Below are 57,153 nucleotides of genomic sequence, written 5' to 3' on the forward strand. Positions count from 1 at the left end.
CACCGCCGTACCGACGGCGGCCCCCGGCGAACCCGGCACGCCGACGAACTTGGCTTCCTGGATGCCCTTGCCCTGGCGACCCAGGCCGCGAATCGAGCCCGTGGCTTCGGCGTGGGCGATAACCCCGGCCAGCTGCGCGCTCATGGTCACCAGGAAGGCTTCTTCACCTTCGTCGAACTGGCGGCGTTCTTTCTGTTGGATGACCAGCACGCCGACGACGCGGCGGTGGTGAATGATCGGCGCGCCGAGAAACGAGGCGTAGCGCTCTTCGCCGGTTTCGGCAAAGTAGCGATAACGCGGGTGATCGGCCGCGTTTTCAAGGTTCAGGGGTTCTTCACGCGTCCCCACCAGGCCCACCAGACCTTCATTGGGTGCCATGCTGACTTTGCCGATGGAGCGCTTGTTCAAGCCCTCGGTGGCCATCAGCACAAAACGGTTGGTCTCGGGGTCCAGCAGGTAAACCGAGCAGACCTGGCTGCCCATGGCTTCCTTGACGCGCAACACAATAATCCCCAACGCCGCCTTGAGATCCTTGGCGGAGTTAACTTCCTGGACGATCTTGCGCAGCGTATTGAGCATGGCTCGGGGTCGAACTCCGTCGTCAGTCGCGCGCTAAAAGGCGCGGGGCAAGCTCTTTGAGAGCGCGACGATAAACCTCGCGCTTGAATGTCACCACCTGGCCCAGCGGATACCAATAACTGACCCAGCGCCAGCCATCGAACTCCGGTTTACCGGTCAAATCCATCCGCACCCGCTGCTCATTGGAGATCAGGCGCAGGAGAAACCATTTCTGCTTCTGGCCGATACACAGCGGTTGGCTGTGGGTACGCACCAGGCGTTGCGGCAAACGATAGCGCAACCAGCCCCGGGTGCAGGCCAGAATCTGCACATCTTCGCGCTCAAGGCCGACTTCTTCGTTCAACTCACGGTACAAGGCGTCTTCAGGGGTTTCGTCGGGGTTGATCCCACCTTGAGGAAACTGCCAGGCATCTTGGTTGATTCGGCGAGCCCATAGCACCTGTCCGGCATCATTCGTAAGAATAATCCCGACATTAGGACGGAAACCATCGGGGTCGATCACGGCAACAACCTCGCAAACGCATGTCGCCGCATTGTTCCACAAAGGTTCATCCAGCGGCAACGAGGCTTCTTACCTTATGTGCACTCTTGTGAAAAGACCGTATTCTGGACGCCTTTTTACAGACTTTTCAGCGAGTAACCGCAATGCGCCTGGCTTTATTCGACTTGGACAACACGCTCCTGGGCGGTGACAGCGATCACGCCTGGGGTGATTACCTGTGTGAACGCAGGATTCTCGACCCGGTGGCTTACAAGGCCCGTAACGACGCGTTCTATCAGGACTACCTGGCCGGCAAGCTGGACAACGCCGCTTACCTGAACTTCTGCCTGGAAATCCTCGGCCGCACCGAGATGGCTCAGTTGGACGAATGGCACAACGACTACATGCGCGACTGCATCGAGCCGATCATGCTGCCCAAGGCCGTGGAACTGCTGGCCAAGCATCGCGCCGCTGGCGACAAGCTGGTGATCATCACCGCTACCAACCGTTTCGTCACCGCGCCGATTGCCGCACGGCTGGGGGTTGAAACCCTGATCGCCACCGAGTGCGAGATGGAAAATGGCCGCTACACCGGGCGCAGCACCGATGTGCCGTGCTTTCGTGAAGGCAAGGTGACGCGCTTGAACCGTTGGCTGGAAGAGACCGGGTATAGCCTGGAAGACAGCTACTTCTATAGCGACTCGATGAATGATTTGCCGCTGCTGGAGCAGGTGACTCATCCGGTGGCGGTGGATCCGGACCCGAATTTGCGGGCCGAGGCTGAAAAGCGGGGCTGGCCGGTGATTACGCTGCGCGGCTGATAAAGCTATCGGGGGCAAGCCCCCTCCCACAGGGGAACGCATTCCAATGTGGGAGGGGGCTTGCCCCCGATGCAGGCGACACGGGCCCAAGCCTTACATAGGCTTGGCCACCATCAGGTAGAAAATCGCCATGAACGCCAGGAATGCAGGCCAACCCAGGCCAAACCACCAGCGCATATAGGTTGCGGCCTTGAGTGGCATCGTCGTACCTTCGCGCAACGCCTGTTCCGCCATCTGGTGCACACGAATCTGCAACCACACCACTGGCAGCCAGCAGATCCCCGCCAACACATACAAACCGAACGTCCACTGCAACCAACTCTGCTGCAACGACCAACCCGCCAGATGCATCAAGCCGATCCCACTCAATGGCTGGAACACTGCCGTGGTCGCGGTAAACGCCCAGTCGGCAAAGACCAGGTGCTTGAATGTTACGGCGATCACTTCCACTTTGCCGCTGCGCCAGGCGCGCAACGCGTAGTAGGCCGAGCCCGCGCCCAGCCCGAATAGGATGGTGGACGAAAGGATATGCAGGGTTTTGAGCAGCAGGTAAGCACTCATCGGCGACACTCATTCACAGTAGGTTCAGTCCAAAAAAGCCATAACGTAGCCACCATCAGCACCAAGTTCTTGGCGACGGCGGCGTAGGGGTCGAACCAGTAGTGGGGCAAAACGAAGCTGATGACTACGGTGTATCCGACCATCAACAACAGTTGCAATAGCAGGGTGTGGCGCCGCCAGCGCCTGATCAGCAGCCCGGTGCCCAACAGACCATCGCACAGCGACCCGCCGATCACCGCCAGCATCGCCCAAACACCGTGCACGCCTGCCTGCGCCATGATGCGCAAGCCCCACTCGTACCCCGGCCCCAGGCACACCGCTGCGGTGCCCAGCCAGATCAGCACCAGCACCGCCAGCATCAAGGGACGGACCGTAAGCTGGCTGCTCACGGCCGCTGTCGGCCAGCCCTGCAAACGCGACGACAGCGGTGCCGCCGAATAACCGCAGACCGAAGCCAGCACCTCGGGGTCGGCCACGTTGTCCTGTTGCGCCAGAGTAATGCTTTGTCTGTTCAGCGCACGCCAACCCAGGCGGTCGCCCACCCGACCGCTCAACCCTAGCAGCGGCGCCTGGACGTATCGGCCCGGCGCCCAGCCTTGTACGGCGCGCAAGTGATCAATGACCTGGCTCAGCCGCATCGGTTCAGGCCCGACCAATGGCAACACCATCGCTTCAACTGGCCACCGACGCAGCAATGCCAGTACGGCCCCGACGACGTCAACGATATGCACCGGTTGCAGATGGGCCTTGAGGTCCAGCAACGGGATCAGCGGCCACGGCGAAAGCGCGGCGAGCCAGGCACTGCTGGCGCCGCCCTCACCCACTACCAATGAGGGTCGCAATACCACCGCTTCAATCCCGAGGCCAAGCAGATAGTCGTCAGCCGCGCCTTTGCTGGCGAGAAACGGCACATCGGATTGCGCTGAAGCGCCCAGGGCGGAAACCTGCAGCACTCGCACGCCGCGCTGCGCCGCCAGATCGAACAACGCGCAAGTGCCCCGGTCCTGCACCCGGCTCAGCTCGGCCGCATCCACGCTCAGCAGACCGGCTGCATTGATCAGTAAATCAACGGATTCGGGAAAGTCGAAACCTTCGGGGTCGACGGCCAGCAGGTTCAGATCCAGCGGGCGCCACTCCACGCCCGGCCAATTCTGGCTTCGAGGCTCGCGACAAGTAGCGACCACTTGATGCCCCGCCTGCTGCAGAGCCAGCAACAGGTGGCGCCCGACAAACCCGGTGGCGCCTACCAGAAGAATGTTCATGAAGCTCCTTTCAAACCGGCTTGGCCCCCATGAGCCCGGCAATCGCCACAAACCCCACCAGGCTGACCACCGCCAGCACCAAGGTGAAATTCAGGCTACCGCCCTCGCCTTTACGCAGCCGATTGAGCCGTGCCACCAGCCAGAACCAGGCCAGCGCTGCTACGGTATACAGAATGCTGGAACCCAGGATCCAGGTTTGCCCCAGCGGCCAGCCGATCAGGTGCACCATCCACCAGCCGGTGAACGGCATGCTCACCAGGCAAATGCCCATCAGCAGCCAGACGAACGCCCACGGGCGTTGCACGACCACCGCCGGGCCGGCGCTGCGCTTGCGCCAGGCCAGTACTGCCAGGCCCAGGCCGCTGAGCAGCAGCAATACGGTGGCGGCGATGTGAATAACCTTGAGGGTGGTCAGCGTTTCCATAGTCTCGATTCCTTGAAGGCCGCTCAGTCAGCGTAGTCGCTCAACCGAGGAACAACTGGTAGGCCGGGTTTTCGCTTTCATCCCAATACGGGTAGCCGATCTCGGCGAGGGCAGCCGGGACCAGGTGGCGCTCGTCCGCCGGCACTTGCAGGCCGGCGACCACCCGGCCGTCAGCCGCGCCGTGGTTGCGGTAGTGGAACATCGAAATATTCCAGCGCCCGCCCAGTTTGTTAAGAAAGTTGAACAACGCCCCCGGCCGTTCCGGAAATTCAAAACGAAACACCAGCTCGTCACTGACCTTGGCCGCATGCCCGCCGACCATATGGCGGATGTGCAACTTGGCCAATTCGTTTTCGGTGAGGTCCAGCACCGGGAAACCCTGGTCGGTGAGGCTGGCGATCAATGCGCTGCGCGGGTCGTTTTCCGGGTGGGTCTGCACGCCGACGAAGATGTGCGCCTCGCTGCCGGTGTGATAGCGGTAGTTGAATTCGGTGATCTGGCGCTTGCCCACTGCCTCGCAGAATGCCTTGAAGCTGCCCGGTTTCTCGGGAATGGTCACGGCGATGATGGCTTCGCGGCCTTCACCCAGCTCGGCGCGTTCGGCCACATGGCGCAGACGGTCGAAGTTGACGTTGGCACCGGAGTCGATGGCAACAAAGGTCTGGCCGCTGACGCCACGGGTCTCGACATACCTCTTGATCCCGGCCACGCCCAATGCGCCTGCCGGCTCGGTGATCGAGCGCGTGTCGTCGTAGATATCCTTGATTGCCGCACAGATTTCATCGGTGCTGACGGTGATCACTTCATCCACATAGTCTTTGCAGATGTCGAAGGTGTGCTGGCCGATCTGCGCCACCGCCACGCCGTCGGCGAAGAGGCCGACGGTCGGCAGCACCACGCGCTCACCCGCCGCCATCGCCGCTTGCAGGCAGTTGGAGTCGTCCGGCTCGACGCCGATGATCTTGATGTCCGGGCGCAGGTATTTCACATACGCCGCAATGCCGGCGATCAGCCCGCCGCCGCCCACCGGCACGAAGATCGCGTCCAACGGCCCTGGATGCTGGCGCAGGATCTCCATCGCCACGGTGCCCTGCCCGGCAATGGTGTGCGGATCATCGTAGGGGTGAATGTAGACGTAGCCTTTTTCATCGACCAGCTTCAGTGAGTAGGCCAGGGCTTCCGGGAAAGAATCACCGTGCAGCACCACCTTGCCGCCACGCGAGCGCACGCCTTCGACCTTGATTTCCGGGGTGGTCTTGGGCATCACGATCGTCGCCTTGACCCCCAGCACCTTGGCCGCCAGGGCCAGGCCCTGGGCATGGTTGCCCGCCGAGGCGGTGACCACGCCGCGTGCGCGCTCCTCTGCGCTGAGCTGGCACAGCTTGTTGTAGGCGCCGCGAATCTTGAACGAGAACACCGGCTGCAAGTCTTCGCGCTTGAGCCAAATCTGGTTGCCCAGCCGCTCGGAAAGCTGGCGGGCAGTCTGCAGGGGTGTTTCTACGGCAACGTCGTAAACGCGCGAGGTGAGGATCTTTTTGACGTAGTGTTCAAGCATCGGCAGGCATCTACTTCAGGGGTTGGGCAGGGCCAGGGAGTCTAACCCGGCTTTTGGCCGGGAGACCACACGAATCCCAAGGTTTGTTGGGGTATACTCGCCGCCCTCGATCACTCCCCCGCCCGTTCCGGAGCCCGCATGACCCAGGATCAACTCAAACAGGCAGTGGCCCAGGCCGCTGTCGATTTAATCCTTCCCAAACTCGACGACAAGAGCATCGTCGGTGTCGGCACCGGCTCCACTGCCAACTGCTTTATCGATGCGCTGGCCCAGCATAAAGGTGCGTTCGATGGCGCAGTGGCCAGCTCCGAAGCGACCGCCGCGCGCCTCAAAGGCCATGGCATTCCGGTGTACGAGCTCAACACCGTGAGCGACCTGGAGTTCTACATCGACGGCGCGGACGAAAGCGACGAGCACCTGAACCTGATCAAAGGCGGCGGCGCAGCCCTGACCCGCGAGAAGATCGTCGCGGCCGTGGCCAAGACCTTCATCTGCATTGCCGACGCCAGCAAGCTGGTGCCGGTGCTCGGTGCATTCCCGCTGCCGGTGGAAGTCATCCCGATGGCCCGCAGCCACGTGGCCCGCGAGCTGGTGAAACTGGGCGGCGACCCGGTGTACCGTGAAGGCGTGTTGACCGATAACGGCAACATCATCCTCGATGTGTTCAACATGCAGATCACTAATCCGGTGGAGCTGGAGACGCAGATCAACGCCATCGTTGGCGTGGTCACCAACGGCCTGTTCGCCGCACGCCCGGCGGATGTGCTGCTGTTGGGTACCCCGGAAGGCGTGAAGACCCTCAAAGCTTAAGAGCACCGCAGTTCAAATGTGGGAGGGGGCTTGCTCCCTCCCACATTTGATAGCGATCCGGTCTGGATTTCTGTAACACAAACGCTACTTTTCGCAGCACTCCTCTCCAAAACCGTGCGCTCTGTCACGCCCCGTCTGGTATCCAATCCGTTACAAATTACAACCAAGCGACCCACGCGTTTAACAATGCGCCAATTCGCCGCCGCCCATGGAATGAGGCGCGCATTGTGCAAAGCGTCTGCGCTTGAACCTCTCATCACCTCAAGGAAGACCCTGTGATAAAGCCCCTAGCCCTCGCTCTCAGCGTCGCCGGCACCCTGCTGTCGACGCATCTTCAGGCCTATGATTACGGCCAGCACGCCACCACCACCCTGGAAAAACTGATCAACGACTACCCCGGGCGTTATCGCGACACGGCCAATTTCGCCGGGGCGGCCGATTGGATGCAGAGCCAGATGGGCACGGCCTACAGCATCAGTCGCCAGGACTTCACCTGGAACAACGGCAGCCGCGCCTCGCAAAACGTGGTGGCCTACGCCGCCGGCACTAAACCGCAGTACGTGGTGATCGGCGCGCACTTCGACACCTACTTCGGTCGCCCCACCCTGCAAGGCCTGGACGACAACGGCTCCGGCGCCAGCGTGCTCACCGAGGTGGCGAAGAACCTGGGCGGGCTGCAACTGGAAAATGGCTTGCAGGTGGTGGGCTTCGGCGCGGAAGAAGAAGGCCTGCGAGGGTCCAAGGCCTTCGTTGAGTCCCTGAGCGCAAGCCAACGCGCCAACATGCTCGCGATGATCAACCTCGACAGCCTGATCACCGGCGACATGATGTATGCCCACGCCGGCCAGAACAGCGCGGCCAACCCCAGCCTGGCGGCGTTGCGCGAACACACCTTCCAGATCGCCAAGGAACTGAATATCCCCCTGTTCACCAACCCCGGCCTGGACCCGCAATACCCCAAGGGCACCGGCTGCTGCAGCGATGGCGAACCGTTCGAACCGCTGAATATTCCGATCCTGTATATCGAGGCGACCAATTGGGAGCTGGGCGACCTGGATGGCTACACCCAGACCGACAATCCGAAAATCCCCGGCGGCTCGACCTGGCACGACCCGAACGAAGACAATAAAGCCGTGCTCACCGATGCCTTCGGCCAGGCGCGCATCGATCAGCGCCTGCGCGATTATTCGCGCCTGCTCAGCCGCCTGGTGCTGGAACTGACCAATGCCGACTTGATGGCCTCGACTGCCTCGGGCGGCGCCGTCGCACGCAATATGCAGGACAACCTGCAGCGCCAGCACCAGGCCAGCGTGCGTTTGCATGATCGCCGCTGGCTGACCTTGCAGTCGGCCAGTCGTGAAGTGGGCAGCTTCGATGGCGAAATCGGCGTGGACGGTCAATACAACCCGGACAGCGGTTTCGACCGCGCACCCAACCCAGAGGCCCGGCAGTTGGGCGTGCATGCGCTGGGCGACTACCAGCTGAGCTCAGCCCTGAACATCGGTGCCAGCCTGAGCTACCGCAACGGCCGCGACACGCTGGAGCACCGCGGCAAACTCGATAGCGACACCTGGCAGGCCGCCGTCTACGCCCTGCTCAACGACGGCGGGCCGAGCTGGCTGGCCGGTGACCTGAGCGCCGGCCACACGCGCTTCGATTCCAAACGCAACCTGCTGATCCAGGCCAGCGGCGGGCCGGTGCTGCTCAACCAGCAACTGACCGGCAAGACCGACGCGCTGTCCCTCGGCGCACGGGTGCTGGGCGGCTATGACTTCGATTTCGGTGCCCTCCAGAGCGGACCCTTTGCCGGGCTCGATTACAGCCACTACCGCATCGATCAGTTCGACGAGAAGCAGAACCTGCGCACCGCGCTGGACTACGAAGAACAGTCGTTCGATTCCCTGGAAGCCAGCCTGGGCTGGCGCGTGCGCGGTGCTGTCGCTCTGCCTTACGGCTTGAGCCTGATGCCTTACGGCAACATCGCGTGGGTCAAGGAATTGGCCGATGGGCGTCTCGACGACCTGCAACTGACCGCCCGCGCCGATGGCCAGGCCCGCACCGCCAAACTGGGGTCAGTCGATAAACGTTTTGGCCGTGCGCAACTCGGCAGCCAATTGGCAATCACCCCGCAATTGGGGATGTACGCCGAAGTGAACAGTCGACTCGGCCATGCCGAGGGCAGCCAGACCGGCTACTCGCTGGGTGTGCAGTGGATGTTCTGATCAGGGCTTCTTGAACACGTAGAACAGGTTCGGCTCACTGACGAGGTACAGCGTGCCCTCGTCATCCATGGCGATCCCTTCGGCTTGCGGCACACGTTTTTTCAGGCCATGGCGCCCGTTGAGCAGTGACAGACTGCTTAACGGGCGACCGTCGATATCCAGTTCCAGCACCAGGAACGACTCATCGGAAAGCGCCAGTAAATGGCCGCTGCGCTCGTCGTATTGCAGGCTCGACAGGTCGCGCACGAATAACCCGGCATCACGCTTGGGGTTGTTGATCACATGCACCGAGTAGGTTTTTTCCGCTTTGAAATGGGGAAAGCCGTGGACCTCATAGATCACCATCGGGTCGCGTTCCTTGGCGACAAACAGGCGCTTGCCCACCGAGTCATAGGCCAGGCCTTCGAAACCCTTGTTGCTGCCAATGTGCACGCCCAGGGTCATCTGCTCCGCATCGGCGGCATCGAGAAATTGTGTGTCATCGTCCACATGCACTTTGATCAGGCGCTGTTGGCGCTCGTCACTGATCACGTAAATATTGTCGCTGATGAACTCCACCGCCTCGGCATCGCCAAACCCCACCAGGGGAATACGCCGCAGGATCTTGCCTTGCAGGGACAGCTCGACCAACTCGGCGTTTTTATTGGTGACGGTAAACAGGCTTTTGCGCACCGGGTCGTAGGTGAGGGCCGACACATCGTCGTCGAGCCCTTCGATCACCTGGCCTTCCAGGGAGACGCGGTAATCGGCCAGGCCGATGCCGCGTTCATCCGCTGGCTGGTGCCACACCTGCCAGTTGAACCAGGCACGCTCGAACAGACGGAATTGCTGCGCAACGATCGCGGCAGCGACCAGCGCAATCAACAGCAGGATTAAAAGAGCAGGTTTGGGGCGGGCAAATCGACGCATCGTGGCGGGCTCAGAGAAAAACTGGCGAATAGATATCAAGATCGCCTGAATTTAAACTTAAACGCAACGGGCTGTCTGGTGAATGCCGCTTTTTAGGACGTGTCCGACGTAAGACGTAGGTTATTTCTGTTTTTCAAACCGATAGAACAAGTTTGGCTCGCTGACGATATACAGCGTACCGCTCTCGTCCATGGTCACCCCTTCGGCACGCGGGATGGTGTCCTTGAGGCCGTTGAAGCCGCCCAACAGGGTCATGAAGCTGACTTGCTCGCCGGTTTCATCCAGCTCCAGCAGCAGGTGGGAGTCGGCGGACAGCACCAGCAAGTGCCCGGTACGCGGGTCGATGGCCAGGGCAGACAGGTTACGCACATCCAGCTCGGTACTCGCCCGTTTCTGCTTGTCGCCTGTGAGGGTCTGGCTGCCGTCGCTCTTCCAGGTAAACAGTGCCGGTGGGCGCTCTTCGCCCAGCACCAACTGCTGGTTGCGCGGGTCCCAGGTGATTGCTTCAAAGGCTTTGTTCTGGTCCTTGGACGGGCCCAGGTCATAACTGGGGAAATCGGCCTTGTTCAATGCCGTGGTGCCGGCGTCTACCTTGACGATGGTCAGGCTGTGCTCGCGCTCATCGACCACGGCCATCAAGCCATTCCCCATCACCGTCAGGCCTTCCGGATTGTTCCAGCCGTTGAGGGGCATCTTGCGCAGCACGTCGCCTTGCAGGCTCAGCTCCACCAGGAACGGGTTCTTACCCATTACGGAGAACAGGGTTTTGGTGCTTGGGTTGTAGGACAGGTCCGAGGCCTCATCCTTCTCCATGCCGGGCAGCAACTTGGCGTCGATGACCGCGTGATAGTCCGGCAGCCACACGCTTTCCCGGCGTTCAGCCGGGCTTTCAAAACCCTCCAGCACCCACAACACACCGCGATCATCCCAGTGCATCGCCCAGGCGATGCCATACAGGATCGCACCGGCCAGAAACACCCAGGAATACCAGCGCATGGTCAAGCGAGAGCGAAGCGTAGGTTTGGAAGTGGGCAGAGGCACGGCCATTGAGGGCTTTTTCCGGAAGTCAGCTATAGGGAATAGAGCAAGAAGCTGGAATTATGCGGATGGCGTGTGAAAAAAATGCAAAACCAATGTGGGAGGGGGCTTGCTCCCGATAGCGGAGTGTCAGGCACAGGTTAGCCGGCTGACACACTGCAATCGGGGGCAAGCCCCCTCCCATATTTTTCAGCGCACGACGCTCTCGAAGCGGTTGACGCCCGACAACTCCAGCACCAGCTTATCGCCGACATTCAGCGGCCCTACGCCAGCCGGGGTGCCGGTCAGGATTACATCACCCGCCTGCAGCGAGAAGCAGCCGGCCATGTGCTGGATCATCGGCACGATCGGGTTGAGCATCTGCGCGCTGTTGCCGTTCTGGCGGACTTCGCCGTTGATGGTCAGGCGAATGCCGATATCAGTCACGTCCGCGAACGTGCTGCCGACCACAAAAGGCGCAATCACCGCCGCGCCGTCGAACGACTTGGCGATCTCCCACGGCAGGCCCTTGGCCTTCAGCTCGGCCTGTTTGTCGCGCAGGGTCAGGTCCAGGGCCGGGGCGAAGCCGGAGATGGCGTCCAGCACTTCTTCGCGGCTTGGGTTGTTCGACAACGGCTTGCCGATCAACACGGCGATTTCCGCTTCGTAATGCACCGAACCGCGCTCGGTAGGAATAGTGAAACCGCCTTCCAGCGGCACCACGCAACTGCCCGGCTTGATGAACAGCAACGGCTCGGTCGGCACCGGGTTGTCCAGCTCCTTGGCGTGTTCGGCGTAGTTACGTCCGATACACACCACTTTGCCTACCGGAAAGTGGATGTTGGTGCCGTCGATATACTTGTGCTGGTAGCTCATGGAACGACTCCTTAAAAAGCGTCCTTAAACAACGAAGATCTTGCCTGGGTTCATGATCCCGTTCGGGTCGAACACCGCTTTCACGGCCTTCATGTATTCGATTTCAACCGGTGAGCGGCTGTAAGTCAGGTAATCGCGCTTGGTCATGCCCACGCCGTGTTCGGCGGAGATCGAGCCGTTGTATTTGGCGACGGTCTTGAACACCCATTTGTTCACGGTGGCGCACTTGGCGAAGAATTCGTCCTTGCTCAGGGTTTCCGGCTTAAGGATATTCAGGTGCAGGTTACCGTCGCCAATGTGGCCGAACCAGACGATTTCGAAATCCGGGTAGTGCTCACCGACGATAGCGTCAATTTCTTTCAGGAAAGCCGGCACTTTGGAAACGGTGACCGAAATATCGTTTTTGTACGGCGTCCAGTGGGAAATCGTCTCGGAGATATATTCGCGCAGCTTCCACAAATTATGCAGCTGGGTCTCGCTCTGGCTCATCACGCCGTCCAGCACCCAGCCTTGCTCGACGCAATGTTCAAAGGTCTCGAGGGCGTGATTGGCGACTTCCTCGGTGGTGGCTTCGAATTCCAGCAGCGCGTAGAACGGGCAATCGGTTTCGAACGGCGCTGGCACGTCGCCACGCCCGAGGACTCTGGCCAGGGCCTTGTCGGAGAAAAATTCGAAAGCGGTCAGGTCCAGCTTGCTCTGGAAGGCGTGCAGCACCGGCATGATCGAGTCGAAGTCGGTGGTACCGAGCACCATGGCGGTCAGGTTTTTCGGCGCACGGTCCAGGCGCATGGTGGCTTCCACCACGAAGCCCAGGGTCCCTTCGGCGCCGATGAACAGCTGGCGCATGTCGTAGCCGGTGGCGTTTTTGATCAGGTCACGGTTCAGTTCCAGCACATCGCCTTTGCCAGTGACGACTTTCATGCCTGCCACCCAGTTACGGGTCATGCCGTAGCGAATCACCTTGATCCCGCCGGCATTGGTGCCGATATTGCCGCCAATCTGGCTGGAACCGGACGATGCGAAATCCACCGGGTAGTACAACCCATGTTCTTCGGCAACGTTCTGCAATTGCTTGGTGACCACACCCGGCTGGCACACCGCGGTGCGGTCGGTAAGGTTCACGTCGAGAATCTGGTTCATATAGTCGAATGACACCACCACTTCGCCATTGGCCGCCACCGCCGCCGCCGACAGGCCAGTACGGCCACCGGATGGCACCAGCGCCATCTTGTGGGAATTGGCCCAACGGACGATGGCCTGCACCTGCTCGGTGGTCTTGGGAAAGACGATGGCGCACGGCGCGGGCGCGAAGTGTTTGGTCCAATCCTTGCCGTAAGCCTCCAGGGAGTCGGCGTCGGTCAGCACTTTGCCGGGCTCAACCAGGGTCTTCAGCTCATCAATCAGGGCAGGATGGGTCATCGACAGAACTCTCGAACAATTCATGGTCATCCTGAGAACGCTTCACGTCGCAGGAATAGGTGTTTAGCGGGGCGCGTATGCTAGCATACCGCCCCCGCAGGACAGAGCCCAAGGGCGTTTCTGCGGTGACGGCTTTCCTGCCGTCCGGGTCAGCTTAAGCGATCCGATTCCCTGCCATTTTTCTCCGGGATACAGGTTTACGCAGATGAGCAAGACTTCTCTCGATAAGAGCAAGATCAAGTTCCTTCTTCTGGAAGGCGTCCACCCATCGGCTGTCGACGTTCTGAAAGCCGCCGGGTACACCAGCATTGAGTACATCACCAGTTCTCTGCCGGAAGCCCAGCTCAAGGAAAAGATCGCCGACGCGCACTTTATCGGCATTCGCTCCCGCACTCAGTTGACCGAAGAAATCTTCGACCACGCCAAGAAACTCGTGGCGGTCGGCTGCTTCTGCATCGGCACCAACCAGGTCGACCTCAACGCAGCGCGCGAACGCGGCATCGCGGTGTTCAACGCACCGTACTCCAACACCCGTTCCGTAGCGGAGCTGGTGCTGGCCGAGGCCATCCTGCTGTTGCGCGGTATCCCCGAGAAGAACGCTTCCTGCCACCGTGGCGGCTGGATCAAGAGCGCGGCCAACTCCTTCGAAATCCGCGGCAAGAAGCTGGGTATCGTCGGCTACGGTTCGATCGGCACTCAGTTGTCGGTATTGGCTGAAGGCTTAGGCATGCAGGTGTTCTTCTACGACACCCTGACCAAGCTGCCATTGGGCAACGCCACCCAGGTCTCGAGCCTGACCGAGCTGCTGGGCATGTCCGACATCGTCACCCTGCACGTTCCGGAAACTGCCGAAACCCAGTGGATGATCGGCGAGAAGGAAATCCGCGCCATCAAGAAAGGCGGGATCCTGATCAACGCCGCGCGCGGCACAGTGGTCGAGCTGGACGCCCTGGCCGAGGCGATCAAGGACAAGCACCTGATCGGCGCCGCCATCGACGTGTTCCCGGTAGAGCCACGCTCCAACGACGACATTTTCGAAAGCCCGTTGCGCGGCCTGGACAACGTGATCCTGACCCCGCACATCGGCGGCTCCACCGCTGAAGCCCAAGCCAACATCGGCCTGGAAGTCTCGGAAAAACTGGTCAAGTACAGCGACAACGGCACCTCGGTATCGTCCGTGAACTTCCCGGAAGTGGCCCTGCCGGCTCACCCTGGCAAGCACCGTCTGCTGCACATCCACCAGAACATTCCGGGTGTGATGATGGAGATCAACAAGGTCTTCGCGGAAAACGGCATCAACATCTCCGGTCAGTTCCTGCAGACCAACGAGAAGGTCGGCTACGTGGTGATCGACGTCGACGCCGAGTACTCGGACCTGGCGCAAGAGAAGCTGCAGCACATCAACGGCACTATTCGCAGCCGGGTGTTGTTTTAAGAGCAGTTGTAAGCGGCAAGTTGCAAGCGGCAAGCTAAAAGCTCTTGCTTGCAGCTTGTAACTTGAAGCTTGCAGCCATAAAAAAACGGGAGCCCCGCAAGGGACTCCCGTTTTTTTATTTCACGTTAACCGTGATGACTTTCGAGGCAACCGTCGGGTTGAACTGCATGTGCAGTTTGTCGCCGGCCACCAGTTGCAAGGTGTGCTTGCCGGGCGTCAGGGTCAGTTCGGTTTCGGTCTGAGCCTTGCCGTAATGGATCACGGTATCGGTGGCCGGAATCGGCAGTTTCGCATCGGGCAATTCTTTCTGGTCGATCAGCAAGTGGTGGTGGCCGGTGCCGGCCGTCTGGTCGGTGGCCGGCGCCAGTTGCAGGCCTTCCATGCCGAATTTCACGGTGAAGGTCTTATCGACAGTGGCGCCGTCTTTGGGCGAGACGATGAATACTTTCGCGTCTTCAGGCGGCGCGCTGCGCGGGATGCCGTCGGCGGCAGTGGCCAACATCGAAGCACCCAGCATCAAAGAGGCCAGGGTTGCACGGGACAAAAGGGCTTTCATTCGCTTCTCCAGTTTTTCGGTGAAATCTGTAGGGTTATGACAACTTCGCGACAAATTGCTGTCCAAGGCACTCGACACCATAGCAAAGCGATGCTGAACGGCGTCTCGCCCGTACGAATTCTTTAGGAGTGACCATGCGCTTTTTGCCTGGCCTGTTACTGCTGCTTCCCCTTCTAAGCGCCCCGGCTCACGCCGAGCTGATCGATGATGTCAACGATCGCGGTGAGCTGCGCATCGCCCTTGAAGCCAACACCCCGCCTTACAATTTCAAGGAGGGCGAGAAGCTCACCGGCTTTGAGGTCGAGCTGGGTGAACTGCTGGCAAAGGAGATGGACGTACGCTCCTCGTTTATCACCACCGATGATGCCGACCTGCTGAACGGCGTGGCGACCGGCAAATATGACGTGGCGCTTAACCATATCGCTATGACTGCCGAGCTTGAGGATCAGTTCGATTTCAGCGCGGCGTATCACCAGACGCCGGAGCTGGTGATCCCGTTCCAGAAGGGCAATCCGGCGTTCAAGAGCAGCCTGGACAATGCGTTGAAGCGAGTGAAGGATGATGGCCGGTTAAAGGCGCTGGAAGAGAAGTGGCTCGACGGGAATACGCGATAACCCATGTGGGAGGGGGCTTGCCCCCGATTGCGGAGTGTCAGCCAGAGATTAACTGACTGACCCACCGCTATCGGGGTGCCCCCTCCCACATTTTGTTCCAGGCAAGACTTGACGCCGGCTTAAAACGGCTCGTTACCGCGCCGACGGAACCAGCCGGTCAGGGACAGGCGTTCACGCGTGGCAGGCAGGACCTCGTGGGGCACTTCGCCGGAGAGGAACACCACCAGGCTGCCGCCGGTAGGCGCCACGTCGTGTTCGATGCCACCCTTGAGGTACATGCGCAACTGCCCGCCGTGTTCGGGCAGCCAGGCGTCGTTCAAATAGATCACGGCCGAGACCATGCGCCGGTCATCGTCGCGAAAACGATCCACATGCTTGAGGTAGAACGCCCCGGGCGGGTACATCGCGAAGTGGCTTTCGAAGTCTTCCAGGCCAAGGAACAGGCCACGGTTCATGGCCAGGCGCAGGCCGTCCATTATCGCCATGTAGGTATCGCAGACGGCGGCATCGCCCTCTTCCAGCCATTGGATGTGGTCGCCGCGAATCCCCTCGCGAATTTCCTGGGCGGGCCCGCGCCCCACCGCCGCTGGCGCCAGCTCACCTTCAGCCGCACGTTTACGGCACTCAGCCGCCAGCTCCAGGGTCAGAGCCTGGGGCAGGAAGGCATGCTGCTGCGACCAGCCTTGTTCGGCCAGGTCGTCGACAATGCGTTGCAGCAGGGGGTGATCAAGGGGCATTTGCATGGCGCGCATAGTATCCATACGCCTGGAAATCCGACAGCGCCGTCGAGCGCTCGAATACACTTTAGTCAGGTGACTGATAGGACTTCTCGACAAATCCTACGCCCGACACGGACAATAGTGGCCGACTGACAGGAGTCCTTATGCGTCGTTTGTTTCTTTCCTTGCTGATGTTCTGCGTTTTGCCCGCCTGGGCAGACGGCCATGACCAGTTGTACAAGGTTGCCGGCTGGGCCGAACAACGTGCGCATTTCAATGACGCCCTCAGTGCCGCCCAACAGCGCTACCGCAACAGCCTGCCGCCGGCGGTGTACCAGGCGCTGGTGGACAACAGCAACAAACGCTTCGCGGCCCAGGCCATGGACCAGCGCGCCGAGGCCCAGTTGCGCAAGCACCTGGCGGACCCCAAACCGGCCCTGAGTTTTTTCCAGTCGCCCCTGGGCCGCAAGATTGTCGCCGCCGAACTGCTCGCCACGCGTCGCGACCAATTGGCGAAAAACGCCCAGGGCCTGCCGAAAATCCAAGCCGATGCTACCCGCAGCCTGATCATCGGCCACCTGGCCCAGGCCCTGCCCGCGCGTGAAGCGGGCGCCGAAGTCAGCCTGGCGATTGCCGGCGTGGCGGCGGACAGCTTGAGCCAGATGATCCCCGGCCTGTTGGGCGGCGGCCAGGCTCAGGGCATGTTGAACGGGCAGCGTGAGCGGCTGATGCAGCAGATCGACAAAGATCTGAATAACACGCTGCTGTACGTCTATCGGGACTTGTCTGACCCGGAGCTGGAAGAATTCGCTACGTTTGCCGAATCGCCGGAAGGCAAGGCGTATTACCAGGCAGCGCTCGCCGCCATCCGCGCAGGGCTGGCTGTCGGCCAAAGCACCTCCAGCCTTACGCAGTAGAAAAAAATGTGGGAGGGGGCTTGCTCCCGATTGCGGTGTGTCAGTCAACTTATGTGTAGCTGGCCCACCGCAATCGGGGGCAAGCCCCCTCCCACATTTAGAATGCGTTACTTCAGTTGGTCTGTCAGATACCGGAAATACTCTTCGCGAATTTCTGGAATTTCATTGGCCAGATGATGCCTGCCGCGCTTGAGCATCAACACCTCGGGCTGGTCGAACTTGCTGCGCAGCACCCGCAAATTGTGCTGCCAATCCACCGTCATATCCTCTTCACCCTGCACGATCACCGGCCGTCGTGGGCTGCGCGGTGCGGCTTCGATGCGTTTGATCCAGCGCGCCAGGGCGCCTACCCAGGCGGTCGGCAGTTGGCGCGGCTGCAACGGGTCGGCTTCGAGAAAGGGCTTGAAGGCCGGGTCGTTGGAGTTATCGCTGAAGCGTCGCGCGATGCCTTTGACGAACGGGCGCAGCAGGTAATAGCTGGCTTGCGACCAGCCCCATGCACGCGGACGTACCAGCGGCGACAGCAGAAAGGTCTTGCCTTGGGCCGGGCTTTCGGCGCCGTGGTTGAGCAGGTGATCCACCACGATGGCGCCGCCGGTGCTTTGCCCGAACAGGTGCCAGGGTTGCGGCAATTGCAGCGCCTGGGCCTCGGCGAACAACGCCTGGACCACGTCCTGGTACACCGCAAACTCATCGATACTGGCACGCACGCCGCTGGACAAGCCATGGCCCGGCAGGTCGCAGGCGATCACCACGAAGCCCTGGTCCAGCGCCCAGTCCACTACGTGGCGGTACAGCCCCATATGGTCGTAGAAGCCGTGGAACATGAACATTGTCGCCACGGGCGCAGCCGGCCACCATACCTGCGCCACCACCTCGAACCCGCCCACCTCCAAGCGCCCCAGACGGCTCACAGCCGGCACCTTGCGTGCGCCCAGGTCGAGTCCATAGAAACGTTGATAGACCCGCGCCTCGGCTGACAAAGGCTGCGCATCCACCAGGGGCCGCAAGCTTTCGCGCAGATGATCAGGGTCAAAGTTAACGGGCATAAAGGCTTCCAGACTGACGGTGAAGATGAATATCGAGCTGCGATATTCATCTGTCAGGACAAGCATGGCAAGCTACGCGACCCGCGAGGATACCTCTGAATGCGACAGCCCCACCGCACTGCCTTGTTCGCCAGCCTGGTGCTGATTATCTGCGCCGCCGTGCTGTGGGCCGCGTATGACTGGTTCCAGGGCCGTTACCTGCGCGCCTTCAGCGAACACACGGCGGTGTTCTCCGGTGATACGCTGCAACTGCCCGCCGCACTGCGCGGGCCTGGGCCGATTCGCCTGGTGCACTTCTGGGACCCGGCCTGCCCGTGCAATGTCGGTAACCAGCAACACCTGAGCGAGCTGATCGAGCAATACGCGCCGCAAGGTGTCGAGTTCTATGCCTTGCAAAAGGCCGGCAGCCACGGCGCCTTGCCGGACACCCTGCGCCAGATGAAAACCCTCGACGCCCTGCCCGGCGCCGATCAGGTGCCGGCCAGTCCGGCCGTGGGTATCTGGGACCGTACAGGCAAGCTGGCGTATTTCGGGCCGTACAGCGAAGGGCTGACGTGCAATTCCGGCAACAGTTTTATTGAGCCGATCCTCAAGGCCCTCGAAGCCGGGCGCGAAGTGAATGCCACGCACACCCTGGCGGTGGGCTGCTATTGTTCGTGGCCTAAGGAACCGTAGTCGGTCCATTCAGGGTTAAGGAAAGTCGATGAAGCGTGTCTTGCAGGCTCTCGTGGTGCTGGTTGTGCTGCTCGCCCTCGGCGCTGGCTGGTACGTCTACAGCAAGCAACCCACCCGCCAGGGCACCGTCACCCTGGCGCACTTGCAAGGCTCGGTCACGGTGCGTTACGACGACCGTGGCGTGCCGCATATCCGCGCCGGCAACGAGGCCGACCTGTACCGCGCCCTGGGCTATGTGCATGCCCAGGACCGGCTGTTCCAGATGGAAATCATGCGCCGCCTGGCCCGTGGCGAGCTGGCCGAGGTGCTCGGGCCCAAGCTGCTGGAGACCGATAAGCTGTTTCGCAGCCTGCGGATTCGCGAGCGCGCCTCAAGCTACGTCGAGCACATGAACACCGAGTCGGCCGCCTGGAAGGCCCTGCAAGCCTACCTGGACGGGATCAACCAATATCAGGCCAGCCACGCCAGCCCGATCGAGTTCGACGTGCTGGGCATCCCCAAGCGCCCGTTCACCGCCGAGGACTCCATCAGTGTCGCCGGGTATATGGCCTACAGCTTTGCTGCGGCCTTTCGTACCGAACCGGTGCTGACTTACGTACGCGACCAACTGGGCAGCGACTACCTCAAGGTCTTCGACCTCGATTGGCAAGCCAAAGGCGCCCTTAACCTGGCGGCCGGCGACTGGAAGACTCTTGGCGCCCTCGCCAGCCTGAGCGAGCAGGCCCTGGCTGACAACGGCTTGCCGCAATTTGAAGGCAGCAATGCCTGGGCCATCAGCGGCAGTCGCACCCAGAGTGGCAAACCATTGCTGGCGGGCGACCCCCATATCCGCTTCTCGGTGCCGTCGGTGTGGTACGAGGCGCAGCTGTCGGCGCCCGGCTTTGAGTTGTATGGCTACCACAACGCGCTGGTGCCGGTGGCCTTCCTCGGGCACAACCTGGACTTCGGCTGGAGCCTGACCATGTTCCAGAACGACGACCTCGACCTGATCGCCGAAAAGGTCAACCCGGCCAACCCCAACGAGGTCTGGTATCACGGCCAGTGGGTCGACATGAGCAGCAGCGAACAGCAGATCCAGGTCAAGGGCCAGGCCCCGGTCACGCTGACCCTGCGCCGCTCGCCCCACGGCCCGATCGTCAATGACGTGCTCGGTGAAAACGCCGGCACCACGCCGATCGCCATGTGGTGGGCGTTCCTCGACAGCGAAAACCCGATCCTCGAGGGTTTCTACCAGCTCAACCGTGCCGACTCCCTGGCCAAGGCACGGGCGGCGGCGGCCAACGTCTCGGCGCCTGGGCTGAATATCGTGTGGGCCAATGCCAAGGGCGATATTGGCTGGTGGGCGGCGGCGCAATTGCCGATACGCCCGGCCGGCGTCAACCCGGCGTTCATCCTCGACGGCAGTACCGCCCAGGCCGACAAGCTGGGTTTCTACCCTTTCAGCGCCAACCCCCAGGAAGAAAACCCGGCGCGCGGCTATGTGGTCTCCGCCAATGCCCAGCCGGCGTCACCCACCGGCATGGAGATCCCCGGTTATTACAACCTGGCCGACCGTGGCCAGCAGCTGAATGCGCAGTTGAGCGACAACCGCGTGAAGTGGGACGTCAACAACAGCCAGGCCCTGCAACTGGGCACCACCACTGCCTTTGGGCCGCGCCTGCTGGCGCCGCTGTTGCCGGTACTGCGTGAGGTGGTCACAGACCCGGCGCAGGTAAAGCTGGTGGAGCAACTGGCAAGCTGGAAAGGCGACTACCCGCTGGATTCCACCAGCGCCACCCTGTTCAACCAATTGCTGTTCAACCTCGCTGACGCCACCTTCCACCCGAAAATGGGCGACGCTATGTTCAAGACCCTGCTCGGCACCCGCGTGATCGACGCCGCCCTGCCACGCCTGGCCGCCACGCCGGATTCGCCCTGGTGGAACGGCACGCGAGCCGGCACCGTCAAGCTGGCCTGGGATAACAGCCTGGCGCACCTGAAAGCCACCTTCGGTGATGACCCGTCCCAGTGGCAGTGGGGCAAGGCGCACACCCTGACCCACGGCCACCCGCTGGGCATGCAGAAGCCGCTGGACAGGCTATTCAACGTGGGCCCCTTCGCGGCGCCGGGCAGTCACGAAGTGCCGAACAACCAGACCGCCATGATCGGCCCGGCGCCCTGGCCGGTGACCTACGGCCCCTCGACCCGCCGCCTGATCGACTTCGCCGACGCGGCCCATGCCTTGACCATCAACCCGGTGGGGCAAAGCGGTGCGCCCTTTGATGCTCACTACAGCGATCAGGCGCAAACCTATATCGAAGGCGGCTACGAGCAGGCGCATTTCAATGAAGAGGAAATCACGGCCAATACTCGTGGCACCTTGAAATTGTTGCCTGCCAGATAGCTATGTTCCACTCGATTAAAATGTGGGAGGGGGCTTGCCCCCGATTGCGGTGGGTCAGCGACACATGAGTTGACTGACCCACTGCTATCGGGGGCAAGCCCCCTCCCACATTAGTTATCGCTACACGGGCGCCGCGAAATTGAGCCTGAACTGTTGCGGCGTCACGCCCAGCCGACGGTTGAACACACTGCGCATGTGCTGCGCATCGCGAAAACCGCATTGGTAGGCCACCGTCTTGAGCGGCGCATGCGTGCTCTCGAGCATGACCCGCGCCGCATCCACCCGTGCCCTCTCGACAAATTCCGCCGGCGTAACCCGCGCTTCACGGGCGAACACCCGGGAGAAATTGCGCGCACTCATATTCGCCGCCCTGGCCAGGTCGGCAATGCCCAGGTCCCCGGTCAGGTTCGCCAGCACGTACAACTGCACCAGCGCCACCGCCGAGGTGGTTTCGGCATGGGGCGTGAGAAACGGGCTGAACTGTGACTGGCCGCCCGAGCGCTGGGTGAACACCACCAGGCGCTTGGCCACGCTCAATGCGACTTCCGGGCCATGGTCCTGGGCCAGCAGGTACAGCGACAGGTCGATCCCCGCCGTGACCCCGGCCGAGGTGTAGAGGTTGCCGTCCTGCACATACAGGCGGTCGGCTTCGACCTGGGCCGAGGGGCACAACCGGGCCAGGTCGGCGGCGTCTCCCCAATGGGTGGTCACGGTTTTACCGTCTAGCAGACCGGCGCGGGCCAGCATGAAGGCGCCATTGCAGATCGAACCGAAGCGCCGGGCCCGCGCCGCGGCGGCGCGCAGCCAGTCATCGAAGGCCGGGCCAAAATCTTCGAACGGCAACTGCGGGCCGCCGGCGACCAGCAACAGGTCATAAGCCTGCAGGGCTTCGCTGTAATGCCGGTGGGCCTGCAATGACAACCCGTTGGAACAGGCCATGCTGCCGTGTGCAAAGCCGATCACGTCCAGCTGATAGTGGTCTTCAGCCGCGAGGAAGCGGTTGGCCTCGCAGAACACATCCATAGGCCCGGTCACGTCCAGTGACTGGACGCCAGGGAAGATCAGGATGGCGACGGTTTTGCCCATGCTCACAGACACCTTTTCTTAGCTGAATAAAACACAGAACCCTGTGGGAGGGGGCTTGCTCCCGATGAGGCCGTGTCAGTCAGTACATGTATGACTGACCCACCGCCATCGGGAGCAAGCCCCCTCCCACATTTGGATTGTCGCAGGCCTTACCCTAGCCGATTTTGCCTTGGCACGATGTGTCGGCACATTGGCCGGGATCGCTCCCTCGCCGCCATAGCCCTCGCACGCAAGCACGACCAGACTGGATGCTTCCCAGAGGAGAACCCCCATGAGCACCACCATCGCCGGTATCACGATCCCCGACAGCGCCCTGGCCAGGGCCACCACGGAATACATCCGCGACATTGAGTCCGACCTGCTCTACCACCACTCCCGCCGGGTATTCCTGTTCGGCGCCTTGAGCGGTGAGCGCAAGCAGTTGGCGTACAACCCGGAGTTGCTGTACGTCGGCGCAATGTTCCACGACCTCGGCCTGGTGGAAGGCCACCGCAGTGCCGACGAACGCTTCGAAGTGGACGGCGCCAACGCGGCGGCCGCTTTCCTCAAGCCTTATGGGCTCAGTGATGACGATATCGAACAGGTATGGCTGTCCATTGCCCTGCACACCACACCGGGCGTGCCGCAGCATCTGCGCCCGACCGTGGCGCTGGTGACGGCAGGGGTGGAGATGGACGTGCTGGGCCTGGACTACGCCGCGTTCAGCAACGTGCAGCGCGAAGCCGTGGTGCATGCGCATCCACGCGGTGAGGGATTCAAGGAATGCATCATCTGCGCCTTCGCCGATGGCTTGCGTCATCGCCCGCAGACCACGTTTGGCAACGTGAAGACCGACGTGCTGGTGGATCAGGAGCCGGGGTTCAAGCCGATGAATTTTGTCGAGGTGATTCGTACTTCACCCTGGACCTGATCGTTCCCACGCTCTGCGTGGGAATGCAGGCCAGGACGCTCCGCGTCAGCTTCTAAACGCGTGACGCAGAGCGTCACAGGAGGCGCTCCCACGCGGAGCGTGGGAACGATCATGGCGGTGTATCAGTATCAGGTGTGCTGACTGACACTCAGCAATCGGGGGCAAGCCCCCTCCCACATTTTGATCCGGTTCCGGCAGTTAGACCGGTGCGGGCGCCCGGCGCGCGTCCGGCTGTTTCCAGCCATCCGCCGCCGCTTCTTCAATCGCTTGCTGGATGGCTTTCTTGCGATGCTCCTCGGCCCGACGGCTGAAGAACCACACCAGGAAGGTCACCAGCGACACCGCCAGCAGAATCAGGCTGGCCACCGCGTTAATCTCAGGTTTGACCCCAAGGCGCACGGCCGAGAACACTTCCATCGGCAAGGTGGTCGAACCCGGCCCCGAGACGAAGCTGGCCAATACCAGGTCATCCAGCGACAGCGCGAACGACATCATGCCGCCCGCCGCCAGCGATGGCGCGATCATCGGGATGGTGATCAGGAAGAACACCTTCCACGGCCGTGCCCCCAGGTCCATCGCCGCTTCCTCGATCGACAGGTCCAGTTCACGCAAGCGTGCCGACACCACCACCGCCACATACGCCGCGCAGAAGGTGGTGTGGGCGATCCAGATGGTGACGATGCCACGCTCCTGGGGCCAGCCGATCATCTGCGCCATGGCCACGAACAGCAGCAACAGCGACAAGCCGGTGATCACTTCCGGCATCACCAACGGCGCCGTGACCAGGCCGCCAAACAGCGTACGCCCCTTGAACTGGCTGATGCGCGTCAGCACGAACGCCGCCAGTGTACCCAGCGCTACCGCCGCCACCGCCGTGTAGCAGGCGATTTCCAGGGAACGCGCCACCGAGCCCATCAACTGGGTGTTGTCCAGCAGGCCCACGTACCACTTGATCGACCAACCGCCCCACACCGTCACCAGCTTGGATTCGTTGAACGAGTAGATCACCAGGATCAGCATCGGCAGGTAGATGAACAACAACCCCACGACCAGCATGAAGCTGGAGAAACGAAAGCGTTTCATATCTTGCCCTCCAGCTCTTTAGCCTGGCTGCGGTTGAACAGGATGATCGGCACGATCAGGATCGCCAGCATCACCACGGCCAATGCAGAGGCCACCGGCCAGTCACGGTTGTTGAAGAATTCTTGCCACAGCACTTTACCGATCATCAGGGTTTCCGGGCCGCCGAGCAGTTCAGGAATCACGAACTCGCCCACCACCGGGATAAACACCAGCATGCAGCCTGCGATAATGCCGTTCTTGGACAGCGGCACGGTGATTTTCCAGAAACTATTGAAGGTGCTCGAACCCAGGTCCGACGCGGCTTCCAGCAGGCTCTGGTCGTGTTTGACCAGGTTGGCGTACAGCGGCAGGATCATGAATGGCAGGTACGAATAGACCACGCCGATATACACCGCGATGTTGGTGTTGAGGATCTGCAGCGGTTCGTTGATCAGCCCCATGGACATCAGGAAGCCGTTGAGCAAACCGTTGTTGCTGAGGATGCCCATCCACGCATAGACGCGGATCAGGATCGCGGTCCAGGTCGGCATCATGATCAGCAGCACCAGCACCGTTTGCATTTCCTTGCGCGCGGTGGCGATGGCATAGGCCATCGGGTAGCCGATCAGCAGGCACAGCAGCGTGCTGAAAAACGCCATCTTCAGCGAGCCCAGGTACGCGGCGATGTAGAGCTCATCGCCCGCCAGCAAGCTGTAGTTGGCCAGGTTCAGCACCACTTGCAGCTTTTGCTCAACGTAGGTGTAGATCTCGGTGTAGGGCGGAATCGCCACATCGGCTTCGGCAAAGCTGATTTTCAGCACGATGAAAAACGGCAGGGCGAAAAACAGGAACAGCCAGAGGAAGGGAATCCCGATGACCACCTGCTTGCCACTGGGCACGATGCGATCCAAGCGCCGCTTGAATTTCTTCATGTTCATGAGCGCAGTACCACGCCGCTGTCGTCTTCCCACCAGACGTACACCTGGTCGCCCCAGGTTGGGCGCTGGCCACGGCGTTCGGCGTTGGCGACGAAGGACTGCACCAGCTTGCCGCTCGGCAGCTCCACATAGAACACCGAGTGGCCGCCCAGGTAGGCGATGTCGTGGACTTTGCCGCTGGACCAGTTGTGCTCGCAGGTCGGCATTTCTGTTGTGACCAGCAGTTTTTCCGGGCGGATGGCGTAAGTCACCGACTTGTCTTCCACTGCGGTGGCGATGCCGTAGCCCACGTAGATATCGCGGTCCAGGTCCGGGCACTTGAGCACGGCGTGGCCTTCGGCGTCGTCCACCACTTGGGTGTCGAAGATATTGACGTTGCCGATGAACTCGCACACCAGGCGGCTGGTGGGGGTTTCGTAGATGTCGATCGGGCTGCCGATCTGGGCGATCCAGCCCAGGTGCATGATGGCGATGCGCTCGGCCATGGTCATGGCCTCTTCCTGATCGTGGGTCACCATCACACAGGTCACGCCGACGCGTTCGATGATCTCGACCAGCTCCAGTTGCATCTGAGAGCGCAGCTTCTTGTCGAGGGCGCCCATCGGCTCATCGAGCAGCAGCAGTTTCGGGCGCTTGGCCAGGGAACGGGCCAGGGCCACACGCTGGCGTTGGCCGCCGGACAACTGGTGCGGCTTGCGCTTGGCGTACTGGCTCATCTGCACCAGCTTGAGCATCTCGGCCACGCGAGCGTCGACTTCAGCCTTGGGAATCTTGTCCTGTTGCAGGCCGAAAGCGATGTTCTGTGCCACGGTCATGTGCGGGAACAAGGCGTAGGACTGGAACATCATGTTGATCGGCCGCTCATAGGGCGGCATGTCGGTGATGTCCACACCGTCGAGGTAGATGCGACCTTCGGTCGGGCGCTCGAAGCCTGCGAGCATGCGCAGCAAGGTGGACTTGCCCGACCCCGAACCGCCGAGCAAGGCGAATATCTCGCCTTTCTTGATTTCCAGGGACACATCGTCCACCGCAATCGTCTCGTCGAACTTCTTCGTGACCCGGTCGATTTTGACCAACACCTTTTTCGGTGTCTGGTCGCCCTCGAGGGCTTTCTTATAGGCGCCGGAGGCAACTGCCATTTACGAAACTCCCAAAAAAAGAGTACAGCTCGCCCGGTGCAGGCGAACCTTGAATAGTTTGAGCCTTACTTGCCCGTCTTGACCTTGGTCCAGCTACGGGTCATTAAACGCTGCACGTTCGGGGGTAGCTCGACGTTGACGAATGTCCGGTCGAGAACCGCCTGCGGTGGGTAAACCGCTGCGTCGGTGCGTATCGATTGCTCCATCAGAGTGTCCGCCCCGGGGTTAGGGTTGGCATAACCGACGTAGTCACTGACCTGAGCGATCACCTCAGGTTGCAGCAAATAGTTGATGAAGGCGTGAGCCTCTTTGACGTTGGCGGCGTCCTTGGGGATCGCCAGCACGTCAAACCACAGGTTGCCGCCTTCCTTGGGAATCGCGTAGGCGATGTTCACGCCTTTGCCTGCCTCGCTTGCGCGGGCCTTGGCCTGGAACACATCACCAGAGAAACCGGCTGCCACGCAGATATTGCCGTTGGCCAGGTCCGAGATGTATTTGGAGGAATGGAAGTAGGTCACGTAGGGCCGTACCTTGAGCAGTTTTTCCTCGGCCTTCCTGTAGTCGGCCGGGTTGGTACTGTTAGGGTCCAGGCCCATGTAGTTGAGCACGGCCGGCAGCATTTCATCCGCCGAGTCCATGAACGAAACGCCGCAGGTGGCGAGCTTCTTCATGTTTTCCGGCTCGAACAGCACGGCCCAGGAATCGATCTTGTCGACGCCCAGCACCTCCTTCACTTTGTCGACGTTGTAACCGATGCCGTTGGTGCCCCACAGGTACGGCACGGCGTAGCCATTGCCCGGATCATTTTTCTCAAGACGCTTGAGCAATGCCGGGTCAAGGTTGGCGTAATTGGTCAGCAGGGACTTATCCAGCTTCTGGAACGCCCCGGCCTTGATCTGCTTGCCCAGGAAGTGGTTGGACGGCACCACCACGTCGTAACCGGTACGCCCGGCGAGCAGCTTGCCTTCCAGGGTTTCGTTGGAATCGAACACGTCATAGACGGGCTTGATGCCGGTGGCCTTTTCGAAGTTGGCCAATGTGTCGGGGCCGATGTAGTCCGACCAGTTATAAACATGCACGGTCGGTGCGGCCTGCACGCTGACAGCCAGCGTGATACCTGCACCCACCAGCAAGGCTTTGCGAAATAAAGAAATTGGCAAGTGGAGGTCCTCTTAAATAGTTGGCCCTAGAGTTGTTGCCCGGCAACAAAACCGGCGCGCAACTTACCCTCGATAAACCGATCCGGCAAAACTTTCTTTGATCTAATTTGTGGGAGGGGGCTTGCCCCCGATGGCGGTGTGTCAGCTTGCACAGGTGTTTCTGATACAACGCCATCGGGGGCAAGCCCCCTCCCACAGGTTTTGAGGCTTATTTACCGGATTTGATCTTGGTCCAGCTGCGCGTCATTTCACGCTGGGTCGCAGCCGGCAGGTCCGCAATCGCGTAGAGCTTGGCCTGCACTTCTGCCGACGGGTAGATGCCCGGGTCGCTGGTGATGTCTTTGTCGACCAGCGCGGTGGCCTTCTCGTTGCCGTTCGGGAAGCGCACGCTGTTGGTGATCGACGCCATGACTTCCGGCTTGAGCAGGTAGTTCATGAATGCATAGGCGGCGTCGACGTTTTCAGCATCTTTCGGGATGGCGACCATGTCGAAGAAGCTGCCGGCGCCTTCTTTCGGAATGTCGTAGGCCACTTTGACTTTGCCACCAGCTTCAGCCGCACGGGACTTGGCCTGCTGGATGTCACCCGAGTAACCCACGGCGACGCAGATGTTGCCGTTGGCCAGGTCCGAGATGTACTTGGACGAGTGGAAGTAGCCAATCGACGGGCGGATTTTCAGGAACAGGTCTTCGGCTTGCTTGAGGTCGGCCTTCTTCTGGGTGTCGGTCGGCAGGCCCAGGTAATGCAGCGCGATCGGCAGCATTTCGGTCGGCGAGTCGAGGAAGCTCACGCCGCAGCTTTTCAGCTTGGCGATGTTTTCCGGCTTCATCAGCACGTCCCACGACTCGATCTTGTCCACGCCCAGCGCGGCCTTGACCTTCTCCGGGTTGTAGCCGATACCAATTGAGCCCCACATGTACGGGAAGGCGTGCTTGTTGTCCGGGTCGCTGACCGACACGGCTTTAAGCAGGGATTTGTTCAGGTTGCTGTAGTTGGGCAACTTGGACGTGTCCAGCTCCTGGTAGACACCGGCCTTGATCTGCTTGGCGAGGAAGTTGTTCGAGGGTACGACGATATCGTAGCCGGACTTGCCTGCCAGCAACTTGGCTTCCAGGGTCTCGTTGCTGTCGAACACGTCGTACACCACCTTGATGCCCGACTCTTTTTCAAAGTTGGCGACGGTGTCCGGTGCAATGTAGTCGGACCAGTTGTAGACGTGCAGCACTTTATTGTCCGCCTGGGCCGCGCTCGCCATTGCGCCCATCAGGGACAAGGCGAGGAGGGTCTTGCCAGCGTTCTTCAAACCTAATGCCTTCATTGGGTGATGCTCCGATTTTTCTTTTTGGGGCCGCAAGTTGTAGGTGTTTCGGGCCCAGCCAAAGGGCAACAAAACAGGACGACAGTCTGGCAAGTTCGGGGGCCCGCTTTCAACAGGCCCCCACATTTATCTACACAGTCGCAGCACCCGAAAGCCGCTGCGCACTGAGCCTAGCACTTAGCCCTGCAATGCCGCCAAAGTCAGGTCCAGGCACTGGCGGGCCTTGGTCACCAGTTCGTCGATTTCGGCCTGGCTGATCACCAGCGGCGGCGAAATGATCATGGTGTCGCCCACGGCGCGCATGATCAGGCCATTTTCGAAGCAGAACGTGCGGCAGATCATGCCCGCGCCCTTCCCTTCGTAACGCTTGCGCGTGGCCTTGTCCTGCACCAGCTCGATCGCTCCGAGCATGCCCACGCCGCGCACTTCACCCACCAGTGGATGGTCCGCCAGCTCCCTCAGACGTTTCTGCAAATACGGTGCCGTTTCGTCGTGTACACGGTTAACGATTTTTTCATCGCGCAGGATGCGGATGTTTTCCAGGGCCACCGCCGCCGCCACCGGGTGCCCGGAGTAGGTGAAACCGTGGTTGAAATCGCCGCCTTCGTTGAGCACGGCCACCACATCGTCGTGCACGATCAGGCCGCCCATGGGCACGTAGCCCGAGGTCAGGCCTTTGGCGATGGTCATCATGTGGGGCTTGAGGTCGTAGAAATCGCTGCCGAACCACTCGCCGGTACGGCCGAAACCGCAGATCACTTCGTCGGCGACAAACAGGATGTCGTACTTGGCGAGGATTTCCTTGATGCGCGGCCAGTAGCTGTCGGGCGGCACGATCACGCCACCGGCGCCCTGGATCGGCTCGGCAATAAACGCACCGACCGTGTCCACGCCCAGCTCCAGGATCTTCTCTTCCAACTGGTTGGCGGCCCAGACCCCGAATTCGTCAGGGCTCATGTCGCCGCCTTCGCCAAACCAGTACGGTTGGGCGATGTGGGTGATGCCCGGGATCGGCAAGTCGCCCTGTTCATGCATGTAGGTCATGCCGCCCAGGCTGGCGCCGGCCACCGTGGAGCCGTGGTAGCCATTCTTGCGGCTGATGATGGTTTTCTTGTTGGGCTGGCCTTTGATCGCCCAGTAGTGGCGGACCATGCGCAACATGGTGTCGTTGCCTTCGGAGCCGGAACCAGTGAAGAACACGTGGTTCATGCCCTCGGGTGCGACTTCGGAAATGACTTTGGCCAGCTCGAGTACCGGCGGGTGAGCGGTCTGGAAGAACAGGTTGTAGTACGGCAGTTCTTTCATCTGCTTGGCGGCGGCGTCAGCCAGTTCATCGCGACCGTAGCCGATCGCCACGCACCACAGGCCGGCCATGCCGTCGAGGATCTTGTTGCCTTCGCTGTCCCACAGGTAAACGCCGTGGGCTTTGGTGATGATCCTTGGGCCTTTCTCTTTCAATTGCTTGAAGTCGCTGAACGGCGCCAGGTGGTGATCATTGCTCAAGGCTTGCCATTCACGGGTTTGCGGGTTGTTGCTGGACATACCGATCTCCTAGACATTTCAGGTGAGGGCGCGCTGTTCCAGCAGCGCGCCCGGCGCATCAGACGGCAAAGAGCAGGAATTCCCGCTCCCACGAACTGATCACGCGCTTGAAGTTTTCATGCTCGGCCCGCTTGACCGCGACGTAGCCGGTGATGAACTTCTGACCCAGGTATTTCTCGATGGTCTTGCTGTTTTCCATGCGTTCCAGCGCGTCTTCGATGGTCAACGGCAGGCGCAGGTTGCGTCGCTCGTAGCCACGCCCCACCACGGGTGCGCTCGGGTTATGGCCTTCGACCATGCCGATGTAGCCACACAGCAAGCTGGCGGCAATCGCCAGGTACGGGTTGGCATCGGCGCCCGGCAAGCGGTTTTCCACGCGGCGGTTCTGCGGGCCGGCATCCGGTACGCGCAGGCCCACGGTGCGGTTTTCTTCGCCCCACTCCACGTTCACCGGCGCCGAGGTGTCGGGCAGGAAGCGGCGGAACGAGTTCACGTTGGGGGCGAATAAAGGCAGCAATTCGGGGATGAATTTCTGCAGGCCGCCGATGTGATTGAGGAACAGTTGGCTCATGGTCCCGTCTTCATTGGAGAAGACGTTCTTGCCGGTGGCGATCTCGATAATGCTCTGGTGCAGGTGCATCGCGCTGCCGGGCTCGCCGGTCATCGGCTTGGCCATGAAGGTGGCGGCCACGTTGTGCTTGAGCGCCGCTTCACGCATGGTGCGCTTGAACACCAGGATCTGGTCGGCCAGGGACAGCGCATCGCCGTGGCGGAAGTTGATTTCCATCTGCGCGGTGCCGTCTTCGTGGATCAGCGTGTCGAGGTCCAGTTCCTGCAGCTCGCACCAGTCGTAGACGTCTTCGAACAGTGGGTCGAATTCGTTGGCGGCTTCTATAGAGAAGGACTGGCGGCCCGTCTCCGGGCGACCGGAGCGGCCAATGGGCGGTTGCAGCGGGAAGTCCGGGTCTTCGCAGCGCTTGGTCAGGTAGAACTCCATCTCCGGCGCCACGATGGGCTGCCAGCCGCGGTCGGCGTAGAGCTTGAGGACCTTCTTGAGCACGTTGCGCGGCGACAGCTCGATCGGGTTGCCTTGCTTGTCGTAGGTGTCGTGGATCACCTGGGCGGTCGGCTCGATGGCCCACGGCACCAGGAACACCGCGTTCTGGTCGGGGCGGCAGATCATGTCGATGTCGGCCGGGTCGAGCAATTCGTAATAGATGTCGTCTTCGACATAGTCGCCGGTCACGGTCTGCAGCAGAACGCTCTCGGGCAGGCGCATGCCTTTTTCGGCGATGAACTTGTTGGTCGGCGAGATCTTGCCCCGGGTGATGCCGGTGAGGTCGCCAATCATGCATTCGACTTCTGTGATCTTGTGGTCTTTCAACCAATCGGTGAGCTGGTCGAGGTTGTTACTCATAAATGCCTCTGGGCTGGGTTTCCTGGCATCCATTAAAAGGCCAGGCGTTGGTTGACGCAGCATCCGCGTCGTTTTGTTCACTCAGGGTAGGAGCTTACCTGCCATTTGCTGCAGCGTTGCATTCCTCACGCCAAACTTGTGCAGAATCATGAGCAGCACTCTGCATTGGCGCTGCCGGGCGGCACCGTTGAGACAAACGAAGGGAAAAAGAGAGGGTCGGCCCAAGCGTCAAGAATATTGGCCGGTGCGCAGGGATACACGCTGCAGGAATAAACGGAACACACAGCCTGGCTGAAGCAGGCCAAGACGCCAGTTGGCGGCAGGCGAGACATGAAGCACCCCGGTATTATTGCTGTTATGGGTTTGAATCGAGCTTAGCCTTGTTCATTTTTTTACACAACACCCCCGTAAAAAATACAACACGGCCCGCTCAAGCCTGCAGGTCCCAAGTCCCTCAAACCCAAAAAAACGCCCCAAAAAGCCCCAAAAAAGGCGCCCTGGCGCTTTTTCAGGGCAAAAAAGGCCTCGCTTGACTTCGGCATGCCGTTCGGGTTGACTGAAACCAGAAAAGATCAATGATTGATATTTTTAACAACAAAGGTGTTGCATCATGTCGGTACCCCCGCGTGCCGTTCAGCTTAACGAAGCGAACGCGTTCCTTAAGGATCATCCTGAGGTTCTGTACGTAGACCTTCTAATTGCGGATATGAATGGTGTGGTGCGCGGTAAGCGCATCGAACGCACCAGCCTCCACAAGGTTTACGAGAAGGGCATTAACCTGCCTGCCTCTTTATTTGCCCTGGATATCAACGGCTCTACGGTGGAAAGCACCGGCCTGGGCCTGGACATCGGTGATGCTGACCGAATCTGTTATCCAATCCCCGACACCCTGTGCAATGAGCCCTGGCAAAAGCGCCCCACCGCGCAACTGCTGATGACCATGCACGAACTGGAAGGCGAACCCTTCTTCGCCGATCCGCGCGAAGTGCTGCGCCAAGTCGTGAGCAAGTTCGACGACATGGGCCTGACCATCTGCGCCGCCTTCGAGCTTGAGTTCTACCTGATCGACCAGGAGAACGTGAACGGCCGGCCACAACCGCCTCGCTCGCCGATTTCCGGCAAACGCCCGCACTCGACACAGGTCTACCTGATCGACGACCTCGACGAATACGTCGACTGCCTCCAGGACATTCTGGAAGGTGCCAAAGAGCAAGGCATCCCGGCCGACGCCATCGTCAAGGAAAGTGCCCCGGCGCAGTTCGAAGTGAACCTGCACCACGTCGCCGACCCGATCAAGGCATGCGACTACGCGGTACTGCTCAAGCGCCTGATCAAGAACATCGCTTACGACCATGAGATGGACACCACCTTCATGGCCAAGCCTTACCCAGGCCAGGCAGGCAACGGTTTGCACGTACACATCTCCATTCTGGACAAGGACGGCAAGAACATCTTTGCCAGCGAGGATCCCGAGCAGAACGCCGCATTGCGTCACGCGATCGGCGGTGTGCTCGAGACCCTGCCCGCCCAAATGGCGTTCCTGTGCCCCAACGTCAACTCCTACCGTCGTTTCGGCGCACAGTTCTACGTGCCGAACTCGCCGTGCTGGGGCCTGGACAACCGCACCGTGGCGATTCGCGTACCGACCGGCACTGCCGACTCCGTGCGTATCGAACACCGCGTGGCGGGCGCCGACGCCAACCCTTACCTGCTGATGGCTTCGGTCCTGGCGGGCGTGCACCACGGTCTGACCAACAAGATCGAACCGGGCGCTCCCGTGGAAGGCAACAGCTACGAGCAGAACGAACAAAGCCTGCCGAACAACCTGCGCGATGCCCTGCGCGAGTTGGATGACAGCGAGGTGATGGCCAAGTACATCGATCCTAAATACATCGATATCTTTGTCGCCTGTAAGGAAAGTGAGCTGGAAGAGTTCGAACACTCCATCTCCGACCTTGAGTACAACTGGTATCTGCATACCGTTTAAACAGCGGCTGCAGAAAAAGAGCGCCGCAGAGCTTATGGCCTGCGGCGTTTTTTATGGGTTTCTTCTGAGGGACCGCGTTGGCAGCATCGGGAGCAAGCCCCCTCCCACATTTGACTGCATTCCAAAGTTGGAACTCGGTCAAGTGTGGGAGGGGGCTTGCCCCGGTACAAACCGGGGACATCGTTTACATTTCTAACCGGGGACATGGTTTACAGGTTAATACGCATGATCAGGAGGTAACTGATCATGCCCTGGAACCAAGAGTCTCCGATGAATCAACGAATCAGACTGGTCGCTGACTGGCTTTCTGGTAATTACACCAAAAGCCAGCTGGCGCGCCGCTTTAACGTAAGTCGGCCTACCGTCGACAAATGGATCGGCCGGCACAATGGCGATTTAAAGTCGTTAGCCGAACTGTCCCGACGCCCTCACAACAGCCCCAATAAAACCGACGATGAAATCCTGGCCCGTGTGGTGGCGATGAAGGAGGCGCACGATAAATGGGGTCCGAAGAAGCTTCTCGAGCTATTGCGACTTGAAGATCCCTCCATCGCCTGGCCTTCCCCAAGTACAGCAGGCCAATGGCTTGATCGACTTGGGCTCGTCCAAAAGCGGCGCTTCAAGCGCAGACACGGTACTTCCCCTGTAGTAATGCGCGAGGCCAACGAACCTAACCAGACGTGGTGCGCCGACTACAAAGGGCAATTCAAAATGCATAACGCGCAGATGTGCTTCCCTTTGACCATCACAGACCACGCTTCCCGGATGATTTTGGCGTGCAGGGCTCATTCAAAGATCAAGACTGAACCTGTTGAACAAGCCTTTGAGAGACTGTTTCAGGAGTACGGCATGCCCGAAGTTATTCGGTCGGACAACGGTGTTCCGTTTGCCTCTCCTGGCCTGGCAAGAATATCCACGCTGGCAGTTTGGTGGATACGTCTGGGCATCTATCCGGAGCGCACCATGCCAGGAAGACCGGCCCAAAATGGTCGCCATGAGCGGATGCACCGTAGCTTGAAACTGGAGCTGCCCTTAGGAGAAAACCTAATCGAGCAGCAGCTTTTGCTAGAGCACTTCAGGCATGAGTTCAATTACGTGCGCCCTCATGAAGCGCTCAGTATGAAGCGTCCAGGGGACGTGTATGTGCCGTCTACCCGGATTTACCCAGGATGCTTGCCGGATGTGGAGTATCCGTCCGAAATGAAGGTTCGAAGCGTCAGACAGGACGGGTCGATCAAGTGGAACGGCAAGTTGGTATTTATCAGCGAGGCGCTGTCAGGGGAGCAGATAGGGCTTAAAGAGGCTGAGGATGATGTTTGGGATTTGTACTTGTGTGATTATCCCCTGGGAAGGCTTGGGCGAGGTATGACCCGCGTCCAAGCCTCAAATGTGTAAACGATGTCCCCGGTTTCAGATGTAAACGATGTCTACGGTTCTACACCCCGATGGCGCTCTGGCAGACAACACACCTTCCTGCTCATACAATGCCCGCTGCCCTGTAGGAGACTTCCATGCCCCCCGCCCCGCCGCCCCTCGCAAACCCCGCGCCCGCAGCCAGGCCCGGATCGACGCGATCCTGGACGCCGCCCGCGCCTTGCTGGCGGCCGAAGGCGTGGCCGGCCTGTCGATCTACAGCGTGGCCGAACGGGCGCAAATCCCGCCCTCGTCGGTGTACCACTTTTTCGCCAGCGTGCCGGCGTTACTGGAGGCATTGACGGCGGATGTGCACGCAGCCTTCCGCGCGGCCATCCAGGCGCCCATCGAACATGACTCGCTCACGACCTGGCGCGACCTGTCCTGCATCGTCGAGCAGCGCATGCTCACCGTCTACAGCAATGATGCCGCAGCCCGCCAGTTGATCCTGGCCCAGCATGGCTTGACCGAAGTCACCCAGGCGGATCGTCAGCATGACCTGGAATTGGGCGATCTGATGCTCGACGTGTTTAATCGCCACTTCGACGTGCCGACACTACCCAGCGATGTGGATGTGTTTGCCCTGGCATTGGAGCTCAGTGACCGCGTGTATGCGCGTTCGGTGCACCAGCATGGGCAGATCACGCCGCGCATGGCGGAGGAAGGGATGCGGGTGTTTGATGCGTATGTGGGGCTTTATTTGCCGGTGTATTTGCCCAAGCGGTGAGTCTTCTAATGATCGTTCCCACGCTCTGCGTGGGAATGCATCCCGTGACGCTCCGCGTCACTTTTATGCAGCGGGACGCGGAGCGTCCCAGGCGGGATTCCCACGCAGAGCGTGGGAACGATCAAGCAATTACAGTTTGGCAATCGACACCTCAGTCGACTTAACAAAGGCAATCACTTCACTGCCAATCACCAACTCCAACTCCTTGACCGAGCGAGTGGTGATCACCGAGGTGACGATGCCAGACGCCGTCTGCACATCGATTTCCGACAACACGTCGCCCACCACGATTTCCTTGATGGTGCCTTTGAACTGGTTACGCACGTTGATGGCTTTGATAGTCATACGATTTCTCCTCGAGTGGAAATTAGCTGCAAGTCGCGAGCTACAAGCTGCAAGTAAAAGCACCGGGCTCCTTCTTGCAGCTTGAAGCTAAAAGCTTGCCGCTGCTTTATTGCGCCCAACGCAATTGCGTCGGCAGCGGTGAAACAGGTTCGGGTTCCGGCGGTGAGCCGGGCAGCGACAGCACGCGGTTGAGCACTTCGGCTTCCAGCGCAGCCAGGCGATGTGAGCCACGGGCGCGGGGACGGGGCAGGTCCACCATCAGGTCCAGGCCGATTTCGCCGTCTTCGATCAGGATGACCCGGTCGGCAATCGCCACGGCTTCACTGACGTCATGGGTGACCAGCAGCACGGTAAAGCCATGTTTCTGCCACAGGTTTTCGATCAGTTGCTGCATCTCGATACGTGTCAGGGCATCCAGCGCGCCCAGCGGTTCGTCAAGCAGCAACAGGCGCGGCTGGTGAATCAGGGCCCGCGCCAACGCGACGCGCTGCTTCTGGCCACCAGACAAGGCCGCCGGCCACTCCTCGGCGCGCTCGGCCAGGCCTACCGCCTCCAGCGCTTGCAACGCCTTGGGACGCCAGTTGCCCGTAAGGCCCAGGCCGACGTTGTCGATGATCTTTTTCCACGGCAGCAAGCGCGCTTCCTGGAACATCAGCCGCGTGTCTTCGATTGCCTCATGCAGCGGCGCAGAACCCGCCAGCAGCTCGCCGCCACTGGCTTTGTCCAGCCCCGCCAGCAGACGCAGCAAGGTACTTTTGCCACAGCCGCTGCGGCCGACCACCGCCACGAATTGGCCGGCTGGGATATGCAGGTCGATGTCCTTGAGCACTTCACGCGCGCCAAAGGATTTGCGCAATTTGCGCACCGCCAGGGGGATGCCTTTGAGCAGGCGCGGGGGTTGTTGAGCCGTCATGCCGCACCTCCCTTATTCACTTGATACGCCGGGTGCCAGCGCAGCCACACCCGTTCCAGGCCTCGCGCCGCCAGGTCGGCCAGCTTGCCGAGGATCGCGTACATGACGATGGCCAGCACCACCACGTCGGTCTGCAGGAACTCGCGGGCGTTCATCGCCAGGTAACCGATGCCGGAACTGGCCGAGATGGTTTCCGCCACGATCAGCGTCAACCACATAAAGCCCAGGGCAAAGCGCACGCCCACCAGGATCGACGGCAACGCGCCCGGCAGAATCACTTGCCAGAACAGGCTGAAGCCGGACAAGCCGTAGCTGCGCGACATTTCCACCAGCGCCGGGTCGACGTTGCGGATGCCGTGGTAAGTGTTCAGGTAGATCGGGAACAACGTGCCCAGGGCCACCAGGAAAATCTTCGCAGTCTCGTCAATCCCGAACCACAGGATCACCAAGGGAATCAGCGCCAGGTGTGGCACGTTGCGGATCATCTGCACCGAGCTGTCCAGCAGACGCTCGCCCCACTTCGACAGGCCGGTGATAAAGCCCAGGGCCAAACCGATGCTGCCACCGATCACAAAGCCCAGGCCCGCGCGCCAGCCGCTGATCGCCAGGTGCGTCCAGATTTCGCCGCTGCGGACCAGGTTGATGCCAGCCTCGATGACCGCACTGGGCGCCGGCAGAATGCGCGTCGACAACCAACCTGCCGTCACCGACAACTGCCACACCGCCAGCAATAGAATCGGCAGCACCCAGGGCGCTACGCGATGGCTGAATTTTTCCAGGTTCATAGCGCCCCCTCAGCTCTGCGACGCAGCTTTGGGAAGGATGTCGTTGGCCACCATCTCGCCGAACGGGCTGACGTAGCCGGCACTTTTCGGCAGTTCGGGACGTTCGATATCCAGGTGCGGGAACAGCAGTTCTGCGACCCGATACGACTCTTCCAGGTGGGGATAACCGGAGAAGATAAAGGTGTCGATGCCCAGGTCTGCGTATTCCTTGACCCGTGCCGCAACCGTTGGGCCATCGCCCACCAGCGCAGTGCCCGCGCCGCCGCGCACCAGGCCGACCCCGGCCCACAGGTTGGGGCTGACTTCCAGGTTGTCGCGACTGCCGCCATGCAAGGCCGCCATGCGCTGCTGGCCCACCGAATCGAAGCGCGCCAGGGACGCTTGGGCGCGGGCGATGGTTTCGTCGTCCAAATGGGAGATCAGTTTATCGGCGGCTTTCCAGGCCTCCTCGTTGGTTTCACGCACGATCACATGCAAGCGAATGCCGAAGCGCAGAGTGCGCCCAAGCTTGGCGGCCTTGGCCCGTACTTGTTCGATTTTTTCCGCCACCGCTGCCGGGGGTTCGCCCCAGGTCAGCACCATTTCCACCTGTTCGGCTGCCAGGTCCTGGGCCGCTTCGGACGAACCGCCGAAATACAGCGGCGGGCGCGGCTGCTGGATTGGCGGGTAGAGCAACTTGGCGCCTTTGACGCTGATGTGCTCGCCGTCGTAATCAACGGTCTCGCCTTCCAGCACGCGACGCCAGATGCGCGTGAATTCCACCGACGCCTGGTAGCGCTCTTCGTGACTGAGGAACAAGCCGTCGCCGGCCAGTTCTTCCGGGTCACCACCGGTCACCAGGTTGAACAGCGCACGGCCACCGGACAGGCGGTCCAGGGTCGCCGCCTGGCGCGCGGCCACGGTCGGGGAAATGATCCCGGGGCGCAGCGCAACCAGAAATTTCAAACGCTGGGTCACCGGAATCAGCGAGGCGGCCACCAGCCACGAGTCTTCGCAAGAGCGCCCGGTGGGGATCAACACCCCACCGAAGCCCAGGCGGTCAGCGGCCTGGGCCACTTGTTGCAAATAACCGTGATCGACGGCGCGAGCACCTTCGGCGGTGCCAAGGTAATGACCGTCGCCGTGGGTAGGCAGGAACCAGAAAATATTGAGGCTCATGGAGTTGTCTCCTGAAGAAGTCGGATTACGGCGCTTTGGCAACCGAGGCGGGTGGGGTCCAGATCACGTCCTTGATGCTCAAGGGCTTGGGAATCAATTTGAGCTGGTAGAAGCTGTCGGCGATTTTCTGCTGCGCCGCGACCACTTCGGGCGTCAGGAACAGTGCCCCGTAACCCTGGCGCTTCACCGAGGTCAGGGTGATATCAGCGGGCAGGCCGAGCAGCGGCGCGACCTGGTCCGTCACTTCCTGCGGGTTGGCCTTGGACCATTCGCCCACGGCGCGCACTTCTTCCACCAGCGCCTTGATCACTTCAGGGTGCTGTTCGGCGTAGGGCTTGGTCGCCAGGTAAAACTGGTGGTTGTCAGCAATGCCGGTGCCGTCGCGCAGGGTGCGCGCTTGCAGTTGCTTCTCGGCGGCGGCCTGGTACGGGTCCCAGATTACCCAGGCGTCTACACTGCCGCGTTCGAAGGCGGCGCGGGCATCGGCGGGCGGCAGGAACACGGTTTTCACGTCGGTGTAGGCAAGGCCGGCGTCTTCCAGCGCACGAACCAGCAGGTAGTGCACGTTGGAGCCTTTGTTCAGCACGATCTTCTTGCCCTTGAGCTCGGCCACCGTTTTGATCGTCGAATCCTTGGGCACCAGGATTGCTTCACTGGTCGGCGCGGGCGGCTCGTAGGCCACGTAAAGCAGATCCGCACCGGCGGCCTGGGCGAACACGGGTGGGGTTTCGCCGGTGACGCCAAAGTCGATGGAGCCGACGTTCAGGCCCTCGAGTAATTGCGGGCCACCGGGGAATTCGGTCCATTGCACCTGCACGCCCTGGGCAGCCAGGCGTTTTTCCAGGGTGCCCTTGGCCTTGAGCAGCACCAGCGTGCCGTATTTCTGGTAACCGATGCGCAGAGTTTCTGCGGCGTGGGCTTGAACGATGGCGCCGAAGGACACAGCCGCAGCAAACAGTGCGACCAGACCGCGACGCAAAATGACAGTGCGCATGGCGCTCTCCAAATAGGCGATTAGGGTATTGGTGGCACCTGCTTGGCCGTTGGCGGCTGAGTAAGGTGAGTGTTTCCAGATGTCGGGTAAGGCTTAAATGCTCCAGCGAGCACTCAACAAGCGTTCATTCAGTACATGCGGGTCCAACGGTTTCGGGCGGCGGGCCATGGCGCTGTAGAACTGCTCCAGGGCTTCGTGCAAGCGCTGCTCGAGCACGGGCACCAATTGCGCCTGGGCACTGCCTTCGCCGTAGGCGATCTGGCTGTCTTCGGCAAAGATCCCATGCAGCAATTCCTGCGCTTTGAGCGCCGACAACACGGGTTTAAGGGCGTAATCCACCGCCAGCATGTGCGCGATGCTGCCACCGGTGGCCATTGGCAAGACCACCTTGTGGGCCAGGGCGCGCTCAGGCAGCAGGTCGAGTACGGTCTTCAAGGCACCGGAGAACGAGGCCTTGTACACCGGCGTGGCGATCACCAAACCATCGGCATTCGCCACTTGCTGCAACAGGTCGATGACCTTGGGGCTGTCGAACCGTGCGTGCAGCAGGTCTTCGGCCGGAAAGTCGCGGATCTGGTAACTCACCACTTCCACGCCCTGGTCCTGCAGCCATTGACGGGTTTTCTCCAGTAAGACCCCGGAGCGGGAACGCTGACTGGGACTGCCTCCAAGTGTTACGACCAGCATGCAAGTATTCCTTGAGCAAGTGTCGGCGGTTCGCTGTGTGGCGATGGCGCCAAGATGGGACAGACCTTAGCAGTAGATTTATATATCTTTAAATCTTATTTATTCATTTGTTTATTCCATAAAAACATATGAGATAAACAGATCGCCAGGCGAAAAAAAAGGCCGTCGAAACGGCCTGAAAAACCCCTGCTTGTGTGCTTGAAATGTGCTCAACATGTGGGAGGGGGCTTGCCCCCGATTACGGTGTGTCAGTTACCAAATTTTTACCTGATCCACCGCTATCGGGGGCAAGCCCCCTCCCACATGGGTCCTGTGTTAACGATTGGGTTGTGGCGTCAGGCGCAGGTATGGCTTCACTGCACGGTAGCCCTTGGGAAAGCGTTTTTTGATCTCTTCCTCGTCCTTGAGCGACGGCACGATCACCACCTCATCACCGTCCTGCCAGTTGGCCGGGGTGGCGACCTTATGGTTGTCGGTCAGCTGCAGCGAGTCGATCACCCGCAGGATTTCGTGGAAGTTACGACCGGTGCTGGCCGGGTAGGTAATGGTCAGGCGGATTTTCTTGTTCGGGTCGATCACGAACAGGGAGCGCACGGTGAGGGTGTCACTGGCGTTGGGATGGATCAGGTCGTAGAGGTCCGAGACTTTGCGGTCGGCATCGGCCAGGATCGGGAAATTGACGACGGTGTTCTGGGTTTCGTTGATGTCTTCGATCCATTTGTGGTGCGAGTCCACCGGGTCAACCGACAAGGCAATGGCCTTGACGCCTCGCTGGGCGAACTCATCCTTGAGTTTGGCGGTGAAGCCCAGTTCGGTGGTGCACACCGGAGTAAAGTCCGCCGGGTGGGAGAACAGCACACCCCAGCTATCACCCAGCCATTCGTGGAAACGAATCTTGCCGGCGCTGGAATCCTGTTCGAAGTCGGGGGCGATGTCGCCCAGTCTTAGGCTCATGGTGGGGCTCCTGATGAGTGCTTATGGAGCTCACTGTGCAGGGTTTGGGAAGATTTTAAAAAGAATAAATATCGATTTATCTAGACGATAAAGGAATATAAAAATCTGTTCATTGGACTTCGGAGCGGACGAGGATCAACATCGTTTTCAAGGTTCGAGAAGGCCTTGAGACGCTGTACCAAGAGGGATTTCAGGAAGGGCTTGCGGGGGTTGAGCCCGACTTGAAAGCAACACACCTTGCCCGGCATTGCGCCGGGCAAGGCTTTACAGTCTTACAACAGCGGGATCGAGTAGCTGACGATCAAGCGGTTTTCGTCCTGGTTACGCGCGTTGGCGATATCGCTGCGCCACATAGCGTTTTTCCACGCCACGCCGACGTTTTTCAGCGGACCTTCCGGTACGACGTAGGCAACAGTGATGTCACGTTCCCACTCGGACTGGCCGGTGAACTCGGCACGGTTGCTGGCAACGGTGTCGATATGGTCGCCTTTGAGGTAAACCACACCAGCGGTCAGGCCAGGTACGCCAACCTTGGCGAAGTCATAGGAGTAGCGAGCTTGCCAGGTACGCTCGCCGGCACGGGCGAACTTCTGGATCTGCATGTCGGTAGTGATGTAGGCCGACGAGCCGTCACCCTGGTTCAGCCAAGGGAAGTCGCTGCTGCCGTTGCTGACCTGGTAACCACCACCGAAGGTGTGACCGGCAACCGAATACAGGAACAGGCCGCTGTACAGGTTGTTGTCGACTTTCCCACGACCAGAGTTGACGCCACCATAGTTGCCTGTAGAAAAGTAGGCGGACTGGTTGCCGTTGTTACCGTCGTCGGAGCTGTTGAAATAACGCAGGTCAGACTTCAACACGCCCGGACCGATGGCCCAGTTATGGGTCAGGCCCAGGAAGTGCTGCTTGTAGAAATCTTCCAGGTTGCCGTAGTAGTACTGGGCGGTCAGATCCTTGGTGATCTTGTAGTCGCCACCGGCGTAGTAGAACTTGTTGCTCGAACGCCAGTTCACGCCACGGCTGTTAGCACCGGAGATGGACAGGCTTTCGTTGTTGCTGGAGTTACGGCCCTTGGCTTTTTCGATCTGGCCGGCGACCAGGGTCAGGTCCTTGATGTCGCTGGAGGTGATCTGGCCACCCTGGAAAGTCTGCGGCAGCAGACGACCATCGTTGGTCACGATGACCGGCAGCTTGGGCTGCAAGGTACCCAGCTTCAATTCAGTCTGGGAAATCTTGGCTTTGGCAGTCAGGCCCAGGCTTGAGTAGTTATCAACAGCTTCGCCATTGGACTTGCTCGGGAAGATGGTGCCGCCATAGGACGTGGCAGTCGCGCCGTTGGTACCGCCGCCGGAATCCAGGCGAACACCCAACAGGCCGATAGCGTCAAGACCGAAGCCAACGGTGCCTTGGGTATAACCGGAGATGAAACGCAGATCGAAGCCTTGGCCCCATTCTTCGTTCTTGCTCGGGTTGGCCGTGCCTTCGCGGTTATCGGTGTTGATATAGAAGTTACGCAGACCCAGTGTGGCCTTGCTGTCTTCGATGAAACCGGCAGCGCCTGCTTGCTGGGCGATGGCGCCCAACGCTACAGCCACAGCCAAGGTGGACTTCTTCATGTACCGCTCCTCTCATTTCTAATTTTTGTATTTCTTTGGTCTCGGGTCTGACGCCCTCGATCCACAGATGCGCGATTAGCGCCAGATAGTGACCACCAAGTCAATCCTAACCTTGCACGCCTACTACCTTCGTCTAACCGCAGTTGATTTGGTCCCTGCAGGGTAATGAGTTTTTCATACACCCAAAAAGAATTGTTTCATTCTTTTTCATACCATTCAGGAATAAGCGCATTCACCCACCGGGCTGGTCAGGCTAGACCGACCATCCCATAAGCTAATTCCTAAAGGGTATTTATCAGCACTTTTTTAGATCGCTTAGTGTTGACGCTCTGCTGCATACGTCACCCACGATCAAAAAGGCGACGCCATCATGGCCAAAGGCACATCCTCCCGTCAATTTGTTACAGTTTTTGTATCGGGATTACTTTCTTTTGGTGTCAATGCGGCTGTCGGCTAGCGACGGCGTTTTTATCGTATCGGCACAAATGAAGGCTTCTGAAGCCTTGGCAAAGTTTTTGAAGGCGCAGGGCTCAAATGTGGGAGGGGGCTTGCTCCCGATTGCGGTCTGTCAGCGACTTATCAGTTAACTGACCCACTGCTATCGGGGGCAAGCCCCCTCCTACATTTGGTTAGGTAGTGTTGCTGGATTGGGTTTACAAAGGCTTCTCGAAAATTTTCGAGTTGCGCTGATAGTTGTACAGCGACGCCCGCGCCGAGGGCAGGCGGTCCACGCTGCTTGGTACAAAGCCGCGTTCACGGAACCAGTGGGCGGTGCGGGTGGTGAGTACAAACAAGGTTTTCAGGCCCTGGGCCCGGGCACGGGTCTCGATGCGTTCGAGCAATACATCGCCGCGTGCGCCATGGCGGTATTCCGGGTTCACCGCCAGGCACGCCAACTCACCCGCATCCGAATCGGCGATCTGATACAACGCCGCGCAGGCAATGATCATGCCTTCACGCTCGACCACGCTGAACTGCTCGATCTCACGCTCAAGCACTTCCCGGGAACGACGCACCAGGATGCCCTGCTCTTCCAGCGGGCTGATCAGGTCGAGCAAACCGCCGACGTCTTCAATCGCCGCTTCGCGCACCAGTTCGAATTGCTCCTGGGCAACCAGCGTACCGCCGCCGTCGCGGGTGAACAGTTCGGTGAGCAAAGCGCCGTCTTCGACGTAGCTGACAATATGGCTGCGCCCTACCCCACCACGACAGGCTTCGGCGGCGGCATCGAGCAGCTCTGCCTGATAGTTGCTGCCCAGGCGCTGCAGGTGCGCCGGCACTTGCTGCGGACGCAACTCGCGCACCAGTCGGCCGTTTTCATCGATCAGGCCCAGGTCGGCACCAAACAGCAGCAACTTGTCGGCGCCCAGGTCGATGGCGGCACGGGTGGCAACGTCTTCGCAGGCCAGGTTGAAAATCTCACCGGTGGGCGAATAACCCAACGGCGACAGCAATACGATGGAGCGCTCGTCCAGCAACCGGTTGATGCCCTTGCGGTCGACCCGGCGCACTTCGCCGGTGTGGTGATAGTCCACGCCTTCGAGCACACCGATTGGCCGCGCGGTCACCAGGTTGCCGCTGGCCACCCGCAAGCGCGAGCCCTGCATGGGCGATGACGCCATGTCCATGGACAGGCGCGCTTCGATGGCAATACGCAACTGCCCCACCGCGTCGATCACGCACTCGAGCGTCGCCGCATCGGTAATGCGCAAACCTTCGTGATAAGCCGGGGTAAGGCCGCGCGCTTCAAGGCGCGCTTCAATTTGCGGACGCGAGCCGTGCACCAGCACCAGTCGCACACCCAGACTGTGCAACAGCACCAGGTCGTGGACGATATTGCCGAAGTTCGGGTGTTCCACCCCATCGCCAGGCAGCATGACCACAAAGGTGCAGTCGCGGTGGGCATTGATGTAGGGCGAAGCGTGACGAAGCCAATTAACGTAGTCGGGCATAACACCTGGGCCTGTAATAAAAAGCAGCCAAAAAAGGATCAATCGTGAAAGCGCACAGCGGGCTGATGGTTATCGTCGGAACAGGCTTGGCGACACGCTCACTCTCCTTTCTATGTACGAACAGGCAGGGGTTAATTTATGCAGGTTTCAGGCAGTAATGTTCGATCAGTTCCCGCAATAGACGCACTGTAGGCGTCAAGCGTGACATTTCGAGGTATTCGCCCGGCTGGTGCGCACAGGCGATATCGCCAGGGCCGAGCACCAGGGTTTCGCAACCAAGGCGCTGAAGATAAGGCGCTTCGGTGCCGAACGCCACTGCTTCGGCACGGTGGCCGGTCAAACGTTCCGCCACCCTTACCAACTCCGCGTCTTCCGGCTGCTCGAAGGGCGGTACTTCCGGGAACAGCGGCGCGTAATCGATCTTGACCTTATGCCGCTCGGCCAGGGGCTCGAGTTTTTGCCGGATGGCGGCGCGCAGCACCGCAGGGTCCATGCCCGGCAGGGGGCGCAGGTCGAACTCCAGGGAGCATTGGCCACAGATGCGGTTGGGGTTGTCGCCGCCATGGATGCAGCCGAAGTTCAGGGTCGGCTGCGGCACGCTGAACTGCGGGTTGCGGTATTCGCGCTGCCAGGCAAGGCGCAGGCCGCGCAGTTCGCCGATGGCGTCGTGCATGGCTTCAAGGGCACTGTGGCCAAGGCTTGGGTCCGACGAATGGCCGCTGCGCCCAAGAATGTCGATGCGCTCCATCATCACGCCTTTGTGCAGGCGGATCGGCTTGAGGCCGGTCGGTTCGCCGATCACCGCCGCCCGGCCCAATGGCCGCCCCGCCTCGGCCAGTGCGCGGGCACCGGACATGGAGCTTTCTTCATCGCAGGTGGCGAGGATCAGCAGCGGTTGCTTGAACGGTTGGTCCAGCAGCGGCAGCACCGCTTCAATCGCCAGCGCAAAAAAACCCTTCATGTCGCAACTGCCCAATCCTACCCAGCGGCCGTCGACTTCCGTCAGCTTGAGCGGGTCGGTTTCCCACAGTGCCGCGTCGTAGGGCACCGTGTCGCTATGGCCAGCCAGCACCAGGCCACCGGGGCCACTGCCGAAACTTGCCAACAGGTTGAACTTGCCAGGGCTGACCTGCTGGATGTCGATGGAGAAGCCCAGGTCGCCCAGCCAGGTGGCGAGCAGGTCGATCACCGGGCGATTGGTCTGGTCGAGGGACGCCTGCGTGCAACTGACCGACGGCGCGGCAATCAACGCGGCGAACTGCTCTTTCATGGACGGTAACGGCATACGCGGTCTCCAACTTCCCGGATGAACCCCACTATAGAGCCATCTGCACGACACAATAAACCGTTGCGGCACGTTGCCGGGCTCAGTCCTGTACACTGCACGACCTTGGCAGCCACACTTTTCCCCGGCTGCGCTCCCGATCCTGGATTTTCCGGCCATGCAGAAAGAAACCGAAATCAAGCTCCGTGTCAGCCGCGAAACACTCGCCGCGCTGCGTGAGCACCCGCTACTGAAAAAACGCAACAAAAGTGGCTGGGAACGCCGTGAGTTGATGAACCAGTACTTCGACACCCCCGAGCGCGACCTGGCCCAGGCCAAGGTGGCCCTGCGCTTGCGCAAGGACGGTGACGACATCATCCAGACCCTCAAGACCCGTGGCCAGAGCGTCGCCGGCTTGTCGGAACGTAACGAATACAACTGGGACCTGCCCAAAGCCAAGCTCGATGTGAAGAAGCTCGACGGCGAATGCTGGCCCGAGCAACTGGCCGAGCTGGACAAAAAGACCCTCAAGCCGATCTTCACCACCGACTTCGTGCGCGAGCGCGCTGAAATCGCCTGGGGTCGCGGCAAGGCCAAGGTGGTGATCGAAGCCGCCCTGGACCTGGGCCACGTGGTGGTCGGCAAGCAGAAGGAAGAAATCTGCGAGCTGGAACTGGAACTGCGCGAAGGCGAACCGGCCGCCCTGCTGGAACTGGCCGCCGAACTGGCCGCGACCCTGGCGCTGATGCCTTGTGACATCAGCAAGGCCGAGCGTGGCTATCGCCTGTACGACGCCAGCAGCTATTCCTTGAGCCTGCCGGCACCGCAGATCCACGCCGAAATGCCGTTGGACGATGCCTTCGCCGCAATCATGTGGCACTTGCTGGGCAGCAGCCAGCGCCTGGCCGAGCAATATCGCTTCAATGGCCACTGGCGCTTGCTGCAGGACTGGGTCGAGACCCTCGGCGAATTGCGCGCGCTGATCGGCAGCCTCGGCCAGGCCGCGCCGCGTCAATCCACCAGCGAATTGCGCAGTGTCCTGGATGCGTTGCTGGAAGACTGGCGCCCGCTGGTCCAGGCCGGTGACGACGATGAAGACATCCGCAAAGCCGCGCCGGAGCAGTTCGTTGAAGAGCTGCAGGACGTACGCTGGGGCCTGTTCTCCCTGAACACCTCGCGCTGGCTGCTGGCCCGCACCTGGACCGCCGAACGCAATGTGCGCGGCAACCGCCAGGGCGCTGCGCAAATCACCAACTGGCTGCCGCGCCTGCTGGCCGACGACGCCGTTGCCCTGCAACTGCCGCGCTACCAGCAACAACCGGAAGACCTGGCCGAGCAACTGCCGCGTATCGAGCGCATCCAGGCTTGGCTGCACCATGCACGTCAGGTGGTGGATATTCCGGAACTGGACCGTTTGTACGGCGAGCTGAACAAGCTGGCACACCTGGCTAACCAGCCGATCACCGATGAGTCGCTGGACGCGCGGATGCACCAGGCGATTGCGGTTTATCAGAATCGTGCCTGGAAGACTTTGCTGCGTCTGTAAGATCGCCATCGGGGGCAAGTCGAATCGTCGCACCGCCCCTCCCACATATAACTGCATTCCAAAGTAGGAACTCGGTCAACTGTGGGAGGGGGCTTGCTCCCGATAGGGCCGGACCTGCTAGCGCAATACTGGCAGGCTGGTTGTGGATTTTATTTCCGACAACGCCACAATCGAATTAACCTCCTGAATCCCCGGCACCATCGACAACTTGTCGAAGAAAAACCGCTCGTACGCCTCGATGTCAGACGCAACAATGCGCAACAGAAAATCCACCGCGCCCATCAGCACATAACACTCCAACACTTCCGGAAAGCCACGAATCGCCTCGGTAAACTCGGTGAAGTTGGACCGACCGTGGGCGTTGAGTTTGACCTCGGCGAAAATCTGCGTGTTGAGGCCGATTTTTTTGCGGTCCAGCAAGGTGACCTGGCCACGGATCACGCCATCCTCTTTGAGCCGCTGAATACGCCGCCAACATGGTGACTGCGAGAGGCCGACCTGCTCGGCGATCTGTGCGCTGGAGAGCGAAGCGTCCTCTTGGAGCAGGGCCAGGATACGGCGGTCATAAGCGTCCAGTTCGCTTTGCATAGAAATACCTTATAAGTTGATTACGTTGAATTGATTTATTCGATTATCTGCCAATCTGTTCGATTTGAGATAAGAAATCTCAGCCGCTGCGTGTAAAAATTTCTTCAGTCGAATTTGGAGAATCAGCATGCACGCCGTCGAAACCGCTCACCCTGTTACCCGCGCCGATGCATGGGCCGTCGATAGCCTTCACTGCGAGGCGCATTATCGAATCGTCGCGGAGGCGGAGCCGGACGTACTGTGTCGGGTGTTGAATTACTTCGCGCTGCAATTTCTCACGCCCAATCAGGTGAGCGTGAACAGGGAAGACGACCTGCTGCGCATCGACATCATGATGGGCGGCCTGAGCTGGCACCGCGCCCAGGTGATCGGTGAAAAGATTCGAAACCTGATCAGCGTGTGTTCCCTGGAACTGCGCCCGGCCGACTGCGCGCGGCTTCAAGCTGTGGCCGCAACGTCTCGGTAAAAACCTGCAATACACGTACACGCAGAGTTTTCAGAAGCTGGCTAGCCTGGGATTACACCCGACGCCCACCAGGAAACTCTCATGTCCACCGCCCTGCCAGATCGCCCTCTGGAACTGCATCCGTTGCTGCCTGCATTGCTCGAGCAGGAGCTGATCACGGCAGAGACGGCGCAACGGTTGTTGTCCGCGCCCACCAGCGCCCAGCATCCCCTGGAGCGTATCGCCGCAGAAGGGCCGTGCCTGGAAACGTTAACCCAATGGCTGGCCCGGCAGGTCGAGCAACCTTATCTGCGCATCGACCCGCTGAAGATCGACGTCGCGACGGTGGTGCCGTTGATGTCCCATGCCTTCGCCCAACGTCATGCCATCCTCGCAGTCGCCGTGGATGCGCGCAGCGTCACGATCGCCAGCGCTCAACCCCATGTCAGTGGCTGGGAGGCCGGGCTTTCCCAAGTACTCAAACGCACGATCAAGCGCGTGGTGGCCAATCCCCAGGCGATCCAGCGCTGCATCAACGAGTTCTATCGGTTGGCCAAATCGGTCAGTGGGGCTGATCAAAAAATGGCAGCGCCCGGCAATGCCGAACTGCTCAACCTCGGCGCCAGCGATAAGGAGCCGCACGCCGATGACGCGCACATCGTCAATATCGTCGACTGGCTGCTGCAGTACGCCTTTGGTCAGCGGGCGAGCGATATTCATATCGAGCCCTGCCGCGAACAGGGTCGTGTGCGCTTTCGCATCGATGGCCTGTTGCATGACGTCTACCAATTTCCGCCACAGGTCACCACCGCTGTCGTCAGCCGCCTGAAAAGCCTTGGCCGTATGAACGTGGCAGAGAAGCGCAAACCCCAGGATGGGCGCATCAAGATGAAAACCCCGGCGGGGGCTGAAGTGGAACTGCGCCTTTCGACCTTGCCCACCGCTTTTGGCGAGAAGCTGGTCATGCGCATTTTTGACCCCCAGGTGCTGCTCAAGGATTTCGACCAGCTGGGCTTGTCTGCCGAAGATCAACAGCGCTGGCAGGCCATGACCCGACAGGCCCACGGCATTATCCTGGTCACCGGCCCGACCGGCTCGGGCAAGACCAGCACGCTTTACGCCACCCTCAAGCAACTGGCGAGCCGGGAGGTCAACCTGTGCACGGTGGAGGACCCCATCGAGATGGTCGAACCGGCGTTCAACCAGATGCAGGTGCAGCACAACATCGACCTGACCTTCGCCAGCGGTATCCGCGCGTTACTGCGCCAGGACCCGGACATCATCATGATCGGCGAGATTCGCGACCGGGAAACCGCCGAAATGGCGATCCAGGCCGCGCTGACCGGGCACCTGGTGCTGTCGACCCTGCATACCAACGACGCGCCGAGCGCCATCAGCCGCTTGCAGGAACTGGAGATCGCTCATTATTTGATCAAGGCAACGCTGATAGGCGTCATGGCGCAACGCTTGGTGCGTGTGCTGTGCTCCCATTGCAAACACGCCGTGGCCGACGCCTATGAAGCCGCTGGCTGCGTTGAATGCCGTGACAGTGGTTACCGGGGCAGAGCCGGGCTCTATGAGATCATGACGGTGGACGAAACCCTCAAGGCGCTGATTACCCCCGGCGCGGACGTGCAGGCCTTGCGCCATGCGGCTCTCGGGCAAGGCATGCACAGCCTGCGCATGGCTGGCCTGCAAAAGGTGAAGGCCGGGCTGACGACGATGGCGGAAGTCCTGAGGGTGACCCCTGGGGATTCAGAAACAAATCCTTTGTTTGTTGGGCATTGAAACCGTCCTTATCCGTGACGAGACCGTTACACTCGGCCGAACGTCGTGTCACTGACATCATCAGATAGGGAATCGTTATGCAGATCGGAACCGTACTGCTTCTTTTCGTGGGGTTGGCCATTGCCATCCTGTTCATGGGTTTCAAAGTGGTGCCCCAGGGCTACCAGTGGACAGTCGAACGTTTCGGCCGCTATACCAACACCCTCAAGCCTGGCCTCAACATTATCATCCCGGTCATGGACCGCATCGGCCGCAAGATCAACGTGATGGAAAGCGTGCTGGATATTCCCCCCCAGGAAGTGATTACCGCCGACAACGCCACCGTACAGATCGACGCCGTGTGCTTCTTCCAGGTGGTGAACACGGCCCAGGCCGCGTATGAGGTGAACAACCTCGAGCATGCCATCCGCAATTTGCTGCAAACCAATATCCGTACGGTGCTTGGCTCCATGGAGCTGGATGCGATGCTGAGCCAGCGCGACGGTATCAATGAAAAACTGCTGCGCACCGTCGACGAAGCCACGGCACCGTGGGGCATCAAAATCACCCGTATCGAAATCAAGGACATCAGCCCGCCTGCCGACCTGATGGCGGCCATGTCCGGGCAGATGAAAGCCGAGCGGATCAAGCGTGCGCAGATCCTCGAAGCCGAAGGCCTGCGAGCCTCGGCGATCCTCACCGCCGAGGGCAAGAAGCAGGCGCAGATCCTCGAGGCCGAGGGTAGCCGCCAGGCCGCCTTCCTTGAGTCCGAAGCGCGCGAGCGTCAGGCCGAGGCTGAAGCCCGGGCGACCCAGGTGGTATCGGAAGCGATTGCATCCGGTAACGTGCAGGCGGTGAACTACTTCGTCGCGCAGAAATACATCGATGCCCTGGGCAAGCTGGCGTCGGCCAACAACAGCAAGGTAATCCTGATGCCGCTGGAAGCCAGCCAGGTGATCGGTGCCGTGGGTGGTATCGGCGAGATCGTCAAAGCGGCTTTCGACAACAAGAAAGGCTGAGGTCGCCATCATGTGGGAATTCCTGCTGCACCTTTCGTTCTGGGACTGGCTGGCGCTGGGCACCGTGTTGTTGATTCTCGAGGTGTTCGGCGCGGGAGGCTACCTATTGTGGATGGGTATCGCCGCAGCCGCCGTGGGAGTGATCAAGTTTATCGTCCCGCCCCTGGGACTTGAGTGGCAACTGCTGCTGTTCGCCCTGTTGTCAATATTGACGGCCGTGTACTGGTGGAAACGCCAACGCAGCGGCGCCAAGGCCAGCGATCAACCCGGCTTGAATGAGCGCGGTTCAGAGTTGGTCGGACGCACCTTCTTGGTGCATCAGGCGATCGTGGATGGCAGGGGCAAGGTTAAAGTCGGCGATGGCGTATGGATGGTCACCGGTGTCGATGCGCCCGTAGGCGCTCAAGTGCGCGTGATTGGCCAGGATGGGGTGGTTTAAAGGTTGAAACTGTTTAGTCAGTGATGGAACTGGATCAGGTTAACTACAATCAAAATGTACAGATAACCCACCGGAGTCACCCATCATGCGTCTTAAATATGCTGTCGCAACCCTCGCTGTGCTCTCCCTCCCTGTCGGCTCAGCCATGGCCGATAGCTTCTGGCGTAATGTCATCTCGTCGGGCGCCACCACCGGCTCGACCTACCTGACCTTCAAGGACCACAAGCTGGTAGTCGCCGCCCAGGACGACGCCGGCAGCTTCGTCGCCAGCAACGGCGGCATTCGCGGCCCGTACCTGGAAGCGGCCATGCAGAAGGCCCGTGCTGATAACCCTGGCCTGCAAGCCACGGATATGGAACTGGCCAACGCCATCCTCGCGAAGAACGCTGTAACCGAGTAATACCTGCACATTAAAAAATGCCGCTTTTTCAAGCGGCATTTTTTTGCCTGGAGCGTGACGAATCATTCACGGGCGACAGGCTATATTCAGTCGAGCCGTGCAACCATGCAGGGCTGACACGTCCATTACTCATCGCCTACCTGAAACGGATGCCCTCTTCGTCATGAGCCAACAGCCCTTCCTGCCGTTTTCCAAACCTACCATCGATGAAGCCACCATCTCGGCGGTCGGCGATGTGCTGCGCTCGGGCTGGATCACCAGCGGGCCGAAGGTGCAGGCGTTCGAAGCGCAGCTGTCGGAATATTTCGGAGGCCGGCCGGTACGCACTTTCAACTCCGGCACGTGCACCATGGAGATTGCCCTGCGTATCGCCGGTATCGGGCCTGGGGATGAAGTCATTACCACACCGATTTCATGGGTTGCCACGGCCAACGTTATTCTGGAGGTAGGCGCCACTGCGGTATTCGCCGATATTGACCCGGTGACCCGCAACATCGACCTAGCCCAGGTTGAAGCAGCGATTACCCCGCGCACCAAGGCGATCATCCCGGTCTATCTGGCCGGCTTGCCCCTGGACATGCCGATGCTTTATGCGCTGGCCAACAAGTACAACCTGCGCATCATCGAGGACGCCGCCCAGGCCCTGGGTTCCAGTTGGGACGGGCAACGCATCGGCGCTACCGGCGACTTTGTGTCGTTCAGTTTCCAGGCAAACAAGAACATCACCTCATCCGAAGGCGGCTGCCTGGTGCTCAACAACGCCGATGAAGCGCGCCTGGCCGAGAAATACCGCCTGCAAGGCGTGACCCGCAGCGGTTTTGATGGCCTGGATGTGGACGTGCTGGGTGGCAAATTCAACATGACCGACATTGCCGCCGCCATTGGCTTGGGGCAGTTTGCGCATATCGAGAAGATCACCGCCCATCGCCAGAACCTGGCTCGGCACTACTTCGAATGCTTCGGCAGCGATTTTGAACAAGTGTACGGCGCGCAACTGCCGCCTGCAGACTTCGAAAACAGCAACTGGCACCTGTTCCAACTGGTATTGCCGGAGCGTCAGGACGGTTTGCCTGCCCGCGCCACCTTTATGGAGCGGATGCAGGCCCACGGCGTCGGCATCGGTTATCACTACCCGCCGATCCACCTGCTGAGCCTGTATCGGGCACAAGGGTTCAAGGAAGGCATGTTCCCGGTGGCGGAGCGTGTTGGGCGTTTGATCGTGTCGTTGCCGATGTTCACGGCGATGACGAAGGCGGATGTAGAGCGGGCCGTGGCGGCGGTCAAAGCGGTATTGAAAGCAGGCTGATCACTTAATGTGGGAGGGGGCTTGCCCCCGATGACGGAGTGTCAGCCAATGCATCTTTGACTGAACCACCGCTATCGGGAGCAAGCCCCCTCCCACATGGGCCTTGCGTTTACTCGCCGATGGTGGCTTTGTAGCCAGCGGCGTCGAGCAATTTGTCCAGGTCAGCCGAGTTGCTTGGCTTGAGCTTGAAGATCCAGGCGTCGTACGGGTCAGAGTTCAGCAGCTCAGGACTGCCACTCAACTCTTCGTTGACCGCAATCACCTCGCCAGCAACTGGCGAGTAGATATCCGAAGCAGCCTTCACCGACTCAACCACACCCGCCTGGCCTTGCGCTTCAAAAGTGGCACCAACCTCAGCCAGTTCAACAAACACCACATCACCCAAGGCTTCCTGTGCATGGTCGGAGATCCCGACGGTCACGCTGCCGTCGGCTTCCAGGCGGGCCCACTCGTGACTTTCGGCAAAACGCAGGTCGGCAGGGATATTGCTCATAGTCTGTGTCCTCAAGAAGAAATGTCAGCGGCCATAGGCCTGCCGGAAAATAGTTAGATCAGGGTTTTGCCATGGCGTACAAAGGTCGGCTTGACCACTCGCACCGGGTACCACTTGCCGCGGATTTCCACTTCGGCCCGGTCGGCAGTCGCCGTCGGTACGCGCGCCAGGGCAATGGATTTGCTCAGCGTAGGTGAGAAACTACCACTGGTGATCTCCCCTTCGCCAACATTGGCGATACGAACCACCTGGTGAGCGCGCAGAACCCCACGTTCTTCCAAGACCAGTCCCACTAATTTGAATTGCACGCCGGCAGCCTTTTCCGCCTCCAGCGCGGCGCGGCCGATGAAATTTCGCCCTGCGGGCTCCCAGGCGATGCTCCAGGCCATGTTGGCGGCCAGGGGTGATACCTGCTGGTGGATATCCTGGCCATACAGGTTCATGCCGGCTTCCAGGCGCAGGGTGTCGCGGGCACCGAGGCCGATGGGGGAAATACCGGCGCCCACCAGATCGTTGAAAAAACCCGGCGCCTGGTCGGCAGGCAGGACAATTTCCAGGCCGTCTTCGCCGGTGTAACCGGTGCGGGCAATAAACCAGTCGCCGTCGGCCTGGCCTTCGAACGGCTTGAGCTGATGGATCAGGGTGCCACGGGACTGGGTCACCAATTCGGCGATCTTGTGCCGCGCATGGGGACCTTGAATGGCGAGCATGGCCAGCTCGGAGCGCTCCCGGAGTTGCACTTGATAGCTGCCCAGTTGCGCCTGCATCCAGGCCATGTCCTGGTCACGGGTGGCGGCGTTGACCACCAGCCGGTAACCGGTTTCGGTACGGTAGACGATCATGTCGTCCACTACCCCGCCCTGCTCGTTGAGCATGGCGCTGTACAACGCGCGGCCGCAGCCGTGCAATCGATCGACGTCATTGGCCAGCAAGTGCTGGAGCCATTCCTTGGCCTGAAGGCCGCTGACATCGATCACGGTCATATGAGATACATCGAACACCCCGCAGTCGCGCCGCACCTGATGGTGCTCCTCAACCTGCGAGCCGTAATGCAAAGGCATATCCCAACCGCCAAAATCGACCATTTTCGCGCCGAGGGCGAGATGCAGGTCATACAGAGGCGTACGCTGTCCCATGGGTGTCTCCTTCCGGGCTTGGCGAAGGTGCGCAGAGTTGCCGTTAGTGCCGAGCGCCTTGGGTGACAAGGCCTGCAGACACCTGTGGCAACCCGCCTCGAAAGACGCGGCACACCGAATGCCGCGCATTGTAGCCGCAAGCTGTAGGACTGGCACCTAACCGATTTGTCGTGCGGAACGTCGGATCAGTCCGATGACCGGCAACAACCCAACCAGTACCAGGGTCAGCGCCGGCAGCGAGGCCCGCGCCCACTCCCCTTCACTGGTCATTTCAAAGATCCGCACCGCCAGGGTGTCCCAGCCAAACGGGCGCATCAGCAAGGTGGCGGGCATTTCCTTGAGCACATCGACGAACACCAGCAGCGCCGCGCTCAGGGTGCCGGGCAGCAACAGCGGCAGATACACCTTGCAAAACAGTTGTGGCCCGCTCACGCCCAGGCTTCGGGCGGCCTCGGGCAACGACGGACGGATACGCGCCAGGCTGTTTTCCAGCGGCCCGTAGGCCACCGCCAGGAACCGCACCAGATAGGCGAGCACCAGCGCCGAGAGGCTGCCCAGCAGCAACGGTTTGCCCGCACCGCCCAGCCAGCCCGACAGCGGCACCACCAGTTCGCGGTCCAGGTAGCTGAAGGCGAGCATGATCGACACCGCCAGCACCGAGCCGGGCAAGGCATAACCGACATTGGCCAGGCTGATGCCGGAGCGAATCGCCCGAGTCGGCGCAAGGCGGTTGGCGAACGCCAGTATCAGCGCCACGCCGACGGTGATCAGCGCCGCAATCGCGCCCAGGTACAGGGTGTGCAGGATCAGGCCGGTGTAGCGCTCATCCAGGTCGAACCGGCCGCGTTGCCAGAACCAGGCCACCAGTTGCAGTATCGGGATCACAAACGCGCAGGCAAACACCAAGCCACACCAGCCACTGGCCGCTGCCGCCTTGAACCCACGCAGGTGATACAACGCCTTGCCTCGCGGGCGCTCGTTGCTGGGCCGGCTCGCTCCCCGCGCGCGCCGCTCGCCATACAGCACCAGCATCACCACCAGCAGCAACAGGCTGGCCAGTTGGGCTGCGCTGGACAGGCTGAAAAAGCCGTACCAGGTTTTATAGATGGCGGTGGTGAACGTGTCGAAATTGAACACCGAGACCGCACCGAAATCCGCCAGGGTTTCCATCAAGGCCAGGGCGACCCCGGCACCAATCGCCGGGCGGGCCATGGGCAGCGCCACGCGCCAGAACGCTTGCCAAGGCGACTGGCCGAGCACCCGCGCCGCTTCCATCAATCCTTTGCCCTGGGCCAGGAATGCGGAGCGCGCCAGCAGGTAGACATAGGGGTAGAACACCAGCACCAATACGATGATCACGCCG

54 protein-coding genes (2 of these 54 running past the window's edge) are annotated in these 57,153 nt (G+C 60.5%); 19 read left to right on the forward strand and 35 right to left on the reverse strand.

Translation table 11 applies throughout. From position 1 onward, the window contains the following. Both ptsP and C4J90_RS25290 read right to left on the reverse strand, forming a co-directional pair. A protein-coding gene (gene ptsP / locus C4J90_RS25285) for a phosphoenolpyruvate--protein phosphotransferase (RefSeq protein WP_124364847.1) crosses the window boundary here: on the reverse strand, positions 1–579 show its beginning. It extends 1,701 nt beyond the left edge of the window; only the first 579 of its 2,280 coding nucleotides appear in the window; the start codon lies at positions 577–579; its stop codon lies off the left edge, out of view. Positions 580–601: 22 nt separating this feature from the next. Further along, positions 602–1,081, reverse strand: coding sequence for an RNA pyrophosphohydrolase (locus tag C4J90_RS25290; protein ID WP_003176750.1), 480 nt, complete (start codon positions 1,079–1,081; stop codon positions 602–604). A 143-nt stretch (positions 1,082–1,224) separates the two neighbouring features. On the opposite strand from C4J90_RS25290, the gene C4J90_RS25295 reads away from it, so the two are divergent. Next, a complete protein-coding gene (locus C4J90_RS25295; protein ID WP_124421073.1) occupies positions 1,225–1,881 on the forward strand; it encodes an HAD family phosphatase in 657 nt (218 codons plus the stop codon). Between the two features lie 93 nt (positions 1,882–1,974). Here the strand turns inward: C4J90_RS25295 and C4J90_RS25300 are convergent, their stop codons facing one another. From C4J90_RS25300 to ilvA, 4 genes are read right to left on the reverse strand one after another with little or no spacing between them, the layout of a single operon-like run. Then, entirely contained in the window at positions 1,975–2,442 is a 468-nt protein-coding gene (locus C4J90_RS25300; RefSeq protein WP_124364849.1) for a DUF2269 domain-containing protein, read from the reverse strand. After that, on the reverse strand, positions 2,439–3,704 hold the full coding sequence (locus C4J90_RS25305; protein ID WP_124364850.1) for an SDR family oxidoreductase: 1,266 nt from the start codon (positions 3,702–3,704) through the stop codon (positions 2,439–2,441). Before C4J90_RS25305 ends, C4J90_RS25300 begins: the two co-directional genes overlap by 4 nt. A 10-nt stretch (positions 3,705–3,714) precedes the next feature. Next, the gene (locus C4J90_RS25310; RefSeq protein WP_124421074.1) at positions 3,715–4,128 is read right to left on the reverse strand and encodes a DUF2269 family protein; all 414 of its coding nucleotides are present in this window, start codon (positions 4,126–4,128) and stop codon (positions 3,715–3,717) included. 40 nt (positions 4,129–4,168) lie between these two features. Next, positions 4,169–5,683: a threonine ammonia-lyase, biosynthetic gene (gene ilvA, locus C4J90_RS25315; protein ID WP_124421075.1), complete on the reverse strand. Its 1,515-nt coding sequence runs from the start codon at positions 5,681–5,683 to the stop codon at positions 4,169–4,171. A gap of 138 nt (positions 5,684–5,821) precedes the next feature. Between ilvA and rpiA the strand changes: the two genes are divergently transcribed. Together rpiA and C4J90_RS25325 are read left to right on the forward strand one after the other, a co-directional pair. Continuing rightward, the gene (rpiA, locus tag C4J90_RS25320; protein ID WP_010207308.1) at positions 5,822–6,493 is read left to right on the forward strand and encodes a ribose-5-phosphate isomerase RpiA; all 672 of its coding nucleotides are present in this window, start codon (positions 5,822–5,824) and stop codon (positions 6,491–6,493) included. A 275-nt stretch (positions 6,494–6,768) separates the two neighbouring features. After that, on the forward strand, positions 6,769–8,715 hold the full coding sequence (locus C4J90_RS25325; RefSeq protein ID WP_124421076.1) for an autotransporter domain-containing protein: 1,947 nt from the start codon (positions 6,769–6,771) through the stop codon (positions 8,713–8,715). On the opposite strand, the gene C4J90_RS25330 is transcribed toward C4J90_RS25325, so the two are convergent. The 4 genes from C4J90_RS25330 to C4J90_RS25345 all read right to left on the reverse strand — a co-directional run bounded on the left by C4J90_RS25330 (position 8,716) and on the right by C4J90_RS25345 (position 12,936). Then, positions 8,716–9,624, reverse strand: coding sequence for an SdiA-regulated domain-containing protein (locus C4J90_RS25330; protein WP_124364855.1), 909 nt, complete (start codon positions 9,622–9,624; stop codon positions 8,716–8,718). Between the two features lie 120 nt (positions 9,625–9,744). After that, positions 9,745–10,671 carry an SdiA-regulated domain-containing protein gene (locus C4J90_RS25335; RefSeq protein ID WP_124421077.1) on the reverse strand — a complete coding sequence of 309 codons (927 nt, stop codon included), beginning with the start codon at positions 10,669–10,671 and terminating at the stop codon, positions 9,745–9,747. Between the two features lie 180 nt (positions 10,672–10,851). Beyond that, positions 10,852–11,517, reverse strand: a complete 666-nt coding sequence (locus tag C4J90_RS25340) for a fumarylacetoacetate hydrolase family protein (protein WP_124368736.1) — start codon at positions 11,515–11,517, stop codon at positions 10,852–10,854. A 24-nt stretch (positions 11,518–11,541) separates the two neighbouring features. Further along, positions 11,542–12,936 carry an FAD-binding oxidoreductase gene (locus tag C4J90_RS25345; protein WP_124421078.1) on the reverse strand — a complete coding sequence of 465 codons (1,395 nt, stop codon included), beginning with the start codon at positions 12,934–12,936 and terminating at the stop codon, positions 11,542–11,544. A gap of 205 nt (positions 12,937–13,141) precedes the next feature. Here C4J90_RS25345 and serA point away from each other — a divergent pair, with 205 nt between their 5' ends. Then, positions 13,142–14,371 (forward strand): phosphoglycerate dehydrogenase, encoded by a 1,230-nt coding sequence (serA, locus tag C4J90_RS25355; protein WP_034116292.1) that lies wholly within the window; start codon positions 13,142–13,144, stop codon positions 14,369–14,371. 115 nt (positions 14,372–14,486) lie between these two features. On the opposite strand, the gene C4J90_RS25360 is transcribed toward serA, so the two are convergent. Further along, on the reverse strand, positions 14,487–14,927 hold the full coding sequence (locus tag C4J90_RS25360; protein WP_124415854.1) for a DUF4399 domain-containing protein: 441 nt from the start codon (positions 14,925–14,927) through the stop codon (positions 14,487–14,489). A gap of 134 nt (positions 14,928–15,061) precedes the next feature. Between C4J90_RS25360 and C4J90_RS25365 the strand changes: the two genes are divergently transcribed. After that, on the forward strand, positions 15,062–15,541 hold the full coding sequence (locus tag C4J90_RS25365) for a transporter substrate-binding domain-containing protein (protein WP_124421079.1): 480 nt from the start codon (positions 15,062–15,064) through the stop codon (positions 15,539–15,541). A 119-nt stretch (positions 15,542–15,660) separates the two neighbouring features. On the opposite strand, the gene C4J90_RS25370 is transcribed toward C4J90_RS25365, so the two are convergent. Then, positions 15,661–16,293, reverse strand: coding sequence for a 2OG-Fe(II) oxygenase (locus tag C4J90_RS25370; RefSeq protein WP_124365216.1), 633 nt, complete (start codon positions 16,291–16,293; stop codon positions 15,661–15,663). Between the two features lie 131 nt (positions 16,294–16,424). On the opposite strand from C4J90_RS25370, the gene C4J90_RS25375 reads away from it, so the two are divergent. Then, complete coding sequence (locus C4J90_RS25375; protein ID WP_124368740.1) at positions 16,425–17,177, forward strand: DUF2059 domain-containing protein; 753 nt, start codon at positions 16,425–16,427, stop codon at positions 17,175–17,177. Between the two features lie 107 nt (positions 17,178–17,284). Here the strand turns inward: C4J90_RS25375 and C4J90_RS25380 are convergent, their stop codons facing one another. Then, the gene (locus tag C4J90_RS25380) at positions 17,285–18,226 is read right to left on the reverse strand and encodes an alpha/beta hydrolase (protein ID WP_124364862.1); all 942 of its coding nucleotides are present in this window, start codon (positions 18,224–18,226) and stop codon (positions 17,285–17,287) included. Positions 18,227–18,325: 99 nt separating this feature from the next. Here C4J90_RS25380 and C4J90_RS25385 point away from each other — a divergent pair, with 99 nt between their 5' ends. Continuing rightward, positions 18,326–18,901: a DUF6436 domain-containing protein gene (locus C4J90_RS25385; RefSeq protein ID WP_124421080.1), complete on the forward strand. Its 576-nt coding sequence runs from the start codon at positions 18,326–18,328 to the stop codon at positions 18,899–18,901. 28 nt (positions 18,902–18,929) lie between these two features. Next, a complete protein-coding gene (locus tag C4J90_RS25390) occupies positions 18,930–21,284 on the forward strand; it encodes a penicillin acylase family protein (RefSeq protein ID WP_124421081.1) in 2,355 nt (784 codons plus the stop codon). A 120-nt stretch (positions 21,285–21,404) separates the two neighbouring features. Here C4J90_RS25390 and C4J90_RS25395 read toward each other — a convergent pair whose 3' ends face one another. After that, on the reverse strand, positions 21,405–22,370 hold the full coding sequence (locus C4J90_RS25395; RefSeq protein ID WP_124421082.1) for a GlxA family transcriptional regulator: 966 nt from the start codon (positions 22,368–22,370) through the stop codon (positions 21,405–21,407). Positions 22,371–22,641: 271 nt separating this feature from the next. Between C4J90_RS25395 and C4J90_RS25400 the strand changes: the two genes are divergently transcribed. Further along, a complete protein-coding gene (locus C4J90_RS25400) occupies positions 22,642–23,280 on the forward strand; it encodes an HD domain-containing protein (protein ID WP_124408458.1) in 639 nt (212 codons plus the stop codon). Between the two features lie 198 nt (positions 23,281–23,478). On the opposite strand, the gene C4J90_RS25405 is transcribed toward C4J90_RS25400, so the two are convergent. From C4J90_RS25405 to C4J90_RS25435, 7 genes are all read right to left on the reverse strand, one after another. Then, complete coding sequence (locus tag C4J90_RS25405) at positions 23,479–24,363, reverse strand: ABC transporter permease subunit (protein WP_124364867.1); 885 nt, start codon at positions 24,361–24,363, stop codon at positions 23,479–23,481. Then, positions 24,360–25,280, reverse strand: a complete 921-nt coding sequence (locus tag C4J90_RS25410; RefSeq protein WP_057014223.1) for an ABC transporter permease subunit — start codon at positions 25,278–25,280, stop codon at positions 24,360–24,362. The genes C4J90_RS25405 and C4J90_RS25410 overlap by 4 nt, the downstream gene beginning before the upstream one ends. Further along, on the reverse strand, positions 25,277–26,419 hold the full coding sequence (locus C4J90_RS25415) for an ABC transporter ATP-binding protein (protein WP_003176776.1): 1,143 nt from the start codon (positions 26,417–26,419) through the stop codon (positions 25,277–25,279). Before C4J90_RS25415 ends, C4J90_RS25410 begins: the two co-directional genes overlap by 4 nt. A gap of 65 nt (positions 26,420–26,484) precedes the next feature. Beyond that, positions 26,485–27,579 (reverse strand): polyamine ABC transporter substrate-binding protein, encoded by a 1,095-nt coding sequence (locus C4J90_RS25420; protein ID WP_124415861.1) that lies wholly within the window; start codon positions 27,577–27,579, stop codon positions 26,485–26,487. Between the two features lie 208 nt (positions 27,580–27,787). Further along, positions 27,788–28,882, reverse strand: a complete 1,095-nt coding sequence (locus tag C4J90_RS25425) for a polyamine ABC transporter substrate-binding protein (protein ID WP_124416070.1) — start codon at positions 28,880–28,882, stop codon at positions 27,788–27,790. 192 nt (positions 28,883–29,074) lie between these two features. Continuing rightward, positions 29,075–30,439: an aspartate aminotransferase family protein gene (locus tag C4J90_RS25430; protein WP_124421083.1), complete on the reverse strand. Its 1,365-nt coding sequence runs from the start codon at positions 30,437–30,439 to the stop codon at positions 29,075–29,077. A 58-nt stretch (positions 30,440–30,497) separates the two neighbouring features. After that, positions 30,498–31,856: a glutamine synthetase family protein gene (locus C4J90_RS25435; RefSeq protein WP_124364870.1), complete on the reverse strand. Its 1,359-nt coding sequence runs from the start codon at positions 31,854–31,856 to the stop codon at positions 30,498–30,500. Between the two features lie 610 nt (positions 31,857–32,466). Between C4J90_RS25435 and C4J90_RS25440 the strand changes: the two genes are divergently transcribed. The 3 genes from C4J90_RS25440 to C4J90_RS25450 all read left to right on the forward strand — a co-directional run bounded on the left by C4J90_RS25440 (position 32,467) and on the right by C4J90_RS25450 (position 35,983). After that, entirely contained in the window at positions 32,467–33,843 is a 1,377-nt protein-coding gene (locus C4J90_RS25440) for a glutamine synthetase family protein (protein ID WP_124364871.1), read from the forward strand. A gap of 246 nt (positions 33,844–34,089) precedes the next feature. Further along, a complete protein-coding gene (locus C4J90_RS25445) occupies positions 34,090–35,238 on the forward strand; it encodes a DDE-type integrase/transposase/recombinase (protein WP_124419880.1) in 1,149 nt (382 codons plus the stop codon). A gap of 28 nt (positions 35,239–35,266) precedes the next feature. Then, positions 35,267–35,983 carry a TetR/AcrR family transcriptional regulator gene (locus tag C4J90_RS25450; RefSeq protein WP_256658896.1) on the forward strand — a complete coding sequence of 239 codons (717 nt, stop codon included), beginning with the start codon at positions 35,267–35,269 and terminating at the stop codon, positions 35,981–35,983. A 129-nt stretch (positions 35,984–36,112) separates the two neighbouring features. Here C4J90_RS25450 and C4J90_RS25455 read toward each other — a convergent pair whose 3' ends face one another. The 10 genes from C4J90_RS25455 to argE all read right to left on the reverse strand — a co-directional run bounded on the left by C4J90_RS25455 (position 36,113) and on the right by argE (position 46,672). Beyond that, entirely contained in the window at positions 36,113–36,328 is a 216-nt protein-coding gene (locus C4J90_RS25455) for a molybdopterin-binding protein (RefSeq protein WP_003176783.1), read from the reverse strand. Between the two features lie 106 nt (positions 36,329–36,434). After that, positions 36,435–37,241 (reverse strand): aliphatic sulfonates ABC transporter ATP-binding protein, encoded by an 807-nt coding sequence (ssuB, locus tag C4J90_RS25460; RefSeq protein WP_124364873.1) that lies wholly within the window; start codon positions 37,239–37,241, stop codon positions 36,435–36,437. After that, positions 37,238–38,026, reverse strand: a complete 789-nt coding sequence (gene ssuC, locus C4J90_RS25465) for an aliphatic sulfonate ABC transporter permease SsuC (RefSeq protein ID WP_124364874.1) — start codon at positions 38,024–38,026, stop codon at positions 37,238–37,240. Before ssuC ends, ssuB begins: the two co-directional genes overlap by 4 nt. Positions 38,027–38,035: 9 nt before the next feature. Then, a complete protein-coding gene (ssuD, locus tag C4J90_RS25470) occupies positions 38,036–39,184 on the reverse strand; it encodes an FMNH2-dependent alkanesulfonate monooxygenase (protein ID WP_124364875.1) in 1,149 nt (382 codons plus the stop codon). A 25-nt stretch (positions 39,185–39,209) separates the two neighbouring features. Next, on the reverse strand, positions 39,210–40,178 hold the full coding sequence (locus C4J90_RS25475; RefSeq protein ID WP_124364876.1) for a sulfonate ABC transporter substrate-binding protein: 969 nt from the start codon (positions 40,176–40,178) through the stop codon (positions 39,210–39,212). 93 nt (positions 40,179–40,271) lie between these two features. Continuing rightward, positions 40,272–40,865, reverse strand: coding sequence for an NADPH-dependent FMN reductase (gene ssuE, locus C4J90_RS25480; protein ID WP_124364877.1), 594 nt, complete (start codon positions 40,863–40,865; stop codon positions 40,272–40,274). A gap of 315 nt (positions 40,866–41,180) precedes the next feature. Next, a complete protein-coding gene (locus C4J90_RS25485; RefSeq protein WP_015886425.1) occupies positions 41,181–41,819 on the reverse strand; it encodes a peroxiredoxin in 639 nt (212 codons plus the stop codon). Positions 41,820–42,091: 272 nt separating this feature from the next. Next, the gene (locus C4J90_RS25490) at positions 42,092–43,435 is read right to left on the reverse strand and encodes an OprD family porin (protein WP_065934171.1); all 1,344 of its coding nucleotides are present in this window, start codon (positions 43,433–43,435) and stop codon (positions 42,092–42,094) included. A gap of 653 nt (positions 43,436–44,088) precedes the next feature. Then, positions 44,089–45,387 (reverse strand): amino-acid N-acetyltransferase, encoded by a 1,299-nt coding sequence (gene argA / locus C4J90_RS25495; RefSeq protein ID WP_124364878.1) that lies wholly within the window; start codon positions 45,385–45,387, stop codon positions 44,089–44,091. Positions 45,388–45,523: 136 nt separating this feature from the next. Beyond that, positions 45,524–46,672 (reverse strand): acetylornithine deacetylase, encoded by a 1,149-nt coding sequence (gene argE / locus C4J90_RS25500; RefSeq protein ID WP_124364879.1) that lies wholly within the window; start codon positions 46,670–46,672, stop codon positions 45,524–45,526. 157 nt (positions 46,673–46,829) lie between these two features. Here argE and C4J90_RS25505 point away from each other — a divergent pair, with 157 nt between their 5' ends. Continuing rightward, on the forward strand, positions 46,830–48,197 hold the full coding sequence (locus C4J90_RS25505; RefSeq protein WP_124411032.1) for an inorganic triphosphatase: 1,368 nt from the start codon (positions 46,830–46,832) through the stop codon (positions 48,195–48,197). Positions 48,198–48,314: 117 nt separating this feature from the next. Here C4J90_RS25505 and C4J90_RS25510 read toward each other — a convergent pair whose 3' ends face one another. Continuing rightward, a complete protein-coding gene (locus tag C4J90_RS25510; protein ID WP_124364881.1) occupies positions 48,315–48,785 on the reverse strand; it encodes an Lrp/AsnC family transcriptional regulator in 471 nt (156 codons plus the stop codon). 127 nt (positions 48,786–48,912) lie between these two features. On the opposite strand from C4J90_RS25510, the gene C4J90_RS25515 reads away from it, so the two are divergent. From C4J90_RS25515 to C4J90_RS25540, 6 genes are all read left to right on the forward strand, one after another. Continuing rightward, positions 48,913–49,251 (forward strand): hypothetical protein, encoded by a 339-nt coding sequence (locus C4J90_RS25515; RefSeq protein ID WP_124364882.1) that lies wholly within the window; start codon positions 48,913–48,915, stop codon positions 49,249–49,251. An 81-nt stretch (positions 49,252–49,332) separates the two neighbouring features. Continuing rightward, complete coding sequence (locus C4J90_RS25520; RefSeq protein ID WP_124421084.1) at positions 49,333–51,018, forward strand: GspE/PulE family protein; 1,686 nt, start codon at positions 49,333–49,335, stop codon at positions 51,016–51,018. 77 nt (positions 51,019–51,095) lie between these two features. Then, positions 51,096–52,016: an SPFH domain-containing protein gene (locus C4J90_RS25525; protein ID WP_124364884.1), complete on the forward strand. Its 921-nt coding sequence runs from the start codon at positions 51,096–51,098 to the stop codon at positions 52,014–52,016. Positions 52,017–52,026: 10 nt separating this feature from the next. After that, complete coding sequence (locus tag C4J90_RS25530) at positions 52,027–52,455, forward strand: NfeD family protein (protein WP_124421085.1); 429 nt, start codon at positions 52,027–52,029, stop codon at positions 52,453–52,455. A gap of 85 nt (positions 52,456–52,540) precedes the next feature. Next, positions 52,541–52,855, forward strand: coding sequence for a DUF2388 domain-containing protein (locus tag C4J90_RS25535; RefSeq protein ID WP_124421086.1), 315 nt, complete (start codon positions 52,541–52,543; stop codon positions 52,853–52,855). A gap of 163 nt (positions 52,856–53,018) precedes the next feature. Continuing rightward, positions 53,019–54,161: a DegT/DnrJ/EryC1/StrS aminotransferase family protein gene (locus C4J90_RS25540; RefSeq protein ID WP_124421087.1), complete on the forward strand. Its 1,143-nt coding sequence runs from the start codon at positions 53,019–53,021 to the stop codon at positions 54,159–54,161. A 109-nt stretch (positions 54,162–54,270) separates the two neighbouring features. On the opposite strand, the gene gcvH is transcribed toward C4J90_RS25540, so the two are convergent. From gcvH to C4J90_RS25555, 3 genes are all read right to left on the reverse strand, one after another. After that, on the reverse strand, positions 54,271–54,654 hold the full coding sequence (gene gcvH, locus C4J90_RS25545) for a glycine cleavage system protein GcvH (protein ID WP_124421088.1): 384 nt from the start codon (positions 54,652–54,654) through the stop codon (positions 54,271–54,273). A 53-nt stretch (positions 54,655–54,707) separates the two neighbouring features. Continuing rightward, positions 54,708–55,790 carry a glycine cleavage system aminomethyltransferase GcvT gene (gene gcvT, locus C4J90_RS25550; protein ID WP_124372226.1) on the reverse strand — a complete coding sequence of 361 codons (1,083 nt, stop codon included), beginning with the start codon at positions 55,788–55,790 and terminating at the stop codon, positions 54,708–54,710. A gap of 156 nt (positions 55,791–55,946) precedes the next feature. Beyond that, positions 55,947–57,153 carry the 3' portion of an iron ABC transporter permease gene (locus C4J90_RS25555; protein ID WP_124421089.1) on the reverse strand. 410 nt of this gene lie beyond the right edge of the window, so 1,207 of the gene's 1,617 nt are visible here — the last part of the coding sequence; its start codon lies beyond the right edge, outside the window; its stop codon occupies positions 55,947–55,949.

It is taken from the genome of Pseudomonas sp. R2-60-08W, from assembly GCF_003852335.1.
Lineage (GTDB): Bacteria > Pseudomonadota > Gammaproteobacteria > Pseudomonadales > Pseudomonadaceae > Aquipseudomonas.

Coding starts and splice junctions, on each gene's coding strand:
- C4J90_RS25335 (WP_124421077.1), bottom strand. CDS start 10,671: ATGGCCGTGCCTCTGCCCACTTCCAAACCTACGCTTCGCTCTCGCTTG.
- C4J90_RS25510 (WP_124364881.1), bottom strand. CDS start 48,785: ATGCAAAGCGAACTGGACGCTTATGACCGCCGTATCCTGGCCCTGCTC.
- ilvA (WP_124421075.1), bottom strand. CDS start 5,683: ATGCTTGAACACTACGTCAAAAAGATCCTCACCTCGCGCGTTTACGAC.
- C4J90_RS25375 (WP_124368740.1), top strand. CDS start 16,425: ATGCGTCGTTTGTTTCTTTCCTTGCTGATGTTCTGCGTTTTGCCCGCC.
- C4J90_RS25390 (WP_124421081.1), top strand. CDS start 18,930: ATGAAGCGTGTCTTGCAGGCTCTCGTGGTGCTGGTTGTGCTGCTCGCC.
- ssuC (WP_124364874.1), bottom strand. CDS start 38,026: ATGAACCTGGAAAAATTCAGCCATCGCGTAGCGCCCTGGGTGCTGCCG.
- C4J90_RS25445 (WP_124419880.1), top strand. CDS start 34,090: ATGCCCTGGAACCAAGAGTCTCCGATGAATCAACGAATCAGACTGGTC.
- C4J90_RS25345 (WP_124421078.1), bottom strand. CDS start 12,936: ATGACCCATCCTGCCCTGATTGATGAGCTGAAGACCCTGGTTGAGCCC.
- C4J90_RS25305 (WP_124364850.1), bottom strand. CDS start 3,704: ATGAACATTCTTCTGGTAGGCGCCACCGGGTTTGTCGGGCGCCACCTG.
- C4J90_RS25330 (WP_124364855.1), bottom strand. CDS start 9,624: ATGCGTCGATTTGCCCGCCCCAAACCTGCTCTTTTAATCCTGCTGTTG.
- C4J90_RS25455 (WP_003176783.1), bottom strand. CDS start 36,328: ATGACTATCAAAGCCATCAACGTGCGTAACCAGTTCAAAGGCACCATC.
- C4J90_RS25535 (WP_124421086.1), top strand. CDS start 52,541: ATGCGTCTTAAATATGCTGTCGCAACCCTCGCTGTGCTCTCCCTCCCT.
- C4J90_RS25450 (WP_256658896.1), top strand. CDS start 35,267: ATGTCTACGGTTCTACACCCCGATGGCGCTCTGGCAGACAACACACCT.
- C4J90_RS25435 (WP_124364870.1), bottom strand. CDS start 31,856: ATGAGTAACAACCTCGACCAGCTCACCGATTGGTTGAAAGACCACAAG.
- C4J90_RS25300 (WP_124364849.1), bottom strand. CDS start 2,442: ATGAGTGCTTACCTGCTGCTCAAAACCCTGCATATCCTTTCGTCCACC.
- gcvH (WP_124421088.1), bottom strand. CDS start 54,654: ATGAGCAATATCCCTGCCGACCTGCGTTTTGCCGAAAGTCACGAGTGG.
- C4J90_RS25400 (WP_124408458.1), top strand. CDS start 22,642: ATGAGCACCACCATCGCCGGTATCACGATCCCCGACAGCGCCCTGGCC.
- C4J90_RS25365 (WP_124421079.1), top strand. CDS start 15,062: ATGCGCTTTTTGCCTGGCCTGTTACTGCTGCTTCCCCTTCTAAGCGCC.
- C4J90_RS25430 (WP_124421083.1), bottom strand. CDS start 30,439: ATGTCCAGCAACAACCCGCAAACCCGTGAATGGCAAGCCTTGAGCAAT.
- C4J90_RS25540 (WP_124421087.1), top strand. CDS start 53,019: ATGAGCCAACAGCCCTTCCTGCCGTTTTCCAAACCTACCATCGATGAA.
- argE (WP_124364879.1), bottom strand. CDS start 46,672: ATGCCGTTACCGTCCATGAAAGAGCAGTTCGCCGCGTTGATTGCCGCG.
- C4J90_RS25520 (WP_124421084.1), top strand. CDS start 49,333: ATGTCCACCGCCCTGCCAGATCGCCCTCTGGAACTGCATCCGTTGCTG.
- argA (WP_124364878.1), bottom strand. CDS start 45,387: ATGCCCGACTACGTTAATTGGCTTCGTCACGCTTCGCCCTACATCAAT.
- C4J90_RS25340 (WP_124368736.1), bottom strand. CDS start 11,517: ATGAGCTACCAGCACAAGTATATCGACGGCACCAACATCCACTTTCCG.
- C4J90_RS25515 (WP_124364882.1), top strand. CDS start 48,913: ATGCACGCCGTCGAAACCGCTCACCCTGTTACCCGCGCCGATGCATGG.
- ssuD (WP_124364875.1), bottom strand. CDS start 39,184: ATGAGCCTCAATATTTTCTGGTTCCTGCCTACCCACGGCGACGGTCAT.
- C4J90_RS25310 (WP_124421074.1), bottom strand. CDS start 4,128: ATGGAAACGCTGACCACCCTCAAGGTTATTCACATCGCCGCCACCGTA.
- C4J90_RS25485 (WP_015886425.1), bottom strand. CDS start 41,819: ATGAGCCTAAGACTGGGCGACATCGCCCCCGACTTCGAACAGGATTCC.
- C4J90_RS25385 (WP_124421080.1), top strand. CDS start 18,326: ATGCGACAGCCCCACCGCACTGCCTTGTTCGCCAGCCTGGTGCTGATT.
- C4J90_RS25410 (WP_057014223.1), bottom strand. CDS start 25,280: ATGAACATGAAGAAATTCAAGCGGCGCTTGGATCGCATCGTGCCCAGT.
- C4J90_RS25395 (WP_124421082.1), bottom strand. CDS start 22,370: ATGGGCAAAACCGTCGCCATCCTGATCTTCCCTGGCGTCCAGTCACTG.
- C4J90_RS25475 (WP_124364876.1), bottom strand. CDS start 40,178: ATGCGCACTGTCATTTTGCGTCGCGGTCTGGTCGCACTGTTTGCTGCG.
- serA (WP_034116292.1), top strand. CDS start 13,142: ATGAGCAAGACTTCTCTCGATAAGAGCAAGATCAAGTTCCTTCTTCTG.
- C4J90_RS25440 (WP_124364871.1), top strand. CDS start 32,467: ATGTCGGTACCCCCGCGTGCCGTTCAGCTTAACGAAGCGAACGCGTTC.
- C4J90_RS25415 (WP_003176776.1), bottom strand. CDS start 26,419: ATGGCAGTTGCCTCCGGCGCCTATAAGAAAGCCCTCGAGGGCGACCAG.
- gcvT (WP_124372226.1), bottom strand. CDS start 55,790: ATGGGACAGCGTACGCCTCTGTATGACCTGCATCTCGCCCTCGGCGCG.
- C4J90_RS25505 (WP_124411032.1), top strand. CDS start 46,830: ATGCAGAAAGAAACCGAAATCAAGCTCCGTGTCAGCCGCGAAACACTC.
- C4J90_RS25370 (WP_124365216.1), bottom strand. CDS start 16,293: ATGCGCGCCATGCAAATGCCCCTTGATCACCCCCTGCTGCAACGCATT.
- C4J90_RS25530 (WP_124421085.1), top strand. CDS start 52,027: ATGTGGGAATTCCTGCTGCACCTTTCGTTCTGGGACTGGCTGGCGCTG.
- ssuE (WP_124364877.1), bottom strand. CDS start 40,865: ATGCTGGTCGTAACACTTGGAGGCAGTCCCAGTCAGCGTTCCCGCTCC.
- rpiA (WP_010207308.1), top strand. CDS start 5,822: ATGACCCAGGATCAACTCAAACAGGCAGTGGCCCAGGCCGCTGTCGAT.
- C4J90_RS25405 (WP_124364867.1), bottom strand. CDS start 24,363: ATGAAACGCTTTCGTTTCTCCAGCTTCATGCTGGTCGTGGGGTTGTTG.
- C4J90_RS25490 (WP_065934171.1), bottom strand. CDS start 43,435: ATGAAGAAGTCCACCTTGGCTGTGGCTGTAGCGTTGGGCGCCATCGCC.
- C4J90_RS25380 (WP_124364862.1), bottom strand. CDS start 18,226: ATGCCCGTTAACTTTGACCCTGATCATCTGCGCGAAAGCTTGCGGCCC.
- C4J90_RS25295 (WP_124421073.1), top strand. CDS start 1,225: ATGCGCCTGGCTTTATTCGACTTGGACAACACGCTCCTGGGCGGTGAC.
- C4J90_RS25360 (WP_124415854.1), bottom strand. CDS start 14,927: ATGAAAGCCCTTTTGTCCCGTGCAACCCTGGCCTCTTTGATGCTGGGT.
- C4J90_RS25525 (WP_124364884.1), top strand. CDS start 51,096: ATGCAGATCGGAACCGTACTGCTTCTTTTCGTGGGGTTGGCCATTGCC.
- ssuB (WP_124364873.1), bottom strand. CDS start 37,241: ATGACGGCTCAACAACCCCCGCGCCTGCTCAAAGGCATCCCCCTGGCG.